Origin of the sequence: Flavobacterium esculini (genome assembly GCF_048284325.1) — a bacterium.
Taxonomy (GTDB): Bacteria; Bacteroidota; Bacteroidia; order Flavobacteriales; family Flavobacteriaceae; genus Flavobacterium.
Map to the genome: position 1 here is coordinate 1 of NZ_JBLVPI010000016.1, position 57,671 is coordinate 57,671.

The following is a 57,671-nucleotide window of genomic DNA, read 5'->3' on the forward strand; positions in this document are numbered from 1 at the left end:
AATATTACAATAATGAAAGAATAAAACTGAATTTAAACGGAATGAGCCCGACACAATATCGAGCTCATTATTATCAAAATTAATTATAAATTTGTCTAAAATTTTGGGTGCAGTCTAAATGGAGACCGTCTTTATTGATTTTCAGAAAGATAAAATTAATTATTATGCTTTTCCATGGCATCTCTGTACTTTTCCATAGCCTCTTCGTATTTAGCCATTTCTTTTTCAAATATTTTTTCGCGTTTAGCCATTACTTCTTCCACTTCTTTTTCATAAGCACTCATGTCTGGCTCGAAAGCTTCCATCTTTTTTTCGAATTCTTTCATTTTTTTCTCAAATTCAGCCATTGCTTTTTTATCTTTTACGTTCGATGGATGAGCCGGTGGCGCAGATAGTTTTGACATATCAGGAGAAGGAGCTACTGGCATTGGTCCGTCTGGAAATTTTGGTGGTGTTGGCGGAGCTGGAATATCGGTATCATTGAAAGTTTGAGTAGTGGTTTTAGTAGTGATTCTAATTGTTTTTTCTTTTTTATTGACATCCATTTTGTCAATTGTATTTTGGTCTAATTGTAATAATTCATTTTTATCTGCTTTTTCGCCATTGATATAAATGTCATTTTCAGTAATTGTTTTGTGGAATTTTTTTGTAACTATTCTGATTTCTTGTTGATTATTTTTTTTATTTACATCCATGCGCTCAATTTCATTAGGATCTAATTTATCCATATCATTTTGACTTACTTTTTCTCCATTAATGAAAATTTCTTTGTCAATAGAAATCGTTTTATCTGATGATGCCGTTATTCTATCATTTTTAATTTTTGCATCAATTTCAGTGTCAGTGATATCAATTTTTCCTCCTTCATGCTTGATGTAAATATCTTTGATTGCATTCGAACTATGTTGTTTGTAAGTGCCATTACCATATAAATTTTCATTATAATTGACTGTTATTCCTGTGATTTCATTACTTGAATTACGTTCTATTTCAGAGAATACTAAATTGCAATTAAATTCTTTTTTGAAAAATTCAGCTTTCTTTTTTAGTTCTTCATCTGAAAAATTCTTGTTAATCGTTGTAACGATATCCAGGACACTTTTTGATACATTGTGATTCGTTTTTTCCTGTGCAATAGTTTTAATTTGGAATAAGAATACAAACGCCGCTAATAATGGAAGTACCAAAGCATACTTCCAGGAATTCCATTTTTTTGATTGATTTTTGTTTAACATAACGATTCGTTTTTTGATTAATGATTGATAAAAATGATTGGTGATGGCAACACAATTCTCGTGTGTTGTTATTTTTAAAAGCGTGATTTGATAGGCTTTTTTGTCGGATATTTTCTTTGTGGCTTCGTTGTCTGCAATGAATTCAAGGTTTTGTAGCATTGCTTTTTTGTACCACCAAATGAATGGATTGAACCAAAATACAATACAAAACAATCTCGAAATCAAAACATCAATGGTATGATTTTGTTCACTGTGTACTTTTTCATGTTCTAAAATATTTTCTAATTCGGAAGCGGTGTATAAAGCCGAATTGTAAACGATGGTATTGAAATAGGAAAATGGAGCTACATTTTCTTTGATATCTATAAATTTAAAATCAGCTTGTTGTTGAATGGATTTTCCTTTGAGAACAGCATTCAAACTATAAAAATCAAAGGCAAATTTGGCCAATAAAAGCAGTGTTCCAATTCCGTAAGCAAGAGCTGTAAGCATTGGTAAATAATCTTCAAATGTTTTTTCTTGTGTATAATTTGTAACGGGAATCGTAGACCAATTAATAGGAGTTGCAGCCGGTTCTATCCAGATTATTTTTGTGATAAAAACAAATGGCAAAAGAACGGAAGTAATTAATCCAGCCAATAAAAACCAACGATTGCTGTTAAAAAAGGTTTCTTTTCGCAGCATTAAAAAATAAGCTAAATAAAATAGGACGATTAGTCCACTGGATTTGATGAGATAAATAAACAGTGCTTCCATACGCTATGTATTATATTTTTAGTTTATCACTTTTTTTCTGCTGTTGCAAAACGATTCTTCATAAAGAATTATTTCTTTTCTTCCTGATTTTCAATCATGGTCAAAATCTCCCGTAATTCGGCAGCAGAAATTTTCTCTTCTTTGGCAAAAAAGGAGACCATGTTTTTATACGAACTATTAAAGTAATTATCGATTGCCGTATTCATGAAACGTTTTCTATATTCTTCCAGACTAACAATAGGGTAGTATTGATGGGTGTTCCCAAAGGCATTGTGTGAAACAAACCCTTTTTCTTCCAGATTGCGTACAATAGTGGAAAGGGTGTTGTAATGAGGCTGTTCTTCAGTAATTTCGGCCATGACTTCTTTTACAAAAGCTTTTTTGAGCTTCCATAAAATGTGCATGATTTCTTCTTCTTTATTGGTTAACTTTTGCATGAGTTTTTTATTTGAATCAAACTTACAACTATATTTTTAGTTACGCAACTATAAATATAGTTATTTAACTAATTTTTTAGTTTTTAGATGATGTTGTCTTATTTTTTAACGTTAATTTGGAAAAATGAAAGTGCTTTTTTCAGATGTATTGTTATGGAAAGGAGGCCGCGTGAGGGATTACTTCACAGTGCATTTATTTTCATAGGAGTTCAGTGAATTTCATTTGCAGCAAGCTACCAAAGTAGCGCGTATAGCCCGACCGCCTTGATAAAAGGGGCAGTAAAACCAGCTAATTAGTTTGCCCCTTTTATCAAGGTGGTCACGCCCAAAATATTAAAACAGGATTATTTTTGTTCTATTTGAACGAGTTTTTGCAGCCAAATGCAGCCTAAAACGGAAAGAACTCCTAAGCTGCCCATGAAAAACCAGTTGGTCTGATACCCAAAATGCCCAATAAGTTCCAGTCCAGTTTTGGAACTCGCAATATGTGCTAAACTAAAACTCATAGTAAACAACGCCATGTAGCGTCCTTCATGGCCTTTTGGAGCTCTGCTTAACGCAAAAGAATTAGAGAAAGGAAAGATGAACATTTCCCCAAAAGTGATTATGATGATGCTGATTACTAATATTCCCGCCCAAGTGTTGATCAAAAGCAGGTAAAAACTGATGGACATGAGTACACAACCCCAAAGGATAATTTTGAGTTTTTCAATACTTTTTCTTTGGCTGAAACTCACAATGGGCATTTCCAGAAAGAAAATTAATAATCCGTTTAAGGATAATAAAAGTCCACTTTGAAATTCGGTAAGTCCAAATTTCTCATTGTGATACAAGGGTAAAGTGGTGAAAAGTTGAAAGAATAGCATGGCTGTGGCAAAACATACAAACAGGAATATCCAGAATATTTTGTCTTTAAAAACGGAAATAGGTATTTCGGTTTCACTAGCAATGGTATTTAAATCAGCGGGTTTTTTGCGTTCTTTTACCAATAAGGCAAAAATCAAAATGGAAACGATACAGGAACTTCCATCGATCCAAAAAAGTCCGCTATATCCCAAATTCATGATGATTAAACCTCCCAAAGCCGGCCCGGCAGTAAAACCTAAGTTTACCGCCAGTCGAACTAAAGTCAGCGCTCTGGTGCGATTTTCAGGTTTAGCATACGTTCCTAGGGAAACAAACATGGCGGGACGGAACATATCGGCCACGGTCATGATAACAAACATTCCAATACACAATCCCCAAAAAGTACGGATGTATTGTACGAGAAATAATAGGATTCCGCTGGTAAATAAACTGAAAACCATGATTTTATAAAACCCAATTTTATCAGATAATTTACCGCCAAGCCAAGAACCCAGCATGGATCCAAAACCAAAAGCGACCATAATCCATCCTACTTGTGCGTAGGATAATTGCAAATCTTCTTTTAAATATTTAGATAAAAAGGGCAAAACCATCGTTCCGGCGCGATTGATAAAAGTAATCAAGGTAAGAATCCATACTTCTCTTGTGAATCCTTTAAAATTATTGAGATAGCGTTGGAAAGCAGTTTGGATCATCTATAAAGTTCTAATTTTGTAAAGGTAGAAAACTTTGTAGCGATACGTCTTTGTAGCATTGTAACTTTTAAACTATTTTTGCTTAAAATTATAAAAATGAGAATGCTATTCGCTTTAGTTTTTTTAGTGCAGTTTAATTTTGGCTTTGGCCAAGAAAAATTTGATGTTTCGGCTGTTGCCAAATTTCAAAAGGATTTAAACACTGAATATGCAGATGTGAAAACGAGTCCTTTGACAAGCGAAGATTTGGCTGTATTCAAAGCGTTGGATTTTTACCCGGCTACTGAAAAGTTTTTTGTGACCGCTAAATTTGTCAGAACAAAAAAAGAAAAACCATTTGAGATGAAAACCTCTACGGACAGAAAACCGTTGTATGTAAAATACGGAGAAGTTCTCTTTACGATTGATGGAAAAGAACTAAAATTAAATGTGTACAAAAACATTGAACTTTCGAAAAAAGCAGCCTATAAAGACTATTTATTTTTACCATTTTCTGATTTGACTTCGGGGAATGAAAGTTATATAGGTGGGAAATATATCGATTTGAGAATCCCAAAAGGAGATACAATTGTCATCGATTTTAATACTTCGTACAATCCGTATTGTGCTTATAATCATAAATATTCCTGTCCAAAAGTGCCTTTGGAAAACGATTTGAATATCGAAATAAAAGCAGGAGTTAAAAAATTTCACGACTAATGCAGTACTTTAATTTACATACCCATAAATTCACGAATCAACCGGAAGTGTTGGAGTTAGTGAATCAATATCCTTGGGAATTTGATGTTACGATTCCATTTTATTCTATTGGAATTCATCCTTGGTTTATTGTTGAAGAACGATTGGAATCTGATTTTGCGATAATCGAAAGTAAATTGCAAGAACCAAGTTGTCTGGCTATTGGCGAATGCGGACTGGACAAACGAATAGCAATTCCAATGGAATTGCAACAATTGGTTTTCGAAAAACAGTTGCTTTTGGCACAGCAATATCAGAAACCAGTTGTGATTCATTGTGTTGCCGCTTTTCAGGAATTGATTGAGATTACAAAAAAATTAAATAGTACCGTTCCAATACTTATTCATGGGTTTTCCAAAAGTGAACAGTTAGCGAAACAGTTATTGGAAAACGGATTTTATATTTCGTTTGGAAAATATTTATTGCTAAATCCCGAGCTGGAAACGGTTTTTAAAAGCATGCCGAATGATCGATTTTTCTTGGAAACGGATACTGCAGAAGAAAGTTTGGCAACCGTTTATGCTTTGGCAGCAAAATACAAAGGAGTTTCGGTAGAAGAAATTCAAAAACAGGTGAATAGTAATTTTGATACTATTTTTAAACAAATAAACAGATAACCAAATTAACGAATAAACTTTTATTATGGCAGAGTGGACAGAAAGAGCCGAACTTTTATTTAAAAAAGAAGGTTTAAATAAATTACAAAATGCAAATATACTAGTCGTAGGACTTGGTGGTGTGGGCTCCTTTGCAGCCGAATTTTTGGCGAGAGCAGGAGTAGGGAAAATGACAATTGTAGATGGTGATGTAGTTGATATTACCAACATAAACAGACAACTACCTGCCTTGCATTCTACTGTGGGACAACCAAAAGTTACAGTTGTAGGCGACCGATTAATGGATATTAATCCAGAATTGAAATTGATACGTGTGCAGGAATTTCTCTCGCCAGAGCGTGCTTTCGAAATTATTTCGGAGGAATTTGATTATGTTTTGGATTGTATTGACAGTGTAACTCCAAAATTGAATTTGATTATTGCAGCCAAAAGAAAAAGAGTGAAAATCATCAGCAGTATGGGTGCTGGCGGAAAGATGGAAGCTTCCAAAGTAAAGGTGACGGATATTACAAATACCGTGAATTGTTTCTTTGCAAAAACAATCAGAAGACGATTAAAAGAAGTGAAAATTGATAAATTGAAAGTGGTCTTTTCTTCTGAGATTCAAGATGAATCCAGTTTAAAAATGACCGACGGTTCTAATTTTAAAAAATCATTTTACGGAACCAACAGTTATATGCCAGGATTATTTGGATTGTATGCTGCAGAAACCGTGATTCGGTATTTACTTAAAAAAGAGTAGTCAGGTTTCAGGTAGCAGATAACAGAAAGCAGATTTTATAAAACTAAAAAAAATGATACAAACAGTAATTTTCGACATGGATGGTGTAATTGTCGACACAGAACCAGTACACCGTTATGCTTATTTCAAACAATTTGATGAATTGAACATTGCAGTCACCGAAGATTTGTATACTTCATTTACAGGAAATTCCACTCGGAATATATTCCAGAAATTGAAAGAAAAGTTCAACTTAGAGCATGATGTTGAAGATTTAATTTTGAGAAAAAGATCCATCTTTAACGATGCTTTTGATAGCAAAGAAGATTTAGAATTGTTAGAAGGTGTTGAAAAATTAATAAAAGAATTATACGAAAACGGAATCCAATTGATTTTAGCTTCCTCAGCTTCAAAAGTTACTATAGAACGTGTTTTTCGTCGCTTTAAGCTGCACGAATACTTTACTCATGTTGTGAGTGGAGAAGATTTTCCTAAATCAAAACCACATCCCGCCATTTTTGAGCACGCTGCGAGTTTATCTATTGCTCCAAAAGTAAATTGTATTGTAATTGAAGACAGCACTAACGGAATTAAAGCTTCAAAAGCTGCCGGGATTTTCTGTGTGGGGTACAATAGTATTCATTCAAAAGACCAAGATTTATCGGAAGCTGACATAGTAATCAATCATTTCAATGAATTAGGTTTTGATGAAGTGAAAAATATTGATTCCAAATTAAGTAATAATTAACATTTAAGAATACCTGAATTTGTAAATTTGGAAAACATAAAAACTAATACTATGAAAAATATTCTAATTGCATTTGCTATTATCATTGCAAATTTTACCATTGAGGCACAGGTGAAAACACCACAGTCAAGTCCGAAATCTACAATCATACAAGCAGTAGGTTTGACAGATGTAGAGATTAATTATTCAAGACCAAGTGCAAAAGGAAGAGCTGTTTTTGGTAATTTGGTTCCTTTTGGAAAAGTTTGGAGAACGGGAGCTAATGAAAACACAACGATATCATTTAGTGATGATGTTGTTATTGATGGTAAAACTTTGAAAAAAGGAAAATATGCTTTGTACACCATTCCAAAAATTGAAAGTTGGGATATATTATTTTATTCAACGACCGATAACTGGGGTAATCCAGCAGAATGGAATGAAGCAAATGTAGTACTTAAAGCTACTGTTAAACCAGAAACTTTATCTAAAAATGTAGAAACATTTACGATAGGAATAAGCGGTTTAGATAACAATTTTGCTTTTTTAGAAATGTATTGGGAGAATTCCTATGCAGCTGTAAAGTTTGAAGTTCCTACAGAGAAAAAAGCAATGGCTAACATAGAAAAAACTTTGGCTGGTCCAGCCGCAGGAGATTATTTCTCAGCTGCACAATATTTATATCAATCAAATGGAGATAATGCCAAAGCATTGGTTTATGTAAACAAAGCTTTGGATATGAGTACAGAAAAACCGTTTTGGTATAACAGATTAAAATCATTAATACAAGCTAAGCTTGGAGATAAAAAGGGAGCTATTGAAACCGCAAAATTATCGCTTGCTGCTGCAGAGATTGCTAAAAACCAAGATTATGTAAAAATGAATAAAGACAGTATAGCAGAGTGGAGTAAAAAGTAATTCTTCTTATCTTTTTCAAAAAAAATCCGTCTTGAATCTTTCAAGACGGATTTTTTTTGAACGGGACACTAACCAATAATTGAGTCTTTTTGCTTTCTGAAAATAGTCCATTGTAAGAGCAAAGAAATCACAATCGTTAACAAAGCCCCAATGAAATTCAGCCATAAATAGCCCAGTTTTTCTTCTCCACTTGGATAAATGTAAATCGCAAAGTAGTAGATTATAAAAATGGCTAATTGGCTAAAAATGGCGCTGCTAAAAATAGCTTTGGCGTGTACCTTTTTGACATAGAAACCAACCAGAAAAATTCCTAAAACGGTACCGTAAAATATCGAACCAATGATATTTACCAATTGAATTAAATTCTCGAATAACGTTCCAATACATGCAAAAAGAATCGCAATAATACCCCAAACCAGCGTAAAAAATTTCGTGGCATTGAGATAATGCTTTTCTGATTTTTCTTCTTTAAGATTGCGTTTGTAAATATCTATTGCCGTAGTGGATGCCAATGCATTCAGTCCGGAAGCCGTAGATGACATGGCAGCCGAAATAATTACCGCGAGCAATAAACCAATAAGTCCTTTGGGTAAATAATTAAGGATAAAGTGAAAAAATACATAATCTTTATCGTTGGTTTCACTGCGGCTATCGGCTTTTAGGATAATTTCTTTGGCACGATCTCTTAAATCTTTTTCTTTGTTGGATAATGCAATTAATTCTTTTCGAAGAATCGGATTGTCATAATCCTGATTCAGCTGATCGATATACAATAGATTAATTACTTTTTTATCTTCAGATAGTTCATCCAGTTTTTTTTCCAGTGTATGATATTCTCCTTTGTACTGGGATTTCTCCACAATTATTTTATTATTGGGATTAAAATTTAAAGGAACCGGATTGAATTGGAAAAAAACAAAAACCATTACTCCGGTAAGCAGAATGAAAAATTGCATCGGAACTTTTAAAAGCCCGTTCATTATCAATCCCATTTGGCTTTCACGAACTGATTTTCCTGATAAATAACGTCCTACTTGAGATTGATCAGTACCAAAATACGCTAATGCCAAGAAAAAACCGCCCGTTATTCCGCTCCAAAAAGTATATTTTTCTTCTGGATCAGTTGAAAAACTAACAATATTCATTTTATCATTTGCCCCAGCAATATGCAAGGCATTAGTAAAAGTCATATCATTTGGCAGATAATGTAAAATCAGAAAAAAGGTGATTAACATTCCGGACATGATTACAAACATTTGTTGTTTTTGAGTTACGTTTACAGCTTTCGTTCCTCCAGAAAAGGTATATATAATTACCAATACTCCAATAATAATATTCATTATAGTAAGGTTCCAACCCAATATAGCCGACAAAATGATAGCCGGAGCATAAATTGTTAGTCCTGTTCCCAAACCTCTTTGAAACAAGAAAAGTAGGGCTGCAAGCGAACGCGTTTTTAAATCGAATCGTTCTTCTAAGTATTCATAAGCGGTATAGACTTTATATTTGTGGTAAATTGGTATAAAAGTGACACAAATTACTACCATGGCAATAGGCAATCCAAAATAGAATTGTACAAACCCCATTCCGTCATGATATGCTTGTCCTGGTGTTGAAAGAAAGGTAATAGCGCTGGCTTGTGTGGCCATAACCGAAAGTCCAACCACATACCAAGGCGTTTCATTACCGCCTAGAATAAAATCTTCGACATTTTTACTTCCTTTTGTTTTCCAAGCACCATAAATTACAATAAATAGTAAAGTGGCTATAAGTACGACCCAATCAAATAGTTGCATAATTTAAGAGTATAATTCCATTATTAGATAAAAAATCAAAATATAGATGGCGTTAGCTACAAGAACCCATGTATAGTTTTTTTTCCAGGTTTTTATTTTTTTTGTTTGCATTTTTGGATTTTTTTAATTCTTGATTTTTTGGGCAGGAATGGTTACCGGTGATTTTAGCGAAATCATATTTGATAATAATCTAAAAGCACCTGGAACGCCTTCAGGTAATTCCCTGAACAAACTTAAACCGGTATAAATATAATATCCTTTTCCGTAAGGGGCGACTAACAAAGCGCCATCTTTTGGAATTTCTCCTTTATCATTTGATGATAAAATAGGCGTGAATGCTTTATCGAATTCATTAGGATAATACAATCCTTGTTCTTGTTTCCAGCCTTCAAAATCTTTTGAAGTGATTTTATTTGGGAAATTCATGATGGGGTGATTAGGTGCTAAAAATCGAACTTCGGCATTTTCTTCGGTAACTCGGTCGCGTGAAATTTTGAGTGAAAACGGAGCGATATTAGCCAAAGCAATATCATCTGGTGTATTGTATTGTACCAACATCGTTTTTCCTTCTTTTACAAAATCCAAAAGAATGCTTTGCTTGTCTGCCAATGCTTGAACGGTATTGTAAGCTCTGACTCCAGTCATAATTACATCAAAATCAGCTAATTTTTCAGGCGTTATTTCTTCGGGTTTTAGCAGCGTCACTATATACCCCATTTGCGTTAAGCTTTTAGGGACTTCATCGCCGGCTCCCATTATATAACCAATGTGTTCGTCTTTCGTTTTTAAATCCAGTTTCATGAATTTAGCTTCAGCTGGTTTCAAAACTTGTTGCTTGGTAATATGATTGAAATCGATGATGATTTGGTCTTTATCATATTCTATATTTTCAATGACAGCAATACTTTTGGCGACAGCTTCATGGGGTTTATTTGGTGGAGTTACCTCAAAATACACGATTTGTTCCGTTCCCTTTTTTTCTAAATTAAAAGGAATTAATTTTGGAGAAACGATCCAATTACTTGGCAATTCCAATTTTAAATTACCTTTCACCGCATCTTTTCCAGCTTTGATTTTTACTGCTACAGTTTTATTTTTGTCATCCTTAAAAAGGGCCACTTTGTCCAGAATACTAGTCGTTATCTCTGGAACAATATCTAAATAATTGTACATTTCTCCTTTTACGCCATCATTGTATTTGTAGATAACGGTTCGTTCAACAGAAATGTCAATCCCATTGATTTGGATGTTAAAAACTACTTTTACATCCCGAATGATATCAGGAATCCCAATATTTTTTTGATTATTTACCGTATATATTCCTTCATTGCCTTTTTCTTTTAACCAATACGGTTGTGTATACTCTATGGTTTTAGGCAATTGTAAATCAAGGTTTATGTTTTTTAAAATATTAGTATTTAAAGTCGTATTTTGAGGCGTGTTTTTTTGTTCCGGCAAAGTGGTGACACTCATTAATTGCATCGGAATAGCACTTCTGTTTATGGCCTCGAGTTTTAGTTTTACAATGCTGCCGGGAGTTGCTTCCTGATTTTGGGCAACTGCTTCAAGATACAATCCGGAACAAGCAGCAATAATTTCTTTTATCGCAGACGATTTTAATGTGGTCCAATGTTTCTCTTCCAATGCTTGCATCATGGTGTAGGCTTTCGCCAAATTTGGAATACTGGCCGAAGGATTTGTATAATCAAACTGAGCAGCGATGGTTGTCAATAATTCTCCGATAGGTTTTCCACCTTTTACTCGGTTCCAACTCGTGTCAACTCCTTCAAAAATTGAAGATTTATTTTTTAATGGTTCGCCATTTATAAATTCTAAATATTCGGTTTCCTCACCACGACTTCCGGTACTGCCGAAACCCTGCGACTGATGACGACTGCGGCTTAAAGCAGCAATTTCCTGATTTGATTTTCCAACGGAAGGGAAATAAGCACCTATTTGCATCTCTATCAAATTTGATTTGTCAGCGGCATCAAATTTTTCTTTGCTGCCATAAAACCACCAGGAAGTATTAAAAAACTGGCGTTTGGGTTGCCAAGGCTGAACTAATTTTAATTGTTCCGGAAAAATAGTTGGATTCTTGGCTAAATCAAAACTTTCTACGCTCAGTATTGCCGATGCAGTATGGTGACCGTGCGTAGTTCCGGGAGAACGATGATCAAACCGATTGATGATTACATCAGGTTGAAATTTTCTAATGGCCCAAACAATATCAGAAAGCACTTTTTGTTTGTCCCAAATTTCTAATGTTTCAGTTGGATTCTTAGAAAAACCAAAGTCATTGGCACGGGAAAAAAATTGTTCACCACCATCTATTTTTCTGGCTTCTATCAGTTCTTGAGTGCGAATTACACCTAATAATTCGCGTAACTGTGGACCTATTAAATTTTGCCCGCCATCACCGCGCGTCAACGATATGTAACCAGTTCTTGCCTTAGTCTCATTTGATAGATAAGAAATCAAACGGGTGTTTTCATCATCAGGATGTGCTGCTATATAAAGTACTGAACCTAAAAAATTAAGCTTTTGAATTTGATTATAAATTTCAACCGAATTTAGTTTTTGAGGTTGTTGCGCTATTGTTATTTGAAAACAAAAAAGAAATAATAGAATCGCTTGCAGGTGTTTTTTTTGCATTATTTTAAATTTAATTTGCAATAGCTTCAAATGTAGCAATTAAATATTTTTTTTATATTGCTTTAAAAGAGTATTTTTAGTGTGACTTACGATTAATACTCACGATTATCGATTTTTATGTCTAAATAAATCAAATAACCATTATACTGTTTAGTAAGAAATTTTAAAACCTCCTCTAATTCTATTGGGTATAGAATTATTTATTTGGCTAACAAATATAAGCAATTCCACTACCAAATTATTTGTGGATTAATTTTTGGCTTTATAAATTTTAAAGTAAAATCCCAAACACTTAAAAATTAATTAAAAGGATTTGGGATTAATAGATGTATTTTTTTTAATGATTACCTGTACCCAATGTTCGTTGTTTAATGGCAATTTTATTTTTATCAGTTACTACAGTTTGTGTTTGTGCTAAACCTATTGCCAGTGAAAGCAAAAGCGAACTACTTAATACAGTACCTGCTTTTAAAAATTTTCTGCAATCATGATTTTTATACTATATTTTTTGTGATTGTTACTGATTAGGAGCTAATTCACCATACCAATAGGCAGCAGTTACACCGCCATCCATTAAAAAATCGCTTCCTGTAATAAATGCACCGTCTCGGCCCATCAACAAAGCACCCACAACGCCAACTTCATCTGGTGTACCAGCTCTTCCAGCAGCGGATATTTCTATCATTCGGCGATAACCAGCACCTCGTGGTCCCTCTAATTCATCTTTTGCAAGAGGTGTAATAATTATTCCCGGACTAATGGTATTGATTCGAGCACCCCGTTTACCCCAACGAACTGCTTCTGCCTTTACTCGCAGTGAATTTCCTCTTTTGGATAATTGGTAGGCATGGAGCGAATCTTTCACCTGATCTGGTTGAAGCATAGCAAGGGAAAGCAATTGATCAGTAGGTGTGGTGGCAAGAGCTTTATCTTGCTCTGGCGTAAGTGATGGTAGACGATGCCCTGATTGTGAAGCTATCACTACACCCGAACCGCCGTCCTCAATGACGTTCCCAAATTCTTCCAATACCAGAGCTGTTCCATATAAATCAACGTGTAGAATTGTTGATGGAGAGGCTTGAGAAGGAGAAACTCCAGCGGCATGTATGAGTCCGGTGATGTTTCCAATTGCTGTAGCATTTTCAACAAGAGCTTGAACCGATTCTCTAGATGATACGTCAACAATTGTAGTGCTTACTACGAAGCCCGCTTCGCTGAGTACTTTTGCAGCTGCATCACTATTTTCTTGGCGAAGATCAGCGAGAAGCAGATGATTTCCTGCTCCAACACGTCTGGCAATTGCCTGGCCAATTGATCCGGCACCAATAACTACTATTACATTTACTTTTTTCATTTTTTTATTTTTTATTTCCCTACTCTTTGTTGTAAATGAGTAGGATATCTGTCACCCTGAATTTTGGTTTTAGTAAAGGCATCATCTATTGCTTTAATATCACTGACAGATAAATCAATAGATGCACCTCCAATATTTTCGGTCAATCGATGTGATTTTGTAGTTCCGGGAATGGGAACAATCCATGTTTTTTGTGCCAACAGCCATCCCAATGCAATTTGTGCAGACGTTGCTTCTTTTTGAGAAGCAATCGTACCTAATAAATCTATTAGTTTTTGATTGGCTTTTCTATTTTCTTCACTAAAACGAGGAACAATATTTCTAAAATCAGTAGGATCAAATTTTGTATTTTCATTGATGGCACCGGTCAAAAAACCTTTACCTAATGGGCTAAAAGGAACAAAGCCAATTCCTAATTCTTCCAGTGTTGGTAAAATCTCTAATTCAGGTTCTCTCCACCAAATGGAGTATTCGCTTTGCAAAGTGGTCACAGGTTGTACCGCATGGGCCTTGCGAATAGATTGAACACCGGCTTCTGAAAGTCCAAAATGTTTTACTTTTCCTTCTTGAATTAGGTCTTTAACTGTACCGGCTATATCTTCCATAGGTACATTATTGTCTACTCTGTGCTGGTAAAATAAATCGATTACATCTGTCTTTAGTCGTCTTAATGATTCTTCTGCTACTGCTCTTATACGTTCAGGGCGACTGTCTAGTCCTTTACTTGAATCTCCTTCTTTAAATCCAAACTTGGTAGCAATGACGACATCTTTACGAAAAGGCGCCAAGGCTTCGCCAACTAATTCTTCATTCTCCTTGCCATAAGCTTCTGCGGTATCAAAGAATGTGATTCCTTGTTCGTAGGCACTTCTTATTAATTTTAGGGCTTGTTGTTTATCTGTGGCTGGACCGTAACCAAAATTTAAACCCATACAACCCATTCCAAGAGCAGAAACTTCTAATCCGTTATTTCCTAATATTCGTTTTTGCATGATTTTATGTTTTAATTTGAATAGTTTTTAATAACCTGCAGTGGTATGTAGGTTTACTAGTTTCCATTTGTCGTTTTTCTTGGTATACACTTCAGTATAAACTAAATGATACAGACTTCCGCCATTTATCGTAAATTTTGCTTTGCCTACCAATACCGCTGTATCACGATATACTTTTACTGATGCTTCTTTTTGTTCAATTTTATTGTAAACAAAACTTCCATTTCTCAATTGGTTCATCCAATCCTTTTTTGTGGTGATGTGTCCAGTAATATGGACAAATACCAATTCATCATCAAATAGATTTTCAATGGCATCAAAATCTCCTTCGGTTTTCCAACGGAATTTTTCTAAGGATAAATTGAGAATTTCTTTTTCAGCTCCCGATTGAGCAAAAATAGTAGGGGTAGACATAGCGCACATGATACTTATTAGTTTGATTAAAAATTTCATATAATTTTCACTGTAATTTGGACCATTATTGAATAATACTTGCTTTCATAGCCAATACTTGCCATGGTTTTTTATGATTTACCCTTGTAAAAACTTCAATATATGAAAGACGTAATGCCACTTTTTTACCCGAAATGCTAACTGCAAATTTCCCTTTACCAGTAACAATGGCTGTATTGCCAGTTACGGTAGCTTTATTTTCCTCTATATCTATACTCTCATGAATAAAATTACCACTTTTTAATCTATTTAGATAGCCATCTTTAAATTGACTGCTTCCATCTGAGCTGAGGACTACGAATTTTTCATGAAAAACGTTTGCTAAAGAATCAATTTTATTGTCAACTTCCCAGTGGAAAATTTTTGCGGACAATTTTAATACTTCTTTTTCATTAGATGTTTGTGAAAAAGATTGAAAGCTGATGAAAAGAACAATTAATAAAAGATAAGTTTTCATATTTATATAATTATTGATTATTATTAAATTCATTATTCAGACATTGAAAGTAAACCTTCATCTAATCTAGCTCCCTGAATTTTTATTTCTGACAATTGATTATCAATGTAATTAAGGTCTTCAGTAGTTAATAAAAGATCGACTGATTTGATGTTGTCATCAATGTATGCTACTTTGTCCATTCCAGGAATTGGTACAATCCAAGGTTTTTGTGCCAGCAACCACGCAAGTGCTATTTGTACAGGTGTTGCATTTTTTTCTTTTGCAATTACTCTCAACATATCGACAACTGGCATATTGGCTTTCATTGCTTCTTGCGTAAATCGAGGAAAACTAGCTCTTAAATCTGTAGCACTATCGAATTTAGTATCAGGAGTTATTGTTCCTGTAAGGAAACCTGTTCCTAATGGTCCCCAAGGCACAAAACCAATTCCTAATTCTTCACATAAAGGTAGCACCTCAAATTCTGGTTCTCTTGTCCAAATAGAGTATTGATTTTGAACAGCAGCAACTGGATGAATGGCATGAGCTTTTCTGATGGTTGAAGCCCCAGCTTCAGAAAGTCCGTAATGAAGAATTTTACCTTCGTTGATTAAATCTTTAAGTGTTCCTGCAACGTCCTCGATTGGAATAGCAGGATCTACTCTATGTTGGTAAAATAAATCAATATAATCTGTTTTTAAACTTTTTAAAGAGGCTTCCGCAACCGCTCTAATATTTTCTGGGCGACTGTCTGTTCCGGTAATAGCTCCATTTTCTAATTTGAAACCAAATTTAGTAGCAATTATTACGTTTTTTCTAAAAGGGACTAATGCTTCTCCAAGAAGTTTTTCGTTTATGTAAGGACCATAACCCTGAGCGGTATCAAAAAAAGTAATGCCTCTTTCTACACCTGCTCTAATAATTTTGACTCCTTCACTTTCTTCAACAGCTTTACCTGTTCCAAAGCTTAAATTCATAACTCCCATTCCTAAAGCGGAGACTTCTAATCCGCTATTTCCTAATTTTCTTGTTTTCATTTTTACATGATTTTATTCAAATTCCTTTCAGTAGAATTTTTGATAATACAAAGTTCCTTCAATAGCAGTTTCTATTAGGTATACGAATTACTGCTATTAGTACCATTATTACTGATTTAAGTTATAGCGCTAACAGGTTAACTGTCTGCGTGCTATATTTGCATAATAAATCTAAAGTTATAGGATTATGGAACAGATCATAAAACTCGAAAAAATTTCTCAATACAATGAACTGAAAGAAGTTGAAACTAAACATCCGTTAATAAGTGTTTTTGATAATTCTAAAACAAAGGCACTACCCAATCACAGTCGTCTGCATTTTGGGTTTTATGCTGTTTTTTTAAAAGCTGGAAATTGTGGCGAATTGAGGTATGGACGTAACAGCTATGATTATGATGAAGGAACGCTTGTTTTTCTAGCTCCGGGACAAGTGATAGAAGTTAATAATGAAGAGAATTATCAACCTTCAGGTTTGGCACTTCTTTTTCACCCTGATTTAATAAAAGGAACAGCGCTAGGGAAACGTATGAGTCACTACTCTTTCTTTTCGTATGAATCACATGAAGCACTTCATTTGTCTTTAAAAGAGCAACAAATTATAAAAGACTTGTTTGGTAAACTGGAATATGAACTAAGTCAATCTATTGATAAGCATAGCAAAAGTATCATAGCGAATAACATTGAGTTGTTGTTAAATTATTGTGTTCGGTTTTATGACAGGCAGTTTATAACCCGAGAAAACATTAATACTGATGTTTTGTCAAAATTTGAAAACTTATTGAATGCCTATTTTCAATCAGAAACACCTCAAGATTTAGGGCTTCCTTCTGTTGGATATTTTGCTGATTGTCTGCATCTTTCTTCCAATTATTTTGGAGATTTAATTAAAAAAGAGACCGGAAAATCAGCTCAGGAACATATGCAATTAAAATTAATAGATGTCGCAAAAGAAAGAATTTTCGATACCGAAAAATCGATAAGCCAAATTGCAACTGAACTCGGTTTTAAATACCCTCAGCATTTTAATCGGATGTTTAAAAAAAGTACTGGTTTTACACCAAATGAGTATAGAAGCTAAAATTAAAAATAGTAAGCCCCTTAATATTGATTGTTTTAAGGGGTTTAATTTAAATTCTAATGACCAATTAGTTAATAATAAGTTTGGATACTGTATTTCAGGACGGGACATATTATCAAAAAAAGAGAGAACCAATTTTGGTTCTCTCTTTTTTTGATAACTTATAAAGTATTAGTCTCTTCCATGACCATTTCCATTTCCTCTTCCATTTCCTTGATTATGTCCTTCATTTCCTCTTCGGTTATCATTGTCTCTTCGATTATCGTTTCCTCTGCGGTTATCATATTCTCTATGATTATCAAATTGTCTATGTTTATCGTTTCCTCTGCGATTATTGCTATAACCTATATTTCTTTGTTCTCTACCTTGGTAACCTCTATAATACCTTACTCTATCATTATTGAAGTTTCTGTAAGGTCTTGAACCGTGGTAATCATTCAATACTACTTTATATCCACTGTATAAATCATAATTTCTATATTGTCCAGGCAAATATCTTGATCTTATCCATCTTCCTCCACCAAAATAAATAAATTGAGTCGCTCTTATATCATAATAGGCTTCAACATCCGGCAAATAATAATAATCGGCTTCTGCATATCCTACTGGACCCCAGGAAGGTGGTGAGCCTATGTTTAAACTTACTGAAACTTGTGCATGTATAGTGCTAGATGCAAAAAGTATAATTCCTATGGCGATTAATTTTAATGTTCTCATTTTTCAAATATTTAATAGATTTATAATTTTATATTTACTCTTTTGGGTAATACTTTTTTTGTAAAACCAACAACTGTGCCAGTATAAAATAATTAACATTTAATTAAAATATTTGTGTCATTTTCCACAAAAAAAAGAGAAGCTTTTTGGCTTCTCTTTTTATAATTTTAAATTGAATTACAACAAAAGAATCAATAAAAGAATTACAATGATTATAGCTCCAACGGATAAATAAATACCATTTCCGGTTGATCTTAACTCCGCATTAATAGCACGTACTTCTTTACGAAGTGCTTTTTTCTCCGATGATTTCATGGAAGACTTGTCCATTGCTTTGATTTCATCTAAACGAGAAAGCATTTTTTTTACATTTTCAGGAACTTCTTTAGTATTGCTTGTTGCTGTAACTGGATTTTTTTCAGCAGCAATAATTGTGTTTGGAATAACAGTTAATGACAATACCATCATCATTAAATAAAAGGTAATTTTTTTCATCTTGGTTGTGGTTTTTTGGTTTAACATTATTGTTACTGTAAATATAAGAAATAATTAATAATAAATTTCATATAATTGAATCTCAGAACAATGTTGTTAAAACTTTAGAAAAAAATAATTTGGTCAAAAGTTAAAATGAGAAAAGATTTTAAACGTTTTTATTAAAGATTATAATACAAAAAAAGAGAATTCCATTTCTGAAATTCTCTTTTTTGTATTATATAAAAAACGTATTAATGTTTTCCATGACCACCATTTCCTTTTCCTTTATCATTACCACCATGATTACCATTATCTTGATTGTAATTCTTTTTAGATTCTTTGTAATTTTTATTCCCTTTATAACCTATTGATTTTTGAGGAGCACCATGATATCCTTTATAATATTTTACTTTATGATTTTTAAAGTTACTGTAAGGTCTTGAACCATGATAATCGTTTAATACAACTTTATATCCACTATACAAATCATAATTTCTATATGGTCCAGGCAAGTATCTTGAACGAATCCATTTTCCTCCACCAAAATAAATAAATTGCGAAGCTCTTATATCATAGTAGGCTTCTACATCTGGTAAATAATAATAGTCTACGTTAGAATATCCTACAGGACCCCATGATGGAGGCGTACCTATATTTACGTTAACTGAAACTTGAGCATGTATTGCACTTGATGCTAAAAGGATTATTCCTACAGCGATTAATTTTAATGTTTTCATTTTTCAAAAATTTAATTAATAATTTATTTAATAGCTAACCTATGTGTTACTTACTATAAATCCAACAACTATGCCAATTAATTTCTTTACCATTTAATCGTGGACTTTGTTTTCATAAAAAAAAGAGAAGTTTATAGCTTCTCTTTAAATTTTATTTTGGAAACTAGATTACAATAAAAGAATCAATAAAAGGATAACGATAATGATTGCTCCTACAGATAAATAAACACCGTTTCCTGTTGATGCTAATTCAGATTTAATAGCACGAACTTCTTTACGAAGTGCTTTTTTCTCGGATGATTTCATGGAAGATTTATCCATTGCTTTTATTTCATCTAAACGAGAAAGTAAAACTTTAACTTCTTCAGGTACTTCTTTAGGATTGTTTGATACTGTTGTTGGATTTTTTTCAGCAGCAAAAGTTGTTGTTGGGATTACAGTTAATGACAATACCATCATCATTAAATAGAAGGAGATTTTTTTCATCTTGTTTTTTTAGTATTAGTTAGTAATTTTTTACTACTGTAAAGATAAAACGATACTTGAAAAAAGGACTTATACAATTACTGCTTAAAATTATATAATTCACACCTTATCATAAAATATTGAATTTAATGCAATGTATTCTAAAATAGAACATTAAAAAATGATTTTTTTTATTTGTAAATTACAGTTCGAGGTTTTGCCAATTCAAAATCCTGAAAACCAAAATCCGTGGTTTCAAAAGAATTGGTTTTAAAAACATTTTCGCCAACACGAGGAATGGAAGGGTAGTAGGATAACGATATTTGGAAAGAACTAAATACTAAATAATCGTTATTAATAATACATCCGATGCTAATTTTAGAATATGCTTTACTGTCATTAATTTCTTTTTTAGCAGTTCCCAACATTGCAATTGAATAGTTGAAATAAGGATTTACGCGGAATCCCCATAAATCCCAAGGGGAATAAGCCTGAGTTTGTAAAGTCAATACCGCTTTCTTGGTTCCATATTCAGCACTATTAAAACCTAAAATTCCATAATTTTCGTTAATTGTAAGTTGGTCTCCCATAGAATTTAAACGGTTTATACCCAAAATAAATTGAGGCTTAATAAACTGTCTTAATTTCCATTTTCCAATAGTAATTAAATTAGTAAAATAATTTGCCTGAAAAGAAAAAGCAGTCTGGTTTGTTTTCGATTTATAAAAAAAGGAACCTAATTCAAAATTAACGCTTAAAAATCCCCATTTATAAAAATTTCCGAATGCAGCTCTACCCCCTAAATAGCAACGTCCAGTTCTATTCTTATATTGATAACCACCAGTAATTCCGTAAATTTTTCCAATTGGGACATCCTCGATTATTCCATTTTTAAAAATGTATTTGTCTTCCACAAATTTTCGAGAAGTAACACCAATTCCGGTAAGAAAAAATTTCTCTCCGGAATAGAAGTCAACGGGATCGTATGCGACTGTAGGACTTTCAAGGTATTTAATATTTAAAAATCTTCCGGACAAAATTAGATTGGTAGTTCTGTCACCTTCCGTGTTTCCTTTAAATAAACGAAAAGCATGTCCAACCCATAAATCTTGAGAATTGTATTTAAAATTTTGGTTAGTATATATCAAATTAGAATCCTGTATTGTGTCTTTTCTAAATTGCTGATCGACATAAATTCCAGCTGCCCATTTTGCAAAAGGGGAATAAAAAGGGCGGTCAATATTGATGCTTTTTGCATAATAATTATCTAAATCAATATGATAATTTAATGTTGTTTTGATAAATGTATTTTTGATATTGGGAATGATATAGGCAAAACGATACGCATTTTTCCCGTCACTGAATCTGTTTTTGAATTCATTATCAATTTCATGTCCTGAGCCCAAAAAGTTACGTTCGTTCAGTTGGAAACTAACTCTCGAGTTTGAAATGGAGCCTTTTGGTATTATACTCCAAGTGTCTAATACCCGAATATAAACGTCAACCGAATCTGGATTATTTTTAATTAGTTGGGGCGTTATACTAACTCTGCTTACGAATCTTTGAGTTCTGATTAAACGTTCGGATTCTTTAACTAATAAGGAATCTAAAGGTTCATTTTTTCTTATCAGCAATAAATTCTGGATAGCCAGCCTATTGGTTTTAATGTGAATTCTGTTTCCGCTTCTTTCCGCCCAATTTCGAGGTCCTCTAGTAGTATCAATTTCTGAAAATCCAAAAGGGTCGAGCGTAATAATATTGATGTTTCGGATAGTTCTACTTTCAAAAGCGAGGTATTTTTTTCGAACTACTTTTTCCTTTTTAACTTTTAAATTAACAGGTCTAAAAATTAACTTATGTATTAACTTAGTGAATTTCCTTTTTTTGGAATAGGTTTGAATATCCTTATATACTTCAGTAGAATCTTTTTTTGGTTTGTTTACCTGTGAAAAAGAAAGCTGACAGCAGCAAAAGAGTAAAAAAATTAAAATCAGTTGTTTTTGAAACATCTTAAAAAATTAGCTTTTAAAAATAGATTTTAGAATTTTAAGCAATTAATTTTCAGTACGATTGTTATCATTTTCGGTGGTGGTTTCTGTAAACGTAGGAACAATAATATCCGTTTTGATTATGATTTTTTTTGCTGTTGTTTCGGAATCAAATAGAGGTAATTTAATATTATACCAAGTATATGTTTTTGGTAAATCATCTCCCATCAAATAGCCCCAAGGTTCCAGAGATTCTATTCTGTCAAAAATTACTTTGAGAATGGCAATTATAGGAATAGCCAAAAACATTCCAGAAATTCCTGAAATTGCTCCGCCTATAATAATCCCAACAATGGAAACAAATGCATTTATTTGGACTTTTGAACTCACAACCAATGGGACTAAAACATTGTTGTCAATTAACTGTACAATTATGTTGACTACAATTACACCAACAATTATGGATAAGTCGGGTGATCCAGTTAGCGATGCTATAATACTTAAAGCACCTGCAAATAATATTCCAACATAGGGGATTAAATTTAGAATCCCCGTAATAATTCCCAATAAAATAGCATACTTAACGCCTATTATCATAAATCCAACGGTTGTCAATATGGAAACCATAATCATTTCTATAATTAAACCAACAATATAACTTTTTACGGCTACTTTTATCTGAGATAAAATATCCTGCAATTTAGGGTGATACTCTTTTTTTATCAATTTGGAAAAGAACAACATAAAATGAGTTCTGTACAAAAGGATTAAAAAAGTATAAATAGGAATTAAAATCAGGTTTAGGAGCGTATCCGTAAAGGACATTAAGGTCGTTCCTATCATTTCTTTTCCTTTTTCCATTGAATCTTCAGTAGCAGTGTCCAAATATTGTTTTTGTTCCCTGGAACTTATATTGAAATGTTCCCGGATGTATTGTTGAATGTTATGAATGTGGATGGAAATGTTTCTTTCGATTTTATTAAAATCATTAGCCATTTCACTAATCTGAATGGATAAAAATGCAAAAAGTCCAATAAAGAGTAAAATAAATAGCAGAACAGTTATCATTACTGCTATGACATGTGGAAAACGGAGTTTATGTCTTATAAAATGAGCAATGGGTCTTAATATTATAGCAAATATAAAAGACAATAAAATTGGAATTAAAATTTCCTGACCGATATAAAAAATATAGCCAAAACTGATCAAGCTCAATAAAACCAGTGTAAGTTTTGCGTAGAATGGAAGTTTTATGGTATCATTCATATTTTCGTTGTATTTATATTTATTAAAATTTAAGTATAGAAATTTAAAATTTAACAAGCAAATATGATAGAATAATAAATCTAAACCGTTACATATTTTTAAAAAATAGTTATATAATTTCCACTTAATAAAACTATAAATTTAGCCATAGATAAATAAGAGCAAGGTGTTTAATAGAAAATTAATCTACGAATTCTTTATCATCAAAATGGGTTTTTAAAATTGAAATCCCTTTTTGCAAAAGCAAATTATTAGGAAAAATTACCATTTCCCCATCATTGGTTTTTAAGAATACATGAAAAGCACCAATATCTTCAACCTCAGCTTCAATAGGGAAATCTTTGTCATGAATCTTTATTACATCACCAATTTTAAACGGAAAAGAAAAGAACAAAATAATACCGGATGTGATGTTACTTAAAATAGACCATTGGGCAAACATGGCAACACCTACAACAGTTGTGATGGAAGAAAGTGCAATAAAAATATCTTTAGTTTGAACTCCCCAAATTATTATTAAAGAGGTTATTGCCAGAATATTAATAAATAAATGAATGTATTTGATGACTAAATTAGTTCGATGTTCAATAGTGTGACTTGATTTAGCATAGCGCCTTACCAGTTTTGAAGTGATAATTCGTAATAAAACGAACAAAATCACTAAAATTCCAGTTGCAATTAGTTCTCTTGTGTATTGTTGAAAAAAAACCATATCCATAATTTATTTATGCTAATTTACTCAAATATTCATAAACTTTGTCAGTTGGCATGCCCATAACATTCGCATAAGACCCTTCAATTTTTGAAACACCTATAAAACCAATCCATTCCTGAATTCCATAAGCGCCTGCTTTGTCATAAGGCTTGTAATTTTCAAGATAATATAAAATGGCTTCATCACTTAATTGATTAAAGGTAACTTTAGTCAGTTCATTAAGAACGGTTGTTTCTAAAGTAGTTTTAAAACAAACCGAGGTAATCACTTCATGCGTAGTATTCGATAATGATTTTAGGATTTCAAAAGCATCTTGTTGGTTTTTTGGTTTCCCCAAAGCTTTGTCATTATGCCAAACAATCGTATCACTTGTTATTAGGATATCACCAGGTTGTAAGTCGCCTTCAAAAGCTTTGGCTTTCAGTTCAGCCAAATAATCAGTGATTGCTGCAGCCTTTAATTCAGGAGGATAAATTTCTTCGATTTCTTTAAGCTTGATTTCAAAATCCAAATCTAAATCTTTGAAAAATTGTTGACGTCTTGGAGAGCCCGAAGCTAGAATCAGGTTGTATTTTTTTAATTTATTCTTAAGCATTATATTTCATATTTATAGTGATAACTCCAATAGAGATAATCCCGAAAAGAAGAATCCATTTCAGTAGTAAGCTCAATTTGTGAAAGTCATTTTTTGTTTTTGCATTCCAAATTTTTACCGTAAAATAGAGAAGCGGTCCAGTTACAAAAGTCAATAAATAAACGGTTGTATACGTCAAAAGAAACAAATAATTATAGGTGTAAAAAAGAATTGCTATTAGAGGGACAAAACTTAATACAAAAACTATTTTTGTGGTTCTATTAACTCCTATAGTTACCGGTAAAGTATTTATTCCATGATTAGAATCTCCCTTTACATCTTCTAAATCTTTAACGATTTCCCTAATGAAATTAAGAAAGAAAGTAAAAATCGCATAGTCTAAAAGAATGGAAAAAATAACAGCCATTTGTGTCTGATTTCCTTCATAGGTGGCAGGGTATAAATCAAAAATTCCTATGATAACAACGCTGAAAGAAAGTAATAAAGCTACAATTACATTTCCAACGAGAACCATTTGTTTTAAACTGGTAGCGTAAAGATAAAGTGTAGCGGCTATCAAAATAAAAATAGAGGCAAATCCTGGTTTCTGTATAACATTCGACAAATAAAAACCAATACCAACACCAACACAATTAAGCGCAACATATATATTATATGCTTTAGCTTCAGAAATAAGTTTACCTACAATTACATCATTTGGTTTATTATCGTTATCGGTATTTTGATCAACTATATTATTTATTACATAGCCACCCGCTGCAATTAAAACGGTGGATAGAACTAATAATAAATATTGCCAATCTGCTAAAGATAATGGGATATTTTGAAATTTAAAAAATCCGTACCGGAAAACAAGCTGCATAAAAGCAAGCATGAGTAGGTTTTGGTATCGAATGAGTTTTAGGTATTTCATAGTGTTCAGTATTCTGTTCGCTTCGCTCGGGTCAGTCGCAGTCGCAGTTTTCAGTATTGAATGTGACTGAAAACTGTGACTGAAAACTATCTAATCGTGTTTTCCATCAAAATAGGCCATCCATTTTCCCTGTGCTTTCATCACTTGTTCGATTACATCACGAGCAGCACCCTTTCCACCATTTTTATGTGAAATATACTTTGAAATAGCTTTAATTTCCGGGCTTGCATCTTGTGGACAAGTTGGTAATCCCACTAATTTCATGACGTGATAATCGGGAATATCATCTCCCATATACAAAACATGTTCTGGATTTATTTGGTAAACATCGGTATATTCATCAAATGTTTCCACTTTGTTTGGTGTCCCTAAATGAATGTCAGTAATTCCAAGATTTCTTAGTCGGACTCTGACACCTTCATTGCTTCCTCCCGAAATGATGCAAACATTATAACCGCTTTCTACGGCAGCTTTCATAGCATAACCGTCACGAATATTCATGGTGCGCAGAATTTCTCCTTCATTAGTTACAAAAACGGAACTATCGGTAAGTACGCCATCTACGTCAAATATAAACGTAGTAATATCATTCATTATTTCTTTATAACTTTTTGCCATTATGCTGTATGGATTGTGTTAGTGTTTTATAAATTGTCAGGTAGTTTTTATTGGATAGAAAGGCTTCATGCGCTTCAATAGTAGCAGTATCATTGCGTTTTGCCGGTCCAGTTTGCGCTTCTTCTGGAGAAAGCACCATTATTTTCTCAGCAGTTTCTGCAATCAAAGGTTTTAGAATCTCGAAAGGAACTTGATGTTCTTGGCAAATTTCGCTTCCTATTTGGTACAAATGATTGGTGAAATTATTGACAAAAACTGCGGCAACGTGCAATGCTTTTCGTTGTTCGGAATTGATGGCAAATACTTTTTCAGAAATTGCTTTTGCCACTTTATCCAATAATTGAAAATCAGTTGCATTTTCGCTTTCTAAACAAATTGGAATGCTTTTAAAATCAACGGCTTTATTTTTGGTGAATGTTTGCAAGGGATAAAAAACGCCTTTTCGGTTATTGTCATCCAAAGCATTCAAGGAAACACTTCCGGAAGTATGAACCACTAAACGATTTTTGAACGAGAGTTGTGAAGAAACATCGGCAATTGCATCATCCGAAACGGCTATGATATACAAATCAGCTTCTGCCAAAACATTCCAATCATTAGTGACTTTATCATAATCCAGTAAGTGCGATAGATTTGCAGGTTGCCTTGAAAAGACTTGAGCCAACTCGATTTCTGATCCCAAATTTTGCGAATCCTGAAATGCCGCAATCAAATGTTGCGCTACATTTCCAGAGCCAATAATTATTACTTTAATCATTTGACAAAATTAGCAAAAAAATATTAAGGGTTTTATTCAATTTTTGTACGACAAATAAACCGCAATTAGCATTAAAATATGCTTTTTCATCGAAAAATAGAAAGACTTAATTTTGGATTTAATTAACAATTGTACGAATATAGAAGTCAAGATTTTTAAGTACTTTTGTCGCACTTTTACTAAACGTAATCCCTTACAAATGATTAAAAAAATATTCTCGATTTTGTTTTCTACACGATTAATGGCTATGCTTTTCTTAACATTTGCAATCGCAATGGGTACCGGAACTTTTATCGAAAGCAAATACAATACAGATACTGCAAAAATTTTAGTTTATAATGCTTGGTGGTTTGAAGCCATAATGGTGTTTTTTATGATTAATTTCATTGGAAATATCAAAAGATACCAGTTGTTTAAAAAAGAAAAATGGGCTACTTTATTGCTTCATTTGGCTTTTGTTTTTATCCTTTTAGGAGCATTTGTAACCCGATATATCAGTTATGAAGGAGTAATGCCTATTCGCGAAGGCGCTGCAGAAAATCAAGTCTTTTCAGATAAAACCTTCCTTACTGTTTTTGTTGATGGGGATTACAAAGGGGAAATGAAACGTAGAGTTTTTGAAAAACCATTGTTGCTTTCGCCGGTTACCAATAATAATTTTACCATTTCAGATAAATTTGCCAATACTAATTTTGAAGTAAAATACAAAAACTTCATCATGGGTGCTAAAGAATATATAAAACCGGATCCAAAAGGTTTTTTATATTTCAAAATTGTAGAAGCGGGAGATGGCGGACGTCATGAACACATGCTTAAAGAAGGGGAAGTTCAAAATATTCATAACGTTTTATTTTCATTGAATAAATATACTGAGGGAGCTATAAATATCACTATTACAGGCAATACGAGCACTATTCAAACGCCATTTGAAGGTAATTTTATGCGTATGGCTGATAAAATGCAAGGAAAAGTAACTGTAGGAAGTGCGCAACCATTGATGATGCGTTCCTTATATACTATTGGTGAAATGCGATTTGTATTTCCGGATCCTGCTGTAAAAGGAGTGATTGATTATGAATCTAAAAATGATTTCAAAGCCAAGAATCATGATGATGCTTTGGTTTTAACAGTGACTGCCGACGGACAAGAAAAAGAAGTAACAGTTGTAGGTTCCAAAGGTAAACTTGGGGAGTCAAAAACCGTTAAAATAGAGAATATTGATTATACTTTTTTCTACGGAAGTAAAGCTTATGTGTTGCCATTCAAGATAAAACTGAATAAATTTATTGCCCAAAAATATCCAGGAACTGAAAAAAGTTATTCTTCGTTTGAAAGCAAAGTTACAGTTCAGGATTCCACAAACTCATTTGATGCCAGAATTTATATGAATCATGTTTTAGATTACAAGCAATTTCGCTTTTTTCAATCTTCATTCGATCCTGACGAAAAAGGTACGGTTTTATCTGTAAACCACGATTTCTGGGGAACTTGCATAACTTACAGCGGTTATTTTATGTTATTTTTTGCAATGATGTCTATTATGTTTACCAAATATTCTCGTTTTGCTGATTTGAAAAGAAAACTGGAAGGGGTAAAAACCAAGAAAGCTAATCTAATGACTATTTTGGTTTTGCTATTCAGTTTTAATGGTTTTGCCCAAAGTCATGAGGAGCATCAACATCAAGTTCCAAACGTGAAACAGATTGATTCTTTGTTGAATAAATACAAAGTTACAGAAGAACATGCGGCTAAATTTGGACGATTGATTATTCAAGATGGAGGAGGAAGAATGAAGCCTGTTAATACTTTTTCATCTGAATTGCTTCGAAAAGTAAGCCATATGGAAACCTATGAGGGCATGAATTCTGATCAGGTTTTACTGTCTATGACGCAATATGCCAAAGTTTGGATTGAAGTTCCCATCATCTATATTAAAGCTGGAAATGATAGTATCCGTAAAATTATCGGAATTGATAAAGAAGCAAAATACGCTCCTTTTATAGCTTTTTTCGACGAAAAAGGAAATTATAAGTTGTCACCCTATCTCGATGATGCTTTCAAAACAGCTAATCCAAATCAATTCGAAAAAGATTTTATAGAAACGGATAAGAAAGTAAACTTAATGGAATCGGCTTTGAGCGGAAGAATTTTAAAGATTTTCCCTATTCCGAACGATGCGAATAACAAATGGATTTCCTATTTAGAATTGAATGAATCGGGAATGAAAGGAATGGATGCTACCTATACTAAAAGTGTACTGCCATTATATTTTGGAACTTTGACTAACGCAGCTGATACTAAAAATTATAAAACGGCAAACGAATTATTAGAAAGTATAAATGGTTTTCAGAAAAAATTTGGAGCTAAAGTAAGACCAAGTGAAGATAAAATTTCATTGGAAATCTTGTATAATAAATCCGATATTTTCAAGAATCTTTTCATGGCTTATTTTACAATTGGCTGTTTGATGCTAGTGTTTACAATACTTAACATTGTTTTTGAAAAAAAGATATTGCGTATTGTGATTAATTCCTTTCATGTATTCATTGGAATATTATTTGGTTTGCACACTCTTGGATTAGTTGCTCGTTGGTTCATTTCGGGTCATGCACCTTGGAGTAATGCTTACGAATCTATAATTTATGTGGCTTGGGCAACAATGTTCTTTGGTTTGGCATTTGATAGAAAATCAAAACTTACGGTTGCAGCTTCGGCTTTTGTAACTTCTATGATTTTGTTTGCTGCTTTTATGAATTGGATTGATCCAGAAATTGCTAATTTGCAACCCGTTCTTAATTCGTATTGGTTAATGATTCACGTAGCGGTAATTGTTGCGAGTTACGGACCATTTGCATTGGGAATGATTTTAGGTGCTGTTTCTCTTTTGTTGATTTTGTTTACCAATGAAAAAAACAAAGCCAAAATGGATTTGAATATTCAAGAAATCACGTATATCAACGAAATGGCATTGACGATTGGTTTAATCATGCTTACCATAGGGAACTTTCTTGGCGGACAATGGGCTAATGAAAGTTGGGGTCGTTACTGGGGTTGGGATCCAAAAGAAACCTGGGCCTTAATCAGTATTATGGTTTATGCCTTTGTTATTCACGCTCGATTTGTTCCTTCTTTACGAGGAAAGTGGGTTTTTAACCTGATGAGTATGTTTGCTTTCGTATCGATTTTATTTACCTATTACGGCGTTAATTTCCACTTAGTAGGATTGCATTCTTACGCAAGTGGTGAAGCGAAATCATTGGATTGGATTTGGTATTCATTAGGTACAATTGCTTTATTTGGAGCCATTTCTTATCCAAAATATAGAAAGTATTACAAGAAATAACAGTTTGATTATTTCATAAAAAAAGGTTCAACTGCAAAGTTGAACCTTTTTTATATCAAGAATAAGTGATTTTTACACTTTTCCTAACGTATACAATTGTTCCATAGTAGGCGTTAAACTTCCACCTTTAGGTTCTAAGGTTATACCAAAAGCTTCGGCATCAGCTGCATTATCTACTGCAAACATTTTTTGATCATTAACTTTGAAATTTGCCAATAGTCCAATGCTTGTAGGTGTTAACGGGTTCAATTTTAATGCCCAAACCTGATATACCATTCCTTCTGGTGGTTCTGGTAGTCCTGCGGCATCTACATAAACCACTTTGGTTTCTTTATTCCAATATACTTTCGCAGAGGATTGAGGAGCAACGGCTTGTCCACCAAGTGCCACAACGGTATTGTTTGCATCTCTCACAACTGCCAAACTCGTTTCGCTAGCTTTATTTTTTAATTGTAAAGCATTCAAATCCTTTTCAATTTTTGCTTTCTCCACTTCGGTATTTACTACCTGAGTACTAGTTTGCTCCAGCTGATTGTATTGGTAACCAATGCCAACTAACAATAGGATTGCTGCTGCCCAACCTATGTATTGCGACCAATTTCTTGTTGGTTCTAATTCGATTATTTTAGTGGCATGTTTAAGCTCTAGTTTGGACTTTATTTTTTCATAATTCGCCACAGAATGGAACGGTGAAAAGCTAGAAGATAATGCTATAATAGCCTTTTCTATAGCAATAATTTCGTCGTTTATTTCTGGATTATTTTTTGCCATGGCGTTCACTTCTTCGTTCTCGGTTTCATTGAGTAAACCATAAACGTAGAGTTCTAAAATCCCGGATTCTATATATTCTTTTGCTTCCATTATACTTTCAAATAATTTCTTAAATCATTAATACAGTTTCGATTGTGAGTTTTAACGGTTCCCAAAGGAATTTCCAATTCCTCAGAAGCTTCTTGTTGGGTATACCCTTTAAAAAACAGTAAATCTATTATTTGAATACACTTGGGTTTTAGCTTTTTTACAAACTCTTGAATCCCAATGCTATCAATTTTATTGACCAGTTTGTTGCTGTCGTCAAATAGATGTACGAAATTATCTGAAGAAAGGTTTTTTTGACTGTTATTAAAATTTTTAGAACGCAGTTTATCAATAGATGTATTTCGGGCAATATTTAGAATCCAAGTATAGAAACGCCCTTTGCTTTCATGGTAGGAATCAATATTTTTCCAGATTTTGACAAATACATCCTGAAGCACATCTTCGGCTTCTTCTCTATTTTTTACAAGAACATTGATTACTGCAAACAAGCTTTTTGAATACATATCATAAAGATGTGTAAATGCCTTTTCGTCTTTCTTATAAATTAATACTAACAATTCATCTTGAGTCATATATTTTTATTTTGCTTTTACAAACTTATACATTCTTATTTACAATTGGCAAATTTTATGAATAGCTACTTTAAAATAAATTTAAAATAAAAATAATTGTATTTTTTTTTAATATTTAAATCATTGTAAATCAACACTTTGTTATTTAAATTAATTTTTTTTTATGATTTTTAAAACCAAAGTGAATACAAACCCGTAAATGCTTCTATAACCTTTTAATTTTAAACAAAATGAAAAAAACAAAAATGATATTAGGTCTATCGCTAGTTGCGGTTTCGGGCTTAATTTTAGTAGCTGCTGATCACGTTGATGCTCCAGCAGTAACAGGTAATGCAGCAGATATTACTGATGTGTACACTTTTCAGGGACAAGACACAAACAATCTTGCATTTGCAGTAAACACACAAGGATTGTTAAGTCCTAATGCTACAGCCGCGGCAACATTTAACGAAAATGTTATGATTGAAATCAACATTGATAACACAGGCGACAATGTTGAAGATTTAGTTATTCAAGCCATCAAAAGAGATGACAAAATGTATTTCTTTGGGCCTTATACTCCAACTGCTACCGGAACTTCTAGTATGATTAAAACGGCAGCCGCTTCAGGAAGTGTAACAATTTCTACTTATGGAGCAACTCCTTTAATTGCGGAGAAAAACGGAATGAAATTTTTCGCAGGACCAAGAGACGATCCTTTCTTTTTTGACTTAGGTCAATTCAAAGCAATCCTTGGTGGAACTGCTTCTGGATTTAAAAATCCCGGTACAGACACTTTTGCAGGAACAAATGTACTTTCACTAGTAGTTGAAGTTCCAAAAGCAATGTTAGGTACTTCAAGTACATTAAATGTATGGGCTGAAACTAAGAAAAAACAATAACTAATTTTATTTTAAAAACGTAAAGACATGAAATCTAATAAATTCAAATTAATAGCTGTAGCAGTAGTTTGTGCAGTTGTTTCAGTAAATTGTGATAATGATGATTCGAATACAGATCCTGTAGCAAGTATTGATTTTTCAGGAACTTTTGTTCAGCAAGATCAAATGGCCAGACCAGCAATAAACACTGTATTTATTGCATCAGGAGCACCAAAAGATGAATTCAATGCTGCTATTCCGTCAATGATGGGCGCTAAATACCAATCTATTTTTAAATCTAGATTATTAGCTTTAAATACAGGTTATACTACTAATGCATTAGGACAAACAGCAGATCAATTAACAGGTCTTTTGTCTACCGATGTTTTAGGTGTTTCAAAAACTGCAAAAACAACTTTCTTTGATGGAACAAATGTTCTTACAGGTAGAGCTTTGGCCGATGATGTTATTGATGTAGAATTGTTATTGATTTTTGGAGGACCAATGGGAACTTCAAACGCAGCACTTACTTCTGACCATGTAAATGCAAACGATAAAGCATTTGGTACTTCTTTCCCTTATTTGGCAACAGCCTGGTAATATTCATAAAAAAACAGAGTTGGATATCTTTAATTTCAACTCTGTTTTTTTTTTTCAAAAACAAACAAACAAACAAACAAACAAACAAACAAAACAGATTATGAAAACTTTAAAAATAATTCCATTATTGGTTTTTACAATCCTATCTCTTTTTAGTTGCGAGAAAAAACCAAGTCAAATTACCAAAACTTCAGATTACAATAAATATCTGAATGTAAAAGGGAATAAATCATTGACTTTTGCGAATAACGAAATTGATTTTTGGCAAAAAAAATTCAATGCCGCTCCTAATCAAATTAGTTATTTAAGCATGATAGCCTCTAATTATGCGACTCTTTTTGAATATACCGGCGATATAAAAAACCTATATAAAACAGAAGAACTGTTGACAAAATCGAATGAAGCTTATAATTATTCAAAAGTTTCTACTATTAGATCTTTGGCAAGAAATTATATTGCGCAACACCGTTTTAAAGAAGCGTTAGTATTGGCAAATAAAGCTTTGTTGATAGGCGAAGGCAAGAAAGAAACACAAAAATTACTCTTTGATGTTCAAATGGAATTGGGAAATTTTTCTGAAGCCGTAAAAAATTTGAATGCCATGCGAGATATGAAAGATTATGATTATCTCATTCGTCTGGCAAAATGGAACGATCACAAAGGCGACTTGAAAACGGCTATAACTTTTATGGAAAAAGCTAGAGATATAGCAGAGAAAGAAGACAATAAAGTCCTTAAAATCTGGTCGTATTCTAACTTAGGCGATTTTTATGGTCATGCAGGAAGAATCCAAGAATCTTATGACAGCTATTTAAAAACATTGGCAATAGATCCTAATTATTCGTATGCTTTGAAAGGAATTGCTTGGATTGTATTTTCTCATGAAAGAAATACTGTCGAAGCAAAAAGAATCGTTGAAGCGATTGAAGTGACACACAATACTCCTGATTTTTATTTGTTGAAATCTCAAATAGCCCAATTTGAAGGAAATAAAAAAGAAGAAATCAGCAATAGAAATGCCTATTTCTCGATGTTGCAAAAAAATAATTATGGTGCGATGTATAACAAATACAACGTTTTAATTTATGCTGATGATAAACAAACTGTTTCAGAAGCATTGGAAATTGCAAAAATTGAAATTGATCACAGACCAACTCCTGATTCCTATGATTTATTGGCATGGTCGTATTTTAATTTAGGCGAAAGCAAAAAAGCATTGGAAATTGCTCAAAAACATGTCATTGGAAAATCATTTGAACCGAAAGTGCAATACCATTTGGCCATGATTTATAAGTCTAATAAACAAGTAGAAAAAGTACAACCTATTAAAGAAGAATTACTTTCCAGTTTGTATGAATTAGGACCAAATTTGGAGAAAAAGGTAAATCAATTATAAATTTCCAAATGAAGAATTTTGTTATAATCCTGATAACTCTTTTGGGTTGCACTACCTATGCCCAGATTCAAAAAGGAATAGTAGTCGATAGTGATGGAAATCCGGTAGAAAATGCCTACATCAATAATGCAAGCTCCGAAAGTCATTCACATACTAATGAATTTGGGATGTTTAGTATTGATAAAACGGTTGTAGGGAATGTTTTGAAAGTAAATGCGCTTGGGTTTAAAAAAATGAATTATACATTTTCTGGTTCTGAACTTAGAATTATTTTAGAAGATGATGTTTTTAGATTAAATGAGATTGTAATTCAAGCAAAACTTTCTGCGATGAATGTGATTTCGAAAATTGATTTGCAAACAACTCCCGTAAATTCTTCTCAGGAAATTTTACGAAAAGTACCTGGATTATTCATCGGGCAACATGCCGGAGGAGGTAAAGCAGAGCAATTATTCTTGAGAGGTTTTGATATTGATCATGGAACTGATATTGCCATCTCAGTGGATGGAATGCCTGTAAATATGGTTTCTCATGCGCACGGTCAAGGCTATGCCGATTTGCATTTTGTAATTCCGGAAACGGTGGAAAAAATAGATTTTGGAAAAGGAACGTATTATGCTAACAAAGGGGATTTTGCTACGGCAGGATACGTTACTTTCCAAACTAAAGATAAAATTGAAAAAAGTAGTATTGGTCTCGAAGTAGGGCAATTCAATACGCTGCGAACTGTAGGATTATTTAATCTTTTGGGAAACCAAAAAACACAAAGCGCTTATATTGCAACGGAGTATATCCTGACAGATGGTCCATTCGATTCCCCTCAAAATTTTAATAGGATCAATCTGTTAGGTAAATATTCAGCCATTTTAGGTGATAACAGTAAGTTTTCCGTTTCAGCCTCCCGTTTTTCTAGTCGTTGGGATGCTTCCGGTCAAATACCACAACGATTGGTTGATAACGGAACAATTTCTCGATTTGGTTCAGTGGATGATACGGAAGGAGGGAGCACATCAAGAACAAATGTAAATGCTTCTTTGAGTAAACCAATTGATGAAAATACATTCGTAAAAGCCAATGCTTTTTATTCAAAATATGATTTCGAATTGTACTCTAATTTTACTTTTTTCCTTGAAGACCCTATTAATGGTGATCAAATTAGACAGAAAGAAAATAGAACGATTTATGGAATGAATGCTGAATTGAATAAGAAAACGAAACTTAATGATGTAAATGTATTGGTGCAGTATGGAATAGGTTTTCGTGCGGATGCTACAAAGGATACGGAGCTTTCACATACATTAAATAGGACTACTACTTTGCAGCAAATTAAATTAGGGGATATTGATGAGTCTAATTTATTCTCGTATGTGAATTCAGAATTCAGTTTTGGAAAATTAATGATTAATCCTGCGGTTCGATTGGATTATTTCAAATTTAATTACCAAGATAAATTGATCAATGATTATGAAACACAAACGGAAAGTAAGGCCAAAATTTCGCCAAAACTGAATTTTATTTATTCACAAAATAACAATTTACAGTTTTATGTAAAATCAGGAATGGGTTTTCATTCGAATGACACTCGCGTTGTGGTTCAAAATAGTGGCAAACAAATTTTACCCACAGCGATTGGAACCGATGTTGGTACGATTTGGAAGCCATTTCCAAAGCTAATTGTTAATTCGGCTTTATGGTATTTGTATCTGGAACAAGAGTTTGTTTATGTGGGTGATGCAGGAATTATTGAGCCAAGCGGAAAATCAAAACGTATGGGATTTGATTTAGGATTGCGGTATCAACTAAATGATTGGTTTTATTTGGATACTGATGCCAATTATACCTACGTCAGAAGTATTGATGAACTAAAAGGGCAAGATTACATTCCGCTGGCTCCAGATTTTACATCTACCGGAGGTTTAAGTTTTCAGAATCTAAATGGTTTTTCGGGAGGAATTCATTATCGCTATTTAAAAAGCCGTCCAGCAAACGAAGATAATTCGATAGTTGCCAAAGGTTATTTTGTTTCTGATTTCAACATCAATTACAAACTTAAAAATATTTCTTTCGCAATAGCAATTGATAATTTGTTTAACACCAAATGGAATGAAACCCAGTTTGCTACTGAATCAAGATTAAAAAATGAGCCAACGAGTGTAGAAGAAATACATTTTACACCAGGAACACCTTTCTTTATGAAGGGGAAAATTACCTATACATTTTAGCTTTTTAAAATGAAGATTAGTTTGTTTTGTTTGGAAGCCTGGTATTTTGTTTGATATCAGGCTTCTTTTTTAACTTGTGTTTAACCAAAATAAATTTTTAACCAACAATTAATTGTTATAATTTTATAAAAAATATAATTATGAAATGAGCATAACGAAAATACGGTAAAAAATACCGATATTGATATGCAAATTCCATATTAAAATAAAAAACAAATAAAAATCAAATATTATCAACTTATGAAAAACGTCTTATTCTTAACATGTGCTATCCTATTTCTTTTTAGTTGTCAAAATCAGGCACAAACTAAAAAGACAAAATTAAATAAAAGTAATACTGCTATGGCCAAAGAAACCATTTATCAATTTAAAGTCGAGGATTTATCAGGGAATATTTTTGATTTTGCATCCTTGAAAGGTAAAAAAGTAATGATTGTAAATACCGCTTCAAAATGTGGTTTGACTCCCCAATACAAAGATCTTGAGGCTATCTATAAAGAATACAAGGATAAAGGTTTTATTATTGTAGGCTTTCCAGCCAATAATTTTGCTTCACAAGAACCGGGAACTAATGAAGAAATTGCTAGTTTTTGCCAATTGAATTATGGTGTGACTTTTCCTATGATGGACAAAGTTTCAGTAAAAGGAGATGATATGTGTGCAATGTATCAGTTTTTGACTCAAAAATCAAAAAATGGTTTGCAAGATTCAGAAGTGAAATGGAATTTCCAGAAATACCTAATCAACGAAAAAGGAGAACTTGAAAAAGTTGTTGATCCAAAAATATTACCAACAGATGCTTCAATCGTTGATTGGATTAAAGCATAGTTATAAAAACAGAATAAAAAAAGCGATTTTCGGGAAACTGAAAATCGCTTTTTTTATTTTAGAAACAGTTGAAAATTAAATTTTCTCATTTTTAAAAATTGCTGCAACAGCTGCTTCATAATTTCTAATACTCTGCGCTTTTTTTATTTGTTTCAATACTTTATGTGGATTTGAAAATGTAGCAGAAAAGTACTCCCATAAATGATACATTTTCAACAAAATATGTGTAGAGCCAGATAGCGACTCACTGTATATAGCATATAAAGTGTCGTGAAAAGCACTGAATAATTCCATTTTGTTTGCAGGATATTCCATAGTATTGCTTTTTATCATACTTGGTAAAAAAGGATCGGAAATTAATCCTCGCCCTATCATCCAGTGGTCTATAGAAGGAAAACGCTCTTGCATTTCATGAAATTTAGCCACCGAAGTAATATCACCATTGTAATAGAGCTTGTGAATCGTGTTGTCGATGCATTGTTGAAACGCATCCAGATGTACGCCACCTTTATACAGTTGCTTGCCAATGCGCGCATGTATGGCAATATTTTTAATTGGATACGTATCTAAAATGGGCAAAACATCAAGAATTTCTTCACTATTATCATAACCCAAACGCATCTTCATAGACACAATAATGTCAGATTCAGAATGTGCTCTGTGAAGGATATTATTAATTTTCTCGGGATTACTGATGAGACCTGAACCCATACCAGATTTTGTAACCATGGGATACGGACATCCTAAATTCCAGTTTAATTCCTTATATCCTAATTCGCGAACATATTTGGCAACAAATAAAAACTCATCGGCATCGTTTGTTATCACTTGTGGAATCACCTCTAAACCAATATTGTTTTCAGGCAATAGATCTCTTTCGTAAGACGGTTTAATGACAAGTTTTCCGTTTAAACGGATATAAGGGGAATAATAGGTATCAATCCCTCCAAAATATTTGTTTAAAGCATTTCTAAAACGAAAGTCGGTAAATCCTTGTAAGGGTGATGAGAGTAAGGTGTAGTCCATGAAATTTTTAGTTGTGCAAATATACCATTCTTTACACAGTTAGGTTTTTTCTGGAGCAATTATGTTTTTTTGTTTAATGAAAAGGACTTATTTATTTTAGAATCAATTGCATAAAAACCAAATCGAGCCAATGATCAAATTTGTACCCTACTTCACGAATGGTACCCACCACTTTGAAACCAAATTTTTCATGAAAAGCGATACTTCCTGAATTATCAGCATCAATAGCGCCAATCATAACATGGTATTCTTGCTCTTTTGCCAATCGAATGAGTTCAGCCAATAGTAGTTTTCCAACACCTTTTCCTATAAATTCCTGGGCAACATAAACGGAATGTTCTACTGTGAATTGATAGCCTACTTTTTGTCTAAATGGACCATAGCTTGCGAATCCAATTGCCCCGTTTTCAAATTCGGCTACAATTACCGGTAAATTTTTTTCCAATTTATCTTCAAACCATAATTTTTGGGTTTCAAAATCATGTGGCTCATAATCATAATTAGAAGTACTATGAAGTATTTCGTGATTAACGATTTCTAGTATTGTGTCAATATCGGCAAAAACTGCTGGTCTTATCTTGATTTCCATTAAAAAGTATTTTCATTCAAATTTAAGAAAACTATTTAAGATTAAAGAAAAACCTTTGCATCTTTGTATCTTTGTTTTTTTGAAACGAAAACAATGATTTACCCCAAAATACCTTTAGCCCAAAGTATTATTCAAATTTGTTTGGCCAAAGGAATCACTACCATAATAATTTCCCCAGGTTCTCGAAATGCGCCGCTAACGATTGGTTTTGTGAGCAATCCTGCCTTTCAATGTTACAGTATTGCTGATGAACGTTCCGCCGCTTTTTTTGCACTTGGAATTGCACAGCAAACGAAACAGCCAGTTGCTTTAGTCTGTACATCGGGTTCCGCTTTATTGAATTATTATCCAGCTTTTGCGGAAGCATTTTACAGTCAGATTCCTTTAATAGTAATCTCTGCGGACAGACCTCAAAGCAAAATCGATATTGGTGACGGACAAACCATCCGACAGGAAAATGTGTTTATAAACCATTCTTTATACAATGCCAATTTAAATGAAGTTGTTTCAAAAGCAAATGATTTTAAAATAAATGAAGCGATAGATTTTGCCTTGCATAAAAAAGGACCAGTTCATATCAATGCACCATTTGAAGAGCCTTTATACGAAACCGTTTCAGAACTTTCAGTGGATGTCATGGTTAATGGTTTTGCGAATTTGAATGCTTTAAGCAGCATAGAAAACATTTCGGAGTTTGCGACTATTTGGAACAATTCAACTAAAAAAATGATTTTAGTTGGCGTAAATGAACCAAATTTGATTAGCGAAAAAACAATCGATTTCTTGGCTCAAGATGAGTCGGTTGTTGTTATGACAGAAACGACATCTAACGTGAATCATCCTTCATATATAAACAATATCGACACTGTAATTACCCCTTTTACCAATGATGATTTTGAGGATTTTCGACCAGAAATATTGGTGACTTTTGGTGGAATGATAGTTTCTAAAAGAATTAAGGCTTTTTTGAGGAAATACAAGCCAAAACACCATTGGCATATTGACACATTAAGAGCGTATGATACTTTCAATGCATTGACGAAACATTTTGAAGTGAATCCCAATACTTTTTTTGAAGCTTTTTTGCCTTTAACGGAAGTGGTAGAAAGCGATTATTTTGAGAAATTAGAAGGGGTCAAACTTTTGCGAAAGCAAAAACATGAAAGCTATTTGGCCAAAATTCAATTTTCAGATTTTAAAGTTTTCGAAAAAGTAATTCAAAGGTTGCCAAAGAATAGTCAATTACAAATCAGTAACAGTTCAGCGATTCGTTATGCACAATTAATAGCGATCGATCCTTCGATTGAAGTGTATTGCAATCGCGGTACCAGCGGAATCGACGGTAGTACTTCCACAGCTATTGGTGCGGCTGTCGCCAATAAAAAACAAACGATTTTCATAACGGGTGACATTGGATTTTTATATGATAGCAATGCTTTGTGGAATAATTACATCCCGAAAAATTTCAAAATAATTTTGATAAATAACGGCGGCGGCGGGATATTTAGAATTTTGCCAGGACATGAAGAAACGCCTGTTTTTAATACTTTCTTTGAAACATCACATGGTCTTACTGCAGAACATTTGGCTAAAATGTATGGTTTTGAGTATAGTGTTGCCAATGATGAAATGAGTTTAGTAAGGGAACTGGATGTTTTTTATAGTCAAAACGAAAAGCCAAGTATTCTGGAAGTTTTCACACCAACATTAGATAACGATAGAATTTTGTTGCAGTATTTTAAAGAATTGATCTAATTATTTTTAGACGGACGTTAAAAGACATAACTAAATGTTTAAATTTGAGAGAGTTAAAATCTATTAATCAAATATTAAACTTTATTTATGAGTGCAAGAGATGAATTAATTGTAAAGTATACAGCTGATTTGAAAGACAAATGCGGCGTTAATCCTGATATGGATTTATTGACAAAAGTTACTGTTGGTTGTGGTCCGTCAATTTATAATGCGGATTCTGCTACAGTTGCCGGAACTCAACAATCTGAATTGAACATGGTGAAAAATAATTTTCTAATCAAGAAATTAGGACTTGCGGATGGCGCAAATTTAGATGCGGGAATTGATGCCGTAATGGAAAAATATGGCCGTTCCAATAAAAATAAATACCGAGTTGTAGTATATTATTTATTGGCTGTTCATTTTGGAAAAGAGAGTGTTTACAATTAATAATAGCTATAAAAATGAAAAGCGCTTTATTGGCGCTTTTTTTATGAAGTGATTTTTCGTTTTACCATTTTCAAACTTCGTACCTTTGCGCTTTAGAAATTGAAAGAAAATGATTGAAATAGGAAAATACAATACGCTAACCATTTTACGCGATACCAAAGTAGGTTTGTTTCTGGGAAATCCAGAAAAAGATCCTGAAGGAATACATGATATTCTTTTGCCTAACAAATACGTTCCAAACGAATTTGAAATAGGCGAGGAGCTGATTGTTTTTGTGTATTTGGACCACGAAGAAAGACCCGTTGCCACAACATTAGAGCCTTATATTTTATTGAATGAATTTGCACTTTTGCGTGTGAATTATACCAATCAGATTGGTGCTTTTATGGATTGGGGAATGGAAAAGGATATTTTGGTTCCGTTCAAAGAACAAGCGCGTCCTATGGAAAAAGGAAAACGCTACTTGGTGTACCTTTATATGGATGAAAAAACCAATCGTTTGGTTGCTTCCAGTAAATTGAATCAGTTTTTAAAAAATGACCACCTAACGGTTGAAAAAGGGGAAGAGGTTGATTTAATCGTTTCCCATATCACTGAATTAGGAATTAATGTTATCATCAACGAAAAGCACAAAGGGTTGTTGTATAAAGATGAAGTGTATGATGATGCGATTCGCACGGGAGACCGCATGAGAGGCTATATCAAAACGATTCGTCCTGATAATAAAATTGATGTTGCATTACAAGTTCAAGGATATCAAAGTATCGAACCAAATGCTGATAAAATTCTTGACGAATTAAGAGCCAGTAGAGGTTTCTTGCGCTTGACGGATAATTCACATCCGGAAGACATTAAAACGGTTTTGAAAATGAGTAAGAAAACCTTCAAGAAAGCCATTGGTTCTTTATACAGGGAGAAATTAATCGAGATCAAGGAAGATGGAATTTACTTGGTTAAGGAATAAAAAAAGAAAGACTAATCGAAACGGTTAGTCTTTCTCTTTTTAATGCTGTTTTAGAATATTAAATTCTATCAGCAATAAAAAATCTAATTCATTCAAAAGTATATTTATTCACTTTTATAATTAATAGCATCCTTAATACTACTTTAAAAACATTAACTTAAGCGTAAATTACTTTTTAAAATGGGTTTGTCTTTAAAATGTCCAAACACTTGCTTGGTAGTTAAGAATTAATTTCACATTAAAAGCCATTGGTTTTGTATATATATTGAAAGATTATCTTCCTGAAATAACTGTATTGTTAGACTCAACTTATTTATTGAGTGGGAATGTGAATCTTTATTTTAAACCGTAGGTGTTACTCTTTATTTTTACTATTGGGGCAAATGGCCTTCTCATTGACTCACTTATCTTGGTTTCAGAAAAAATAGTATCATTTATTACCATCGAAAAAGGAGCGACAAAGTTTTTAATTGTATTCAAAAAAACATTTTTTAGGTTAATAAATCAGTGAAGTAATCAAACTAATCAAGTCACATTCTCCTGATTAGCAATATTTAAAATTAGGGATTATTTTGATGAGCAACTGTTAATATTTTGTTTTTTTTTATTTTTTTAACATTTTCGATTGTTTAATCAGAGAAAGATTACCACAAGCTTCTCTAAAATAGAATAGATAAAATGTAAAAAATGATTTAATTTTACACTGAAATAATTTAAATCAATTGTAATGGATTGGATCACTGTCAAAGAATACGAGGATATAACCTATAAGAAATGCAATGGCGTTGCCAGAATAGCTTTCAACAGACCGGATGTGCGCAATGCTTTCCGACCAAAAACAACTTCGGAATTGTATAGTGCATTTTATGATGCGCAGGAAGATACTTCGATTGGTGTCGTTTTACTGTCTGCTGAAGGACCTTCCTCTAAAGATGGAGTCTATTCTTTTTGTAGCGGTGGCGATCAAAACGCACGTGGTCATCAAGGCTATGTGGGAGAGGATGGACAACATCGTTTGAACATTTTAGAAGTACAACGTTTAATCCGATTCATGCCAAAAGTTGTTATTGCCGTAGTTCCTGGTTGGGCCGTAGGTGGTGGACACAGTTTGCATGTAGTTTGTGATTTGACTTTGGCGAGTAAAGAACATGCAATCTTCAAACAAACCGATGCTGATGTAACTAGTTTTGATGGTGGATACGGTTCTGCGTATTTGGCCAAAATGGTAGGGCAGAAGAAAGCGCGTGAGATTTTCTTCTTGGGACGCAATTATTCGGCTCAGGATGCAATGGATATGGGAATGGTTAATGCCGTGATTCCGCATGACGAATTAGAGGATACTGCTTACGAATGGGCGCAGGAAATATTAGGTAAATCGCCAATGGCTATAAAAATGCTAAAATTCGCTATGAATCTAACAGATGACGGAATGGTGGGGCAACAGGTTTTTGCCGGTGAAGCCACACGTTTGGCATATATGACTGAAGAAGCCAAAGAAGGCAGAAATGCATTCTTGGAAAAAAGAAAACCGAATTTTGAAAAGAAATGGTTACCATAAAAAAAAGTTTGATGCTTAAGTTTAAAGTTGTTTTTACCAATAACTTTAAACTTTTTAAAACTTAAACTTAAAAATAAATTTTATAAATGGAAAACTTCAGCAACGAAATAATAGATATCACGCAGCTTCCTAAATTTGAGGAAGTACCCTTTTTAAGTTTGAAAAAATCGTATTGGAAAGTGATTTTGATTAATTCGTTTGTCGCGTTTCTGTTGCTGGCAATTGGTTTGGGATTTGCGCTGGTAAAGATTGAGGAATTAGTGGCATATCAATTGGAAATTGGTAGTGCTTTTGGATTCTTTATCCTGATTTTTGTTTTCTTTTCGTACCTAAGTTTCAAGAAAAAAGGCTTTGCTTTCAGAGAACACGATGTACTTTTTAGATATGGAATTATTGCTACAAATACAATTGTAATTCCTTATAATAGAATACAACACGTAGCATTGCATGAAGGAATGGTTTCACGTTACTTCGGATTAGCTAAAATTGAAATTTTCACTGCAGGAGGTAGTTCCAGTGATATAGAAATTCCGGGAATTGAGAAAGGACAGGCCGAAAACATCAAACAACTCTTGATGGGTAAAATACAAAAACAACTGTAATGCGGGCCGATTTTAGTCAACCGCAAAGACAGTCTATTGTTGGTGTTTTAGTGCTTTTTTTTGATACTATTCGTCATTTTGGTAAAGCGCTTTGGCCGATACTTGTCGTTTGGATTTTTAAATTCAAAGAACTCAATCCGTTGTATTTGATATTGGGTATACTGGGTGTTTTGTTGGTTTTTGGAATCATGGCCTATCTTAAATATTTGAATTTCACTTTTTTTCTGGATGAAAAAAATCAGGAGTTTGTTATTACTGAAGGCATTTTAAATAAGACAAAAACAACGATTCAACTCAATAAAATCCAGCAAGTAACGATTAAACAGTCCTTTATTCAAAAAATTATCGGAGTACATACACTTGATGTGGATACTGCTGGGGCTAATAAAACGGAAGTGGCAGTCAAAGCCATTTCGCATGATTTAGCTTTAGAGTTGAAAGCGCATTTGCTAGAAAATGAAACGAACAATACAATAGTGGTTTCGGATAAAATTGATGCAAAAATAGAAACGGATTCGGTGCAGATTGAAGAATTGCCTTTTATAAAAATCAGTTTTTTGAGTTTGTTGAAAGTTGGAATTTCCTCTAATTATGTGAAGAGTTTTTTTATTTTGCTGGCTTTCTCTATTACGTTTTATGATAATGTAAAAAGAATTTTTGGCGAATCGACCATCGATGAATCTAAAATTGATTCGTATTTTAAGGAAAATGTAATGTTAGAAATGGTTCCAATATTGATTCTTCTTCTTTTTTGTGTGATTCTGGTTATGAATGTCTTTAGAATGGTTTTTAGGTATTTTGATTTTAGAATCACAAAACAAACGGGTTCATTGTTGCTTTCCTTTGGTTTGTTGAATACAAAAAGTACAATCATCAAGCCAGAAAAAGTTCAAATCGTAGCTGTTTCCAGTAATTATTTTCAAAAGAAAATGAATATACTTGAAATGAAAATCAAGCAGGCAAGCGGAGAGAAAGATGAACGGAAAGCTGCAATTGAAATTCCAGGTTGTAATGCATTCGAACAGAATGAAATTTTGAAATTACTATTTAATGATATCCCTGAAAAAGGATTGGTATTAAAGCCTAATTTCCGACAGCTTGGATTTTCTATATTTCTTACAATTGGACTACCTTTGCTTGTGTTTTATTTTTTACGGGATGAGGTAGTTTCACAATTTCCTTCTTTGGATATTTTGGTTGCTTTTTATGTTGTGTTTGTCGGGGTTATTCAGTTTTTTAAATATAGAAATAACCGACTTTTTATCAATGATCATTTTATTATTAAACAAAGCGGTGCGTGGGATATTAGTAATGAAATTATAGCGCCAAGTAAAATTCAAGCGGTTACAACATCGCAACTTTTTTGGCATAAAAACTTGAATATAGGATCCATAACGTTACACACCGCTGGAGGAAATATCGCTTTTCAGTTGGGAGATTATATGAAAATTAAACAATATGTCAACCTTTGGTTGTACGAAATAGAAACGTCCGATAGTAATTGGATGTAATTAAGGAGTTAGATTGTTGATTCGTTTAACCAAATCAACAAGTAACCAAATCAACGATTAAGCAAAAAATATGAAACACTGGATTGAAGCCGCACGTTTAAGAACATTACCATTATCTGTATCGGGAATAATTGTTGGAAGCATGTATGCTTTGGCACACCCAACGGACACTATATTAACCCCAACGGAAGTTTTTAATTGGCGGCTTTTTGGCTTTGCCATATTGACTACACTTGGGTTGCAAATACTCTCAAATTTTGCCAATGATTATGGTGATGGGATAAAAGGAACAGATAATGAAGACAGAGTAGGTCCAAAACGCGCCATACAAAGCGGTGTGATTACCCCGGAAGCCATGAAGCGTGCTATTATCATCACATCTGCACTGACGTTACTTTCAGCGATGCTGTTGATTTATTATGCATTTAAAGATACTAATTTGTGGTATTCCTTGTTTTATTTAGTGTTAGGAATTCTTTCAATTGTGTCTGCAATTCGCTATACAGTTGGTAATACGGCTTATGGCTACCGAGGATTTGGTGATGTTTTTGTCTTTGTGTTTTTTGGTTTGGTAAGTACTTTAGGGGTGAATTTTTTATATTCAAAACAACTGGATTTTGAATTGGTTTTACCTGCAATAGCTATTGGATTATTGAGCGTTGGTGTTTTAAATCTGAATAATATGCGTGATGAAGCTTCGGATAGAAAATCAAATAAAAACACGATTGTCGTAAAAATTGGCGGAGCCAAAGCTAAAATATACCATTACATTCTGATTGTAACGGCGATGGTTTTGGTACTGGTTTTTGCAATTGTAGACCATTTTCACTTTGATCAATACCTGTTTTTATTGGCGTATATCCCTTTAACTAAACATTTGATTACCGTTTATAAAAATAACAACCCTAAGGAATTAGATCCCGAATTAAAAAAACTGGCGCTAAGTACTTTTGCGCTTTCGGTGTTGCTGGCTTTGTGCATGATTTTCTTCTTTTCGGATTTGATTGTGAATAATTATTAAACTCAAATTAGTCTATTTTAAAATTTAATTCAAATGAAAATAACATTTTACGGTCACGCCTCATTGGGGATAGAAGTTGGTGGCAAACACATTATTGTAGATCCTTTTATTTCGGCTAATCCAAAGGCGTCTCATATTGACATTGACACTTTAAAAGCCGATTATATTTTAATAACACATGCACACGGAGATCACATTCTGGATGTGGAAGCAATTGCCAAAAGAACCAATGCGGTAATCGTTTCTAACGCTGAAATTGCAGGTCATTATGCAACAAAAGGCTTTCAAGCGCATCCCATGAATCACGGTGGCAGCTGGAATTTTGACTTTGGTAAATTGAAATATGTAAATGCGATTCATTCCAGTTCTTTTCCTGATGGCAGTTATGGAGGAAATCCAGGCGGTTTTGTCATTGAAGGCGAACATAAAAATATCTACATTGCTGGCGATACAGCGCTTACTATGGATATGAAACTCATTCCTATGCGCACTAAATTAGATTTAGCGATTCTGCCAATAGGAGATAATTTCACCATGGATATCGAAGATGCTATTGTTGCTTCTGATTTCTTGGATTGTGATAAAATTCTAGGGTATCATTACGATACTTTTGGTTATATCGAAATTGATCATGAAGCCGCCATTCGCAAATTCTTTGATAAAGGAAAAGATTTGATGCTACTGGAAATAGGGGGTTTTATCGAATTATAATGTCATTGCGAGTTTTTCGAAGCAATCTCCAGCTATTCGTTGCAATCTTTTACCACTCTGTCAGGGTTCTAAACCCTGACAGAGTGGTAAAAGGATTTTCACTTCTATCTGGGCTAGGGTTATTGTTGACATAACACTTTGTGAGCCTTGCGAAACACTTTGTGGACTTCGTGTTTAAATTTTAAATCAATCATGCAAAAAAAGAATTTCATTGTTTTAATTTTATTTCTAATTACAACAAATACCATTTTTTCTCAAAAAGACGGTTATTGGGACAAAGCTCGCGCTACAACCGAAGAAATTACGGTTTCCGCTAGAGACAGAATCATTATAAAAACCCAAGATTTCCCTGAAGGCACCACGGAAATAGTGTACAGAATAACACTTTTGGATAAAAATCAGCAAATGGCGGGTAGTTTGGTTTCGGTTTTAAAAGCCATTCCAGACCCAACAGGAATCAGTCAAGGTTCTGCAGGAGCAGTTTTTATCTTATCTAAAATATCGGGAGATGATAAATGTAAATATGCCGTTTTTTCAAGCGGTGATTTGGCTGCAAAATACAAAGAAAACGGAAAAACTGATGACGCTTGTCTGGTTCAGGATACGCCGGTCAGTAAAGATGCCAAACGACTTTCTACAGAGAAATCGGCTTGTATGAAATTCAATTCGGGAAATTTATGGTTTGGTTTCGAAAGTAAAAACTGGATTATGAATCAAAAGATCATACTCGAAGTCGTGCCGTGGGTCGATAATAAATTGAGTCGTGGCTGGACGCTAGAAAATAGAAAAGCAATTATCGATCAATGCAAAACATCTAATTTGGCTCAGAAAATGACCAATTCAGATGATTTTTGCGTATGTATTCTCGATAAAATACAATCCAAGTACAAGTACAAGGAATTTCAGAAATTATTGGCTGTAGAGCGTACTAAAGCGTTTAAAGATTTTGGTAACAGTTGTTTTGGGGAAACTAGTCTTTCAAAAAATATTTATAACGATTTGCGCAAGCAAGCTGCTGTTTTGGCAAAACAAGGAAAGCAAGGTGAAGCTATTCAGAAACTGACGACAGTTATTAATGATGGAAAAGCAACTGCTTTGGATTACAATGCCATAGGGAATAGTTATGTATTGACAAAACAATACGGCAAAGCGATTAAATTCTTGAAAGAAGGTGAAAAACTTGACAATACGGAGTTATTGATAAAGCTGAATTTAGCGCATGCGTATTTATTGAATAATAATTACTCATCAGCGAAAGTTATTTATAAAGAATACCAATCTCAAAACGTAACTGATAGTTTGAGTTGGATACAAAAAATAAAACTTGATTTTGAAACTTTCAAAAAAGTAGGTATTAAAAATGATGATTTTGAAAGAGTTTTGAAATTGATTGATAAATAGCTTGAAATTTTAAAACTTATGTTTGCTTAAATTTCTTATATGGTTTAAGGAAATATTTTTTTACCATATAAGAAATGTAAGGACATTTAAGTCTCAAAAAAAAACATTACAAGTTTGTCAGATTTAAATAACTCATAATTCATAATTTCTTGAAAGCAACTTGCCACAAATACATTCTTAATTTCAAACGTCCTTCAGGAACTTCCCGTGGCGTCATGACCGAAAAAGAAACTTGGTTTATCGTCTTGGAACAGGATGGTAAAAAGGGAATAGGGGAATGTGGAATTCTTCGCGGATTGAGTATTGATGATCGGCCGGATTATGAAGAAAAAATACAATGGACTTGCGACAATATTCATCTTGGTAAAGACCAACTTTGGGAAGCGTTATTAGCCTTTCCATCCATTCAATTTGGAGTAGAAATGGCGTTCCAATCTTTAGTGAGTGAAACTCCTTTTTTACTCTTTCCTTCGGACTTTACAAATGGTACAAAATCGATACTGATAAACGGTTTAGTTTGGATGGGCGAGGAGTTGTTTATGAAGCAACAAATCGAGGAAAAATTAGTTCAGGGTTTTCGATGCATTAAACTTAAAATTGGCGCGATAGATTTCGATAAAGAACTACAATTGTTACGGTTTATTCGAGAGCATTTCACTCCGGAACAAGTCGAAATTCGTGTTGATGCGAATGGTGCTTTTGATGAAAATATAGCTTTAAATAAATTAATTCAACTGTCTGAATTTAAATTACATAGTATTGAGCAGCCGATACAAAAAAATTATACTGACAGGATGGCAGAGCTGTGTAAAGTCACTCCTTTTCCTATTGCTTTAGATGAAGAGCTGATTGGTGTGTTTGCGTTGGCAGAAAAAGAACAATTGTTGGAGAAAATCAAACCGCAATACATTATTTTGAAGCCTAGTTTTGTAGGTGGTTTTCGAGGTACACAAGAATGGATTTTATTGGCTGAAAAGCATAAAATTGGGTGGTGGATTACCTCAGCATTAGAGAGTAATATTGGGCTAAATGCGATTGCACAATGGACCTTTTTACAGTACAATTCCATGCCGCAGGGATTAGGAACCGGAGCATTATATACGAATAATTTTGACTGTCCGCTGGAAGTTTCACAAGGGCAATTGTGGTATAAAAAGGAGTTAGATTGGGCATTTGATTTTGATCTTTTGAAATAGATTATTTCGAAGATTTCTTTTGTTCGCCATCTCCCAATAAAACAGATAACGTCTTTAAACTTGGTGTGCGGTCCGCAATCAGTTTTACGATGCTAATGAACGGAATGAACAATATCATTCCTGCGGCGCCCCATAAAATGCCTCCTACAATTACCACGATGATGATGACAAGTGTGTTTATTTTCAATCGGCTTCCCACTGCAAAAGGAAATATAATATACGCTTCCAATGCTTGAACAATAGAAAATACTAGAATGACGCCTAACGGATACCAAATTGAATTATACGTTATCCAGGAAACTGCAATGGGCAAAAGCGACGATATCATTATTCCAACATAAGGAATGAATGTTAGAATTGAGGCTATAAAACCAAACAAAAATGGGTGTGGCACTCCAATAATTAATAGTCCGACGCTGTTTAATAGCCCAACTATTAAATATACCATCAACATACCTTTTATGAAATTGTAGTAGGCATGAATGGTTTCAACGAGGATTTCATGAATGGTGCTTTTTTTACCTAGAGGAAAAAGTTCATAGAGCGCATTCGATAACATTTGGCGATGATAGAGTATAAGAGCAGAAAAAACAGGAATCATTAATAGAATAAATAATGATTCTGATAGGGAATAGGCGGTGTTGCGTAATATCGAAAATGCTTGTGAACCAGAATTATCGAGCGTATTTTTGATAAATTCTGATTGTTTTTCGACACTGATGTCAAGTCTTTCAAAAAGAAAAACACTCAATTGATTTATGGTATCGGTTAGTTTTGCCCGTAATGATTGCCATTCGTTCAGGAACTCTGAGAATTGTGCAAACAATAAATAAATAACGGATCCAAGGAGAAGTGTTACTCCTAAAATGCAAATAACAATAGCAATACCTTTGTTAATACTTTTTGTTTCCATCCATTTACAAATGGGATACAGAATAAAGCTAATGAGTAATGAAAAGCTTAGCGGAATAAAAAGTGTTTTACCAAAATACAGAATCAAACAGGACAATACTATAAATTGAAGAATTTCTAAAACAGAATACTTTCTGCTGGATTGAAATGGGACGGGTGTTTTAGAAGATTGTATCATACAAACTTGTATTATAACTGTTATTTCTTGCCCTTCTTTAACTTTTATTCTAAATATTAATTGTGATTATAATACTAATTAAAACGAATAGTATTAGTGAAAATTGTTTATTATTTTAATTTTTAACAGTCCAATAATCGCCTGTGGTAATTTATTTGCCCTAAATGATAGGCTAGGTGAATGGTCAAATGTGTGAGCATAAACGCAGTTGAAGTCTTGATTTCAAAAACTAAAAGTGGAAATTCCATTTTTAATTCTTCTTCTGGGATGTTGTTTAGCGCATTGTTAACGACAATAATGGTTTGTTCGATTTTGATTATTAATTCTGCTCTCGGAATATCCTTTTGCGAAAATTCAAGCGCTCTGTTTCTAATGTAGCCAGTTTTACCAAATTCAGCTCCAATATACGTATTAAGATTTCCAACCAAATGCAAACAAAGATTCCCGGCTGAATTAGCTATGCCTTTTTGAATGTGCCAAATTTGATTTTCATTTTGATATAGCTCTATTTCTGTTTTAAGCTGATTTAAATCCCTGTTGAATAGTAATTTTAAAGTTTCAATTAGCATGTTTAGTTTCTTTATACTTCTTCACTGACAATATGGCTTTTTGGTGAATTTTTTTTTGGAAATACCCAGTCCATCCAAATAAATATCCTTTAATTCCAAATGCTTGCTTGGACCATTTCCAGATGTCAAAATCATCTGTATGTTTGATGATCAACCCATCTTTAAACTGAAATTGTGCCCGAATTTTATTTACAACTATTCTATTGGTTTTACTAAAGTTGTAGGTAGCAATCCATCTGGCTGAACCAATATATTCATTAGCTTTTACATCTGAGAATTCTATTTTTGTATTTCCTTTACTTCTTTCGATTAGCATTTCCCACATTTGACAAACATCATTTCCTTTTAATAAGTCAAATATAGGATCACGAAACTTAATGTTTGGATGATAACATTCACACATTGCTGAAGCATCAGCATTTGCAAAAGCAGTGTAGAATTTGATAAGGGTTTTCTCGTTGGGGGTCATATTTCTAGAAAATGAATAGTAAAAATAATATTTTTTTTGTTAAAATTCAGATTTTAAATAGTAATATCAAAAAAATAAATGTGATTTATTTCTAATTTGAAAAACAAGTTGTAATTCATTGATTTATAATCACTTTAAATTTAAAACAAAAAAAGAGGATAGACTTTTAAGTTTCTATCCTCTTTTGTTTTTTATAAAAAGTCTTTTCTTTATTGTTTTGATTTATTTAGCGGCAGGAATAATATCTATTACTACAGTACGATTGTAAAAACGTTCCTCAGGAGTTTTATTTTCAAAAGGAGATTTGTTTTCATTCTCACCAAATCCCAGTACTTCAAATTTCACGTCATTTCTACCAGCTTTAGATAACCCACTTTCAAGAATATTTTTCACATCGTTTGCACGAGCTAGAGATAAATCTTGGTTGTGAACTTCTTCACCAATAATATCTGTGTGACCATGAATAATAACTGTTGCGCCAACAGGAATTTTTGATGTTACTACTTCCATAAGGTATTTTTCATAGATAGCTATCGCTTTCGATTTATTAAATTCATAGATAATGCTGTATCGCATCCCTTCTTCTATTTTTGCAGGTGTCCAGAGGACCATGTGTACCGGAGTTTCCTTCTCTACAATTTTACCGCTTTTAGTTTGGCCAATCATTTTTACTTTATAATCACCTTCAAGTCTGGTACCTAATATTGATTTTCCGGGAATACTTACTTCTTCTTGTGTATAAGGTCCAAAAGCCTGCATTTTTCCTTGTTCATCCGTTATTTGTAATGACCAAGTAGATAAAGCTTCATTCGCTCCTTTATTGTTGAAGGTTACATAACTTTCAGCAGGTGCTTCTTGTAGAGGAACAATTTGTACGGGTTTCAATTGAGCGTCAGGACCACTTTGAAATTCCATTAATAAATCTGGGGAAGTACTTTCGATAGAAACTCTGCGATCCCCTTCACGTAACAATTCTAATTCAAGTGTTGCGCCCGGTTGCTCTGATGGGATATTCGGTTTGTTTTGACCTTTAGTCGTAATTCTGGAAGGATTTATTGCAAATACATTTACCAAATAGGTTTTGATTGATTCGGCCATTACAAGACCGTCTTCAGGACCTTTCTCTGATGACCCTACCAAAGTAATAGTTGACGAAGGATTTTTTTGCATACGATCTCCAAGGATGTTTAAAACATTATAGTAAACAATCATTTGTCTTTTAGAACGATCGGACAGGTTTTTTGGAGCAAATACTTCTAATTGATCTTCCTTGAAGTCTTTCACTTGATTTTTCGTCAATAAAACATAACGACTTGGGATTTCAGTTGATCCAACATTAAAAAACACATAGTTTCTAAGTGGGAATATTTCAGTAATTCTTCTTTCTCCAGGAACATTGCTAGGAGAATTTACAGAAAACTGAACTTCGCGATCTGCTAACATATCTGTAGATTCCTGAATGTTGTGCCCTTGTCCCATTTTAAGTGTAACACCAGCTCTAAGAGTGGTGATGTTCCATGTTTCTGTTGAACGTGGATTTTGGCCAAAATAAGGTTGAAAAGCAACAAAAGGAGACAGTACAAATTGTATTTTATTACTATCTGAAGAAAGCGGAATATCATATCCTGCTCCAATTTGCATAGAAAGAATAGTTTTTTTGACATCGCTTAAATCACCTGTTACAGCAGGAGTAGGGGCCTGATCCGGATAGGCTGGATTAATACCTAATTGATACGTAAATGATTTATCCATGTTGAAAGCCAAACGTGGACCACCATACAGATAAAAATTAGATTTGAAAGGAGCAAAACGTAAGCTTGGTTCTACAGTGATATAACTAATATTAGTCGTTAAATCTGCTGGACAATCGCATGCTGTTTTTACTTGGTCAAAAGTACCTTTACGATTATCATATCCAGCTTGAAGCATTACACCCCATCTTGAATCAGCAGGACGATATTCTAAAAGAGGCGCAATGAATAGCCCAACACCATCACCATCATGAAAAGTGGCCGGAGGAGTAAAAGTGGCATTCAACTGATTAGTAGAACCTCTGTAAAAATTAAAATTAGCTCCACCTGCAACACCAAAGTACCATGAAGGTTTTGTGTATTTAACTGCTATAGTTTGCTGTGCTTGAACTGGAGTTTGAAAACTTAACCATGTCAAAGAGACTAACAAGAGACCTTTGATAGGCAAGTTATTAGGGGACCAAGCTAGGCGTAATCCCTTTTTTAAATTAGTTTGAATGTTCATATTTTTTTATTTTGATTGTTCTTTTTTATTATCCCGTCTTATGACGGGATAAATTGTTTAGATGTAAGTTTATTGAATCTAATACCTAGTTAGCAGGTACGTTAATAGTTGTATTTACCATGGTAACTGAAGCAACTAGAGAAATAGCTCTACCATTCAATACAGTTTGTGCTGCATTTCCAGCTGTGGAGAAAGTAACTCCGGCAGATGCTATAATCGTTCCTGTCATCACACCACCACCAGCACCATTAATGACTGCTTGACTACCTACGTACCAATATACATTTTTAGCTAAAGCACCATTGACCAATTTAACACTTTTAGCGCCTGTTGGTCCTGCAATTCCTACTGTTAAACTAGCTGCTGTTTGAAAAATCCAAACGGCATTAGGATCTCCTTTGGCATCTAAAGTTAAATCACCATTTGATATTTTAAAAGTTCCACTTGCTGATTTATAAATACCTGGGGCTAATACTAAATTTCCCAGTTCACCAGCGCCTGGATCAATTCCTCCTGGTTTTGCGGCTGGAGAAATACTAATATAAGCTGCGTTTGCATCAATTAATCCTTGAGTTGCGATTGCCTCTGATGTTGCATTTCCTGGAGCGGGCGGAGCCGTATATATTCCACCAGTTACAACACCTTTATTTAAAGGCGTTTCTGTATAGACATCACCTGAAAGACCATCATGGAATCCCGTTACTAAAGTAGAAGCAGCAGTAGTTCCGATGCGTCCATTAATTACCGTATTTAAACCTTGATTAGTAATTCCTGCATTTCCTCCAAAAACTCCAAAAAATAAACCACTGGCAGCACCGGGAACAGGAGTAACAATCGCAGCATTTACAGTTGTGAAATTCCAAACATAGTTATTCGCTAATGGAATACCAGTTGAATTTTTAGCACCGGTTGTAATGGTAGCGGTATAAACAAGTCCTGAATTCAGTGGAATTACCGGGCTAAATGAAGCAGTAATACCAGAATAAGTAATTAGACCAGGAATTACTGTTGTACCTTGTTTTAAAGTAAAAGTAGTTGCATTAATAGTCAGAGGATCCATTGCAATACTAAAATTAGCAGTAACAATTTTATTTAAATTAATTCCTATCGCATTATTAATAGGATCTGTCAAAGTTACTGTTGGGGCAATTCCTGTTTTAAATGTCCATATATAATCAGCTTGCAGCGCATTACCCATTACATCTTTAGCACCTGTTGTAATTCTTCCTGTATACGTAGTATTAGGAGAAAGCGGACTTGCTGGAGTCAACGTTGCAGTTGTTCCGCTATAAGCGACAGTACCTGTTATAGCTAAACCTGCTGGGTCAGTAACAATAAAAGTAGCTGCGTTAATAGTTGATGCATTCATCTCTTCATTGAATGTTGCAGAGATTACCTGTGTGAAAGGAATTCCTAAGGCGCCATTAAGCGGAACTGTTGATAACACAACTGGACAAATACCAACGGTCTCTTCAAAATCGTCTTTTGCACAGCCGGAAATTAATGCAATAAACAGTATTGCAAAGGTTAATAGTAAATTTTTAGTTTTCATTTTGTTGATTTTAGGGGATTAAGTATTTTATACAGCAAAGATTGTTTAGTTATCCCCAAAAAGTGTTACACAATTAAAAATTGAAGTTGTGAAATTCACTTGTATAAAACGTTGTGTTTTGTATAAAATATTGATTATTAATTATTTGTGATTTTGTAAATGTTAACAGAATGTTATAATGCTTAATTTATTTTCTTAAAAAGGCAGAAAATTTATTAAAAAGGGAAAAGCGAAATGTATTATAGGAAAAATACCTTCGATACAACGATAATTTTAAAACTTGGTATTCAAAATGATAGCTAAGCGATTAAAATAAAATCAATTTTTAGGATTATGACAAAAAAAATCGAGATATCTGATTCTCGATTTATATATTATTTTTTTTAAGCTAAATGCGCAAAAAATGATTTTGATTAAACACATTTATTATTTTTTCCTTTTTGTTTCAAGTTAAAAATAAATACGGTTAACTCTTTAGTAAATATATCGAGCATCAAAGCAGATTCTTTGATGTAATCTAAGGATTCTTTGAGTTCCTCTTTTGAATTTTCAAGTTGATTGTTTATGAGGTAAGATAGTCCTAAAATATTGGAAATGGGTTGTCTTACTTTATGTGACGTCATAAACATAATTTCTTCTAAACCATTTATATATTCGTTTTGATATTCCTCGGCCTTTTTAAGTTCTAAGTTCGCCTTTATTAACTCAGCAGCATGTTTTTCTTTCTCCTTGTTTTGAAATATAAGCTCACTGTTAGCTATTAGCAATTCGGCGGCACGTTTTTCTTTTTCTTCGTTTTGAAAAGCAAGTTCTCGATTAGCAATAATCAATTCAGATGCTCTTTTTTCCTTTTCATTATTTTGAAAAGCAAGCTCATTATTGGCGATAATTAATTCAGCAGCACGTTTCTCTTTTTCGTCATTCTGAAAGGCAAGTTCCTTATTTGCAATAATTAATTCGGCAGCACGCTTTTCTTTTTCTTTGTTTTGAAAAGCGAGTTCTTTGTTTGCAATAATTAATTCAGCAGCACGTTTTTCTTTCTCTTTATTTTGAAAAGCAAGTTCTTTATTGGCTATAATTAGTTCAGCGGCTCGTTTTTCTTTTTCTGTATTTTGGAAAAGAAGTTCTGTGTTTGCAATAATTAGTTCGGCTGCACGTTCTTCTTTTTCTTTGTTTTGAAAGGCAAGTTCAGTATTGGCAATAATCAGTTCAGCAGCTCGTTTTTCTTTCTCTTCGTTTTGAAAAACAAGTTCCTTATTTGTAATTATTAGCGCTTCCTGTTTTACTTTCGTATTCATTTACTTTCGATTCAAAGTGTTAAGAAAAAAATCATATTAAATCTTTAAAAGCACAAATAACCCTAACTGTGAAAGTCTATTAATTGCTTTGGGATTCAAAGTAGTTAATAGTTTTCAGTCTGATTATTAAAACTAAATTATTCAGTATCAGAATTTAATTTCTAGTTAAAAAGATGGATTTTAAGATTTTAAAGTCTCGGAATGTTTAGTGGCAACATTTGTTATTACAAATTGCAATAGTGTGCCTAATATTTTTTTGAATGGATTATGG

At 33.4% G+C, this 57,671-nt stretch carries 55 protein-coding genes (1 of these 55 running past the window's edge); 23 read left to right on the forward strand and 32 right to left on the reverse strand.

The genetic code is table 11. The features are described 5' to 3' along the window. The coding region (locus tag ACNQGG_RS13580) for an IS3 family transposase (protein WP_417965007.1) at window positions 1–83 on the forward strand (83 nt) is incomplete at its 5' end. Between the two features lie 72 nt (window positions 84–155). Here ACNQGG_RS13580 and ACNQGG_RS13585 read toward each other — a convergent pair. From ACNQGG_RS13585 to ACNQGG_RS13595, 3 genes are all read right to left on the reverse strand, one after another. Continuing rightward, entirely contained in the window at window positions 156–1,991 is a 1,836-nt protein-coding gene (locus ACNQGG_RS13585; RefSeq protein WP_417964817.1) for a M56 family metallopeptidase, read from the reverse strand. 68 nt (window positions 1,992–2,059) lie between these two features. Continuing rightward, window positions 2,060–2,428 (reverse strand): BlaI/MecI/CopY family transcriptional regulator, encoded by a 369-nt coding sequence (locus ACNQGG_RS13590; protein ID WP_416856492.1) that lies wholly within the window; start codon window positions 2,426–2,428, stop codon window positions 2,060–2,062. Between the two features lie 344 nt (window positions 2,429–2,772). Further along, the gene (locus tag ACNQGG_RS13595; RefSeq protein WP_417964819.1) at window positions 2,773–3,990 is read right to left on the reverse strand and encodes an MFS transporter; all 1,218 of its coding nucleotides are present in this window, start codon (window positions 3,988–3,990) and stop codon (window positions 2,773–2,775) included. A gap of 96 nt (window positions 3,991–4,086) precedes the next feature. Between ACNQGG_RS13595 and ACNQGG_RS13600 the strand changes: the two genes are divergently transcribed. The 5 genes from ACNQGG_RS13600 to ACNQGG_RS13620 are packed head-to-tail and all read left to right on the forward strand — an operon-like array spanning window position 4,087 to window position 7,711. Further along, the gene (locus tag ACNQGG_RS13600; RefSeq protein WP_417964821.1) at window positions 4,087–4,689 is read left to right on the forward strand and encodes a DUF1684 domain-containing protein; all 603 of its coding nucleotides are present in this window, start codon (window positions 4,087–4,089) and stop codon (window positions 4,687–4,689) included. Next, window positions 4,689–5,345 (forward strand): TatD family hydrolase, encoded by a 657-nt coding sequence (locus ACNQGG_RS13605; protein ID WP_417964823.1) that lies wholly within the window; start codon window positions 4,689–4,691, stop codon window positions 5,343–5,345. The genes ACNQGG_RS13600 and ACNQGG_RS13605 overlap by 1 nt, the downstream gene beginning before the upstream one ends. Window positions 5,346–5,370: 25 nt before the next feature. Next, window positions 5,371–6,087 (forward strand): tRNA threonylcarbamoyladenosine dehydratase, encoded by a 717-nt coding sequence (locus ACNQGG_RS13610; RefSeq protein ID WP_417964825.1) that lies wholly within the window; start codon window positions 5,371–5,373, stop codon window positions 6,085–6,087. Window positions 6,088–6,139: 52 nt separating this feature from the next. Next, the gene (locus ACNQGG_RS13615) at window positions 6,140–6,814 is read left to right on the forward strand and encodes an HAD family hydrolase (RefSeq protein WP_417964827.1); all 675 of its coding nucleotides are present in this window, start codon (window positions 6,140–6,142) and stop codon (window positions 6,812–6,814) included. A 51-nt stretch (window positions 6,815–6,865) separates the two neighbouring features. Beyond that, window positions 6,866–7,711, forward strand: a complete 846-nt coding sequence (locus ACNQGG_RS13620) for a DUF2911 domain-containing protein (RefSeq protein ID WP_417964829.1) — start codon at window positions 6,866–6,868, stop codon at window positions 7,709–7,711. A gap of 68 nt (window positions 7,712–7,779) precedes the next feature. Here the strand turns inward: ACNQGG_RS13620 and ACNQGG_RS13625 are convergent, their stop codons facing one another. From ACNQGG_RS13625 to ACNQGG_RS13655, 7 genes are all read right to left on the reverse strand, one after another. Next, window positions 7,780–9,507: a sodium:solute symporter family protein gene (locus ACNQGG_RS13625; RefSeq protein ID WP_416856484.1), complete on the reverse strand. Its 1,728-nt coding sequence runs from the start codon at window positions 9,505–9,507 to the stop codon at window positions 7,780–7,782. 123 nt (window positions 9,508–9,630) lie between these two features. Beyond that, entirely contained in the window at window positions 9,631–12,162 is a 2,532-nt protein-coding gene (locus tag ACNQGG_RS13630; protein WP_417964831.1) for a PIG-L family deacetylase, read from the reverse strand. A gap of 517 nt (window positions 12,163–12,679) precedes the next feature. Beyond that, complete coding sequence (locus tag ACNQGG_RS13635) at window positions 12,680–13,516, reverse strand: SDR family oxidoreductase (protein WP_417964833.1); 837 nt, start codon at window positions 13,514–13,516, stop codon at window positions 12,680–12,682. Between the two features lie 11 nt (window positions 13,517–13,527). Then, window positions 13,528–14,508 carry an aldo/keto reductase gene (locus ACNQGG_RS13640; RefSeq protein ID WP_417964835.1) on the reverse strand — a complete coding sequence of 327 codons (981 nt, stop codon included), beginning with the start codon at window positions 14,506–14,508 and terminating at the stop codon, window positions 13,528–13,530. Window positions 14,509–14,535: 27 nt separating this feature from the next. Next, a complete protein-coding gene (locus ACNQGG_RS13645; RefSeq protein ID WP_417964837.1) occupies window positions 14,536–14,961 on the reverse strand; it encodes a nuclear transport factor 2 family protein in 426 nt (141 codons plus the stop codon). 25 nt (window positions 14,962–14,986) lie between these two features. Next, entirely contained in the window at window positions 14,987–15,451 is a 465-nt protein-coding gene (locus tag ACNQGG_RS13650) for a nuclear transport factor 2 family protein (RefSeq protein ID WP_417964839.1), read from the reverse strand. Then, window positions 15,451–16,437 (reverse strand): aldo/keto reductase, encoded by a 987-nt coding sequence (locus ACNQGG_RS13655; RefSeq protein ID WP_417964841.1) that lies wholly within the window; start codon window positions 16,435–16,437, stop codon window positions 15,451–15,453. Before ACNQGG_RS13655 ends, ACNQGG_RS13650 begins: the two co-directional genes overlap by 1 nt. Window positions 16,438–16,624: 187 nt before the next feature. Here ACNQGG_RS13655 and ACNQGG_RS13660 point away from each other — a divergent pair, with 187 nt between their 5' ends. After that, window positions 16,625–17,515, forward strand: coding sequence for a helix-turn-helix domain-containing protein (locus ACNQGG_RS13660; RefSeq protein ID WP_417964843.1), 891 nt, complete (start codon window positions 16,625–16,627; stop codon window positions 17,513–17,515). A 171-nt stretch (window positions 17,516–17,686) separates the two neighbouring features. Here the strand turns inward: ACNQGG_RS13660 and ACNQGG_RS13665 are convergent, their stop codons facing one another. The 11 genes from ACNQGG_RS13665 to ACNQGG_RS13715 all read right to left on the reverse strand — a co-directional run bounded on the left by ACNQGG_RS13665 (window position 17,687) and on the right by ACNQGG_RS13715 (window position 26,763). Next, complete coding sequence (locus ACNQGG_RS13665) at window positions 17,687–18,232, reverse strand: hypothetical protein (protein ID WP_417964845.1); 546 nt, start codon at window positions 18,230–18,232, stop codon at window positions 17,687–17,689. A 177-nt stretch (window positions 18,233–18,409) separates the two neighbouring features. Beyond that, complete coding sequence (locus tag ACNQGG_RS13670) at window positions 18,410–18,727, reverse strand: hypothetical protein (RefSeq protein WP_417964847.1); 318 nt, start codon at window positions 18,725–18,727, stop codon at window positions 18,410–18,412. Between the two features lie 233 nt (window positions 18,728–18,960). Then, on the reverse strand, window positions 18,961–19,446 hold the full coding sequence (locus ACNQGG_RS13675; RefSeq protein WP_417964849.1) for a hypothetical protein: 486 nt from the start codon (window positions 19,444–19,446) through the stop codon (window positions 18,961–18,963). Between the two features lie 168 nt (window positions 19,447–19,614). Then, window positions 19,615–19,932, reverse strand: a complete 318-nt coding sequence (locus ACNQGG_RS13680; protein ID WP_416856476.1) for a hypothetical protein — start codon at window positions 19,930–19,932, stop codon at window positions 19,615–19,617. Between the two features lie 170 nt (window positions 19,933–20,102). Next, window positions 20,103–21,920 (reverse strand): BamA/TamA family outer membrane protein, encoded by a 1,818-nt coding sequence (locus ACNQGG_RS13685; protein WP_417964851.1) that lies wholly within the window; start codon window positions 21,918–21,920, stop codon window positions 20,103–20,105. Window positions 21,921–21,965: 45 nt separating this feature from the next. Next, window positions 21,966–23,165 carry an AI-2E family transporter gene (locus tag ACNQGG_RS13690; protein WP_417964853.1) on the reverse strand — a complete coding sequence of 400 codons (1,200 nt, stop codon included), beginning with the start codon at window positions 23,163–23,165 and terminating at the stop codon, window positions 21,966–21,968. Between the two features lie 181 nt (window positions 23,166–23,346). Then, on the reverse strand, window positions 23,347–23,877 hold the full coding sequence (locus ACNQGG_RS13695) for a mechanosensitive ion channel domain-containing protein (protein WP_417964855.1): 531 nt from the start codon (window positions 23,875–23,877) through the stop codon (window positions 23,347–23,349). A gap of 13 nt (window positions 23,878–23,890) precedes the next feature. Continuing rightward, window positions 23,891–24,475, reverse strand: coding sequence for a Maf-like protein (locus ACNQGG_RS13700; RefSeq protein ID WP_417964857.1), 585 nt, complete (start codon window positions 24,473–24,475; stop codon window positions 23,891–23,893). Continuing rightward, window positions 24,468–25,388 carry a geranylgeranylglycerol-phosphate geranylgeranyltransferase gene (locus ACNQGG_RS13705; protein WP_417964859.1) on the reverse strand — a complete coding sequence of 307 codons (921 nt, stop codon included), beginning with the start codon at window positions 25,386–25,388 and terminating at the stop codon, window positions 24,468–24,470. Before ACNQGG_RS13705 ends, ACNQGG_RS13700 begins: the two co-directional genes overlap by 8 nt. A gap of 90 nt (window positions 25,389–25,478) precedes the next feature. After that, on the reverse strand, window positions 25,479–26,006 hold the full coding sequence (locus ACNQGG_RS13710) for a KdsC family phosphatase (RefSeq protein WP_417964861.1): 528 nt from the start codon (window positions 26,004–26,006) through the stop codon (window positions 25,479–25,481). Further along, window positions 25,990–26,763, reverse strand: a complete 774-nt coding sequence (locus ACNQGG_RS13715) for a Rossmann-like and DUF2520 domain-containing protein (protein ID WP_417964863.1) — start codon at window positions 26,761–26,763, stop codon at window positions 25,990–25,992. Before ACNQGG_RS13715 ends, ACNQGG_RS13710 begins: the two co-directional genes overlap by 17 nt. Window positions 26,764–26,962: 199 nt before the next feature. On the opposite strand from ACNQGG_RS13715, the gene ACNQGG_RS13720 reads away from it, so the two are divergent. Then, the gene (locus ACNQGG_RS13720; protein ID WP_417964865.1) at window positions 26,963–30,106 is read left to right on the forward strand and encodes a cytochrome c biogenesis protein CcsA; all 3,144 of its coding nucleotides are present in this window, start codon (window positions 26,963–26,965) and stop codon (window positions 30,104–30,106) included. 72 nt (window positions 30,107–30,178) lie between these two features. Here the strand turns inward: ACNQGG_RS13720 and ACNQGG_RS13725 are convergent, their stop codons facing one another. After that, window positions 30,179–30,967: an anti-sigma factor gene (locus ACNQGG_RS13725; RefSeq protein ID WP_417964867.1), complete on the reverse strand. Its 789-nt coding sequence runs from the start codon at window positions 30,965–30,967 to the stop codon at window positions 30,179–30,181. Beyond that, window positions 30,967–31,497, reverse strand: coding sequence for an RNA polymerase sigma factor (locus ACNQGG_RS13730; RefSeq protein ID WP_039107274.1), 531 nt, complete (start codon window positions 31,495–31,497; stop codon window positions 30,967–30,969). The genes ACNQGG_RS13725 and ACNQGG_RS13730 overlap by 1 nt, the downstream gene beginning before the upstream one ends. A 230-nt stretch (window positions 31,498–31,727) precedes the next feature. On the opposite strand from ACNQGG_RS13730, the gene ACNQGG_RS13735 reads away from it, so the two are divergent. The 5 genes from ACNQGG_RS13735 (at window position 31,728) to ACNQGG_RS13755 (ending at window position 37,403) form a co-directional block, all read left to right on the forward strand. Further along, the gene (locus tag ACNQGG_RS13735) at window positions 31,728–32,378 is read left to right on the forward strand and encodes a DUF4331 family protein (RefSeq protein WP_417964870.1); all 651 of its coding nucleotides are present in this window, start codon (window positions 31,728–31,730) and stop codon (window positions 32,376–32,378) included. 27 nt (window positions 32,379–32,405) lie between these two features. After that, window positions 32,406–32,957, forward strand: a complete 552-nt coding sequence (locus tag ACNQGG_RS13740) for a DUF4331 family protein (RefSeq protein WP_417964872.1) — start codon at window positions 32,406–32,408, stop codon at window positions 32,955–32,957. A 100-nt stretch (window positions 32,958–33,057) separates the two neighbouring features. After that, entirely contained in the window at window positions 33,058–34,353 is a 1,296-nt protein-coding gene (locus tag ACNQGG_RS13745; RefSeq protein WP_417964874.1) for a tetratricopeptide repeat protein, read from the forward strand. Window positions 34,354–34,361: 8 nt separating this feature from the next. Then, entirely contained in the window at window positions 34,362–36,575 is a 2,214-nt protein-coding gene (locus ACNQGG_RS13750) for a TonB-dependent receptor (protein ID WP_417964876.1), read from the forward strand. 240 nt (window positions 36,576–36,815) lie between these two features. Beyond that, window positions 36,816–37,403: a glutathione peroxidase gene (locus ACNQGG_RS13755; RefSeq protein WP_417964877.1), complete on the forward strand. Its 588-nt coding sequence runs from the start codon at window positions 36,816–36,818 to the stop codon at window positions 37,401–37,403. A 75-nt stretch (window positions 37,404–37,478) separates the two neighbouring features. Here ACNQGG_RS13755 and ACNQGG_RS13760 read toward each other — a convergent pair whose 3' ends face one another. Next, window positions 37,479–38,429 (reverse strand): tRNA dihydrouridine synthase, encoded by a 951-nt coding sequence (locus tag ACNQGG_RS13760; protein ID WP_417964879.1) that lies wholly within the window; start codon window positions 38,427–38,429, stop codon window positions 37,479–37,481. A gap of 91 nt (window positions 38,430–38,520) precedes the next feature. Then, window positions 38,521–39,018 carry a GNAT family N-acetyltransferase gene (locus tag ACNQGG_RS13765; protein ID WP_417964881.1) on the reverse strand — a complete coding sequence of 166 codons (498 nt, stop codon included), beginning with the start codon at window positions 39,016–39,018 and terminating at the stop codon, window positions 38,521–38,523. Between the two features lie 93 nt (window positions 39,019–39,111). Here ACNQGG_RS13765 and menD point away from each other — a divergent pair, with 93 nt between their 5' ends. The 10 genes from menD (at window position 39,112) to ACNQGG_RS13815 (ending at window position 50,166) form a co-directional block, all read left to right on the forward strand. Further along, window positions 39,112–40,773: a 2-succinyl-5-enolpyruvyl-6-hydroxy-3-cyclohexene-1-carboxylic-acid synthase gene (gene menD / locus ACNQGG_RS13770; RefSeq protein ID WP_417964883.1), complete on the forward strand. Its 1,662-nt coding sequence runs from the start codon at window positions 39,112–39,114 to the stop codon at window positions 40,771–40,773. Window positions 40,774–40,860: 87 nt separating this feature from the next. Continuing rightward, entirely contained in the window at window positions 40,861–41,202 is a 342-nt protein-coding gene (locus ACNQGG_RS13775; protein ID WP_417964885.1) for a DUF2853 family protein, read from the forward strand. Between the two features lie 109 nt (window positions 41,203–41,311). Beyond that, window positions 41,312–42,166, forward strand: coding sequence for a CvfB family protein (locus ACNQGG_RS13780; RefSeq protein ID WP_417964887.1), 855 nt, complete (start codon window positions 41,312–41,314; stop codon window positions 42,164–42,166). A 727-nt stretch (window positions 42,167–42,893) separates the two neighbouring features. After that, entirely contained in the window at window positions 42,894–43,724 is an 831-nt protein-coding gene (locus ACNQGG_RS13785) for a 1,4-dihydroxy-2-naphthoyl-CoA synthase (protein WP_417964889.1), read from the forward strand. A gap of 86 nt (window positions 43,725–43,810) precedes the next feature. Further along, entirely contained in the window at window positions 43,811–44,326 is a 516-nt protein-coding gene (locus ACNQGG_RS13790) for a PH domain-containing protein (RefSeq protein ID WP_417964891.1), read from the forward strand. Then, entirely contained in the window at window positions 44,326–45,837 is a 1,512-nt protein-coding gene (locus ACNQGG_RS13795) for a PH domain-containing protein (protein ID WP_417964894.1), read from the forward strand. Before ACNQGG_RS13790 ends, ACNQGG_RS13795 begins: the two co-directional genes overlap by 1 nt. A 70-nt stretch (window positions 45,838–45,907) precedes the next feature. Then, the gene (gene menA, locus ACNQGG_RS13800) at window positions 45,908–46,858 is read left to right on the forward strand and encodes a 1,4-dihydroxy-2-naphthoate octaprenyltransferase (RefSeq protein ID WP_416856441.1); all 951 of its coding nucleotides are present in this window, start codon (window positions 45,908–45,910) and stop codon (window positions 46,856–46,858) included. A 33-nt stretch (window positions 46,859–46,891) separates the two neighbouring features. Next, on the forward strand, window positions 46,892–47,569 hold the full coding sequence (locus ACNQGG_RS13805) for a metal-dependent hydrolase (protein WP_417964896.1): 678 nt from the start codon (window positions 46,892–46,894) through the stop codon (window positions 47,567–47,569). A gap of 192 nt (window positions 47,570–47,761) precedes the next feature. Then, the gene (locus tag ACNQGG_RS13810) at window positions 47,762–48,970 is read left to right on the forward strand and encodes a tetratricopeptide repeat protein (protein WP_417964898.1); all 1,209 of its coding nucleotides are present in this window, start codon (window positions 47,762–47,764) and stop codon (window positions 48,968–48,970) included. Window positions 48,971–49,119: 149 nt separating this feature from the next. Then, window positions 49,120–50,166 carry an o-succinylbenzoate synthase gene (locus ACNQGG_RS13815; RefSeq protein ID WP_417964900.1) on the forward strand — a complete coding sequence of 349 codons (1,047 nt, stop codon included), beginning with the start codon at window positions 49,120–49,122 and terminating at the stop codon, window positions 50,164–50,166. 1 nt (window position 50,167) lies between these two features. On the opposite strand, the gene ACNQGG_RS13820 is transcribed toward ACNQGG_RS13815, so the two are convergent. The 7 genes from ACNQGG_RS13820 to ACNQGG_RS13850 all read right to left on the reverse strand — a co-directional run. Next, window positions 50,168–51,256 carry an AI-2E family transporter gene (locus ACNQGG_RS13820; protein WP_417964902.1) on the reverse strand — a complete coding sequence of 363 codons (1,089 nt, stop codon included), beginning with the start codon at window positions 51,254–51,256 and terminating at the stop codon, window positions 50,168–50,170. 122 nt (window positions 51,257–51,378) lie between these two features. Then, window positions 51,379–51,825: a DUF1572 family protein gene (locus tag ACNQGG_RS13825; protein ID WP_417964904.1), complete on the reverse strand. Its 447-nt coding sequence runs from the start codon at window positions 51,823–51,825 to the stop codon at window positions 51,379–51,381. Then, window positions 51,815–52,294 (reverse strand): nuclear transport factor 2 family protein, encoded by a 480-nt coding sequence (locus ACNQGG_RS13830; protein ID WP_417964906.1) that lies wholly within the window; start codon window positions 52,292–52,294, stop codon window positions 51,815–51,817. The genes ACNQGG_RS13825 and ACNQGG_RS13830 overlap by 11 nt, the downstream gene beginning before the upstream one ends. 222 nt (window positions 52,295–52,516) lie before the next feature. Continuing rightward, window positions 52,517–54,550 (reverse strand): OmpA family protein, encoded by a 2,034-nt coding sequence (locus ACNQGG_RS13835; RefSeq protein ID WP_417964907.1) that lies wholly within the window; start codon window positions 54,548–54,550, stop codon window positions 52,517–52,519. An 85-nt stretch (window positions 54,551–54,635) separates the two neighbouring features. Continuing rightward, a complete protein-coding gene (locus ACNQGG_RS13840; protein ID WP_417964909.1) occupies window positions 54,636–56,102 on the reverse strand; it encodes an ice-binding family protein in 1,467 nt (488 codons plus the stop codon). A gap of 413 nt (window positions 56,103–56,515) precedes the next feature. Further along, window positions 56,516–57,400, reverse strand: a complete 885-nt coding sequence (locus tag ACNQGG_RS13845; RefSeq protein WP_417964911.1) for a diguanylate cyclase — start codon at window positions 57,398–57,400, stop codon at window positions 56,516–56,518. 180 nt (window positions 57,401–57,580) lie between these two features. Further along, window positions 57,581–57,671, reverse strand: the 3' portion of a protein-coding gene (locus tag ACNQGG_RS13850; RefSeq protein WP_417964913.1) for an ERF4 family protein. The gene runs 248 nt beyond the window's last position; only the last 91 of its 339 coding nucleotides appear in the window; its start codon lies beyond the right edge, outside the window — the gene reads right to left on this strand; it ends in the stop codon at window positions 57,581–57,583.

What these genes read in the sequence shown, in the direction of transcription:
- ACNQGG_RS13585 (WP_417964817.1), bottom strand. Translation starts at nt 1,991, where the DNA reads ATGGAAGCACTGTTTATTTATCTCATCAAATCCAGTGGACTAATCGTC.
- ACNQGG_RS13590 (WP_416856492.1), bottom strand. Translation starts at nt 2,428, where the DNA reads ATGCAAAAGTTAACCAATAAAGAAGAAGAAATCATGCACATTTTATGG.
- ACNQGG_RS13595 (WP_417964819.1), bottom strand. Translation starts at nt 3,990, where the DNA reads ATGATCCAAACTGCTTTCCAACGCTATCTCAATAATTTTAAAGGATTC.
- ACNQGG_RS13600 (WP_417964821.1), top strand. Translation starts at nt 4,087, where the DNA reads ATGAGAATGCTATTCGCTTTAGTTTTTTTAGTGCAGTTTAATTTTGGC.
- ACNQGG_RS13605 (WP_417964823.1), top strand. Translation starts at nt 4,689, where the DNA reads ATGCAGTACTTTAATTTACATACCCATAAATTCACGAATCAACCGGAA.
- ACNQGG_RS13610 (WP_417964825.1), top strand. Translation starts at nt 5,371, where the DNA reads ATGGCAGAGTGGACAGAAAGAGCCGAACTTTTATTTAAAAAAGAAGGT.
- ACNQGG_RS13615 (WP_417964827.1), top strand. Translation starts at nt 6,140, where the DNA reads ATGATACAAACAGTAATTTTCGACATGGATGGTGTAATTGTCGACACA.
- ACNQGG_RS13620 (WP_417964829.1), top strand. Translation starts at nt 6,866, where the DNA reads ATGAAAAATATTCTAATTGCATTTGCTATTATCATTGCAAATTTTACC.
- ACNQGG_RS13625 (WP_416856484.1), bottom strand. Translation starts at nt 9,507, where the DNA reads ATGCAACTATTTGATTGGGTCGTACTTATAGCCACTTTACTATTTATT.
- ACNQGG_RS13630 (WP_417964831.1), bottom strand. Translation starts at nt 12,162, where the DNA reads ATGCAAAAAAAACACCTGCAAGCGATTCTATTATTTCTTTTTTGTTTT.
- ACNQGG_RS13635 (WP_417964833.1), bottom strand. Translation starts at nt 13,516, where the DNA reads ATGAAAAAAGTAAATGTAATAGTAGTTATTGGTGCCGGATCAATTGGC.
- ACNQGG_RS13640 (WP_417964835.1), bottom strand. Translation starts at nt 14,508, where the DNA reads ATGCAAAAACGAATATTAGGAAATAACGGATTAGAAGTTTCTGCTCTT.
- ACNQGG_RS13645 (WP_417964837.1), bottom strand. Translation starts at nt 14,961, where the DNA reads ATGAAATTTTTAATCAAACTAATAAGTATCATGTGCGCTATGTCTACC.
- ACNQGG_RS13650 (WP_417964839.1), bottom strand. Translation starts at nt 15,451, where the DNA reads ATGAATTTAATAATAATCAATAATTATATAAATATGAAAACTTATCTT.
- ACNQGG_RS13655 (WP_417964841.1), bottom strand. Translation starts at nt 16,437, where the DNA reads ATGAAAACAAGAAAATTAGGAAATAGCGGATTAGAAGTCTCCGCTTTA.
- ACNQGG_RS13660 (WP_417964843.1), top strand. Translation starts at nt 16,625, where the DNA reads ATGGAACAGATCATAAAACTCGAAAAAATTTCTCAATACAATGAACTG.
- ACNQGG_RS13665 (WP_417964845.1), bottom strand. Translation starts at nt 18,232, where the DNA reads ATGAGAACATTAAAATTAATCGCCATAGGAATTATACTTTTTGCATCT.
- ACNQGG_RS13670 (WP_417964847.1), bottom strand. Translation starts at nt 18,727, where the DNA reads ATGAAAAAAATTACCTTTTATTTAATGATGATGGTATTGTCATTAACT.
- ACNQGG_RS13675 (WP_417964849.1), bottom strand. Translation starts at nt 19,446, where the DNA reads ATGAAAACATTAAAATTAATCGCTGTAGGAATAATCCTTTTAGCATCA.
- ACNQGG_RS13680 (WP_416856476.1), bottom strand. Translation starts at nt 19,932, where the DNA reads ATGAAAAAAATCTCCTTCTATTTAATGATGATGGTATTGTCATTAACT.
- ACNQGG_RS13685 (WP_417964851.1), bottom strand. Translation starts at nt 21,920, where the DNA reads ATGTTTCAAAAACAACTGATTTTAATTTTTTTACTCTTTTGCTGCTGT.
- ACNQGG_RS13690 (WP_417964853.1), bottom strand. Translation starts at nt 23,165, where the DNA reads ATGAATGATACCATAAAACTTCCATTCTACGCAAAACTTACACTGGTT.
- ACNQGG_RS13695 (WP_417964855.1), bottom strand. Translation starts at nt 23,877, where the DNA reads ATGGTTTTTTTTCAACAATACACAAGAGAACTAATTGCAACTGGAATT.
- ACNQGG_RS13700 (WP_417964857.1), bottom strand. Translation starts at nt 24,475, where the DNA reads ATGCTTAAGAATAAATTAAAAAAATACAACCTGATTCTAGCTTCGGGC.
- ACNQGG_RS13705 (WP_417964859.1), bottom strand. Translation starts at nt 25,388, where the DNA reads ATGAAATACCTAAAACTCATTCGATACCAAAACCTACTCATGCTTGCT.
- ACNQGG_RS13710 (WP_417964861.1), bottom strand. Translation starts at nt 26,006, where the DNA reads ATGGCAAAAAGTTATAAAGAAATAATGAATGATATTACTACGTTTATA.
- ACNQGG_RS13715 (WP_417964863.1), bottom strand. Translation starts at nt 26,763, where the DNA reads ATGATTAAAGTAATAATTATTGGCTCTGGAAATGTAGCGCAACATTTG.
- ACNQGG_RS13720 (WP_417964865.1), top strand. Translation starts at nt 26,963, where the DNA reads ATGATTAAAAAAATATTCTCGATTTTGTTTTCTACACGATTAATGGCT.
- ACNQGG_RS13725 (WP_417964867.1), bottom strand. Translation starts at nt 30,967, where the DNA reads ATGGAAGCAAAAGAATATATAGAATCCGGGATTTTAGAACTCTACGTT.
- ACNQGG_RS13730 (WP_039107274.1), bottom strand. Translation starts at nt 31,497, where the DNA reads ATGACTCAAGATGAATTGTTAGTATTAATTTATAAGAAAGACGAAAAG.
- ACNQGG_RS13735 (WP_417964870.1), top strand. Translation starts at nt 31,728, where the DNA reads ATGAAAAAAACAAAAATGATATTAGGTCTATCGCTAGTTGCGGTTTCG.
- ACNQGG_RS13740 (WP_417964872.1), top strand. Translation starts at nt 32,406, where the DNA reads ATGAAATCTAATAAATTCAAATTAATAGCTGTAGCAGTAGTTTGTGCA.
- ACNQGG_RS13745 (WP_417964874.1), top strand. Translation starts at nt 33,058, where the DNA reads ATGAAAACTTTAAAAATAATTCCATTATTGGTTTTTACAATCCTATCT.
- ACNQGG_RS13750 (WP_417964876.1), top strand. Translation starts at nt 34,362, where the DNA reads ATGAAGAATTTTGTTATAATCCTGATAACTCTTTTGGGTTGCACTACC.
- ACNQGG_RS13755 (WP_417964877.1), top strand. Translation starts at nt 36,816, where the DNA reads ATGAAAAACGTCTTATTCTTAACATGTGCTATCCTATTTCTTTTTAGT.
- ACNQGG_RS13760 (WP_417964879.1), bottom strand. Translation starts at nt 38,429, where the DNA reads ATGGACTACACCTTACTCTCATCACCCTTACAAGGATTTACCGACTTT.
- ACNQGG_RS13765 (WP_417964881.1), bottom strand. Translation starts at nt 39,018, where the DNA reads ATGGAAATCAAGATAAGACCAGCAGTTTTTGCCGATATTGACACAATA.
- menD (WP_417964883.1), top strand. Translation starts at nt 39,112, where the DNA reads ATGATTTACCCCAAAATACCTTTAGCCCAAAGTATTATTCAAATTTGT.
- ACNQGG_RS13775 (WP_417964885.1), top strand. Translation starts at nt 40,861, where the DNA reads ATGAGTGCAAGAGATGAATTAATTGTAAAGTATACAGCTGATTTGAAA.
- ACNQGG_RS13780 (WP_417964887.1), top strand. Translation starts at nt 41,312, where the DNA reads ATGATTGAAATAGGAAAATACAATACGCTAACCATTTTACGCGATACC.
- ACNQGG_RS13785 (WP_417964889.1), top strand. Translation starts at nt 42,894, where the DNA reads ATGGATTGGATCACTGTCAAAGAATACGAGGATATAACCTATAAGAAA.
- ACNQGG_RS13790 (WP_417964891.1), top strand. Translation starts at nt 43,811, where the DNA reads ATGGAAAACTTCAGCAACGAAATAATAGATATCACGCAGCTTCCTAAA.
- ACNQGG_RS13795 (WP_417964894.1), top strand. Translation starts at nt 44,326, where the DNA reads ATGCGGGCCGATTTTAGTCAACCGCAAAGACAGTCTATTGTTGGTGTT.
- menA (WP_416856441.1), top strand. Translation starts at nt 45,908, where the DNA reads ATGAAACACTGGATTGAAGCCGCACGTTTAAGAACATTACCATTATCT.
- ACNQGG_RS13805 (WP_417964896.1), top strand. Translation starts at nt 46,892, where the DNA reads ATGAAAATAACATTTTACGGTCACGCCTCATTGGGGATAGAAGTTGGT.
- ACNQGG_RS13810 (WP_417964898.1), top strand. Translation starts at nt 47,762, where the DNA reads ATGCAAAAAAAGAATTTCATTGTTTTAATTTTATTTCTAATTACAACA.
- ACNQGG_RS13820 (WP_417964902.1), bottom strand. Translation starts at nt 51,256, where the DNA reads ATGATACAATCTTCTAAAACACCCGTCCCATTTCAATCCAGCAGAAAG.
- ACNQGG_RS13825 (WP_417964904.1), bottom strand. Translation starts at nt 51,825, where the DNA reads ATGCTAATTGAAACTTTAAAATTACTATTCAACAGGGATTTAAATCAG.
- ACNQGG_RS13830 (WP_417964906.1), bottom strand. Translation starts at nt 52,294, where the DNA reads ATGACCCCCAACGAGAAAACCCTTATCAAATTCTACACTGCTTTTGCA.
- ACNQGG_RS13835 (WP_417964907.1), bottom strand. Translation starts at nt 54,550, where the DNA reads ATGAACATTCAAACTAATTTAAAAAAGGGATTACGCCTAGCTTGGTCC.
- ACNQGG_RS13840 (WP_417964909.1), bottom strand. Translation starts at nt 56,102, where the DNA reads ATGAAAACTAAAAATTTACTATTAACCTTTGCAATACTGTTTATTGCA.
- ACNQGG_RS13845 (WP_417964911.1), bottom strand. Translation starts at nt 57,400, where the DNA reads ATGAATACGAAAGTAAAACAGGAAGCGCTAATAATTACAAATAAGGAA.